The organism is Neptunomonas sp., from assembly GCF_016744175.1.
Classification (GTDB): Bacteria; Pseudomonadota; Gammaproteobacteria; order Pseudomonadales; family Balneatricaceae; genus Neptunomonas.
Genome location: NZ_JADGEV010000001.1, coordinates 149973 through 203697, shown reverse-complemented (window position 1 = coordinate 203697; position 53725 = coordinate 149973). Strand labels below are relative to the sequence as shown.

Below are 53725 nucleotides of genomic sequence, written 5' to 3'. Positions count from 1 at the left end.
GTAGTACCAGGAAGCTCTACTGACATTCCACCAATAAAGGCCGGGAATACGTGCTCAACAAGCTGAATTGCAGCCGCCGAATTCGGTTTCCCAAATAAATTCTCACCAGAAGATGCATTAAGTAAAGCTGCAATCCCATGCGCCTCGATGCTTGTTGTTGACCCTTCCAGTACTTGTGACATAGTCATCATATTAGAGAAAGGTGCAACTGAGCCTGGTGTTGCACCATCCGGCAAATAAGTATCCCACAGACTTGGGTTTTGCTTCCAAAAAAGAGGGCTTTTTCCGGCAGCTGCAGAACATTCATCTATACTCGATTGAGGTGCATGCGATGAAAAAGTCATTGAATTAAATGCTGAAGGACCACACAACCCCCCACCCCAAGCCGTTCGACTCGACATCGTAAGTATTACAGGCACCGCAATCCCGGCCCCAAATAAACGACGACGCGATGCATCAACACCTTCTAACTTCTGGTGAGAGCCATCACTCGGATTTTCAGCTAATTCATGATCTTGTGGATGATCCATTTTATCCTTCATTTGAGTGCCTACTATTATTCTGTTAAATAACGCTTTCAACTGCGTTAAATCATATAATTCAAACAATGCAATAAACACACCAACAGCATACTTCGACTGATTTACGGGCAGTTTTCAGTAATTATTAATACAGATCTTGCACTACACATACTGACCTGTAAAAAAAACTGACACCAAAGCATCGTTAACTGAAGACATAAATGTGTTACATCTTGCTGACTCTCAACTGCATCTGAGAATACAAACCAAAGTCACAAGACAGACCACTCTTCCTACATCAATAAAAATTATTATAGCATTAACTGATTCTTTGTATTTCCCCGATACAATATCTTTTTAAAATATCGAATAAATATACTTTAAAGTTATTATGCTTACCGCAGATTTATAGGAGATTAATAAAGACACCTTTCACTATCCCGCACCTTTGACTAGACTTGTTCTTTTGTAATGACAGCACAATCACCCCATCAACAAGTGCCTAATGTAACTTCAACGAGAGCGACTACAATGTTCGAGGATGTCGGTTTTTACAGCCACTTATTTGCGTTTATTGCTTACATAATATTAGGTGTTATTTTATTAACGTCTAACAAAATCAATAAATCCATCACACCTATAAAAATTGCAGTGCTCGCAACATCTACCTGGGCAATAATAATAACAATATCTTACTCTACATACTCAATACCAGCTCAAGTCATACAAGCGTCAGAAATAATTCGAAATGTCGCATGGTGTTTTTTCTTACTGAAAGTAATTACCCCTGACAATACAAGCTCATCAAACCCATTTATGAATAAACTTGCTAACTCACCGCTCATTCTACTATCTGTAGTCGCAGCACTAAGCGGAATGATATTCGCAACTAACAGCACAACCCTAGAGCTAAACACGCACTTTAAAGACATATCCTTAATCGCATGGATGTTTTTAGCTATATCAGGACTATTACTAATAGAACAAATATACCGAAACTCTTCAAAGGAACAACATTGGTTTCTGAAACACCTATGCCTTGGGCTAGGCAGCATATTTGCCTATGACTTTTTTATATATGCAGACGCTCTTCTTTTTAAAAACTTAGACAAACAACTCTGGGATGCTCGCGGAATCATCAACGGAATTGCCGCACCTCTTATCATCATTTCTCTTACAAGAAACCCCAATTGGTCTTTAAATTTACAAATCTCACGCCAAGTAGCATTCCATACAGCCACATTGACTGGTGCAGGCATTTATCTTGTACTCATGTCCGCAGCTGGCTATTTCATTCGATATTATGGAGGAACGTGGGGATCCGTCTTACAAATAACATTCCTTTTTGGTGCCGGGCTGCTTCTATTCATTCTTTTATTTTCTGACAAAATCAGATCAAGTGCTCGTGTGCTATTAAGCAAGCACTTTTTCAACTACAAATACGATTATCGTGAGGAATGGCAAAAATTCACTCATCAGCTATCAGAACACGAGCACGAAACCCCTGAACGAATCTGCGCCGCTATAGGCTCTCTTGTGCAAAGTAAAGGCGCTGTAATTTGGGGAAGGGATAGCAATTCTACCTATCAACTACTTACGAATTGGGACATGGCTGCGCTAGAGATCAACCCTAATGACCTACAAAGCATTAGTACATTTTTTGAACGAACTGAATGGGTAATTGATTTAGATGAGTACCGACTCACACCTGGTATTTATGATGATTTAACGCTACCAGAGCAACTTGTAGCCACACCTAACGCATGGCTAGTAGTCCCCCTTCTCTTTAATGCTGAAGCTTATGGGTTCGTGCTTGTAAAGCACTCTGACATCCAAAAAAATATCAACTGGGAAGATAGAGACTTACTCAAAATAGCAGGAAAACAGGCCGCGAGTCTTCTCGCACAATATCAAGCAAATCAAGCACTTATACAAGCACAGCAATTTGAAGCCTTTAATCGTCTCTCTGCCTACATAGTTCATGACCTCAAAAACATTCTAGCCCAACAGTCGCTCATTGTTTCAAACGCAGAAAAGCATAAACACAAGCCTGAGTTTGTAGACGATGTGATACTCACTGTGCGCAATTCGGTAACAAGAATGACACGATTAATGGAGCAAATGCGTAACGGAATGCGCGGCACAACACCGGTACCTATTGACTTAAAGCGGCTCCTCCATAATGTCACACATCGTTTCAGCATGCGTCACCCACAGCCATCTTTTAAAGAAACCGATATCCAAGCAACGGTATTTGCTGATAACGAGCAACTAACGAATGTTTTTGGTCATATTGTACTTAATGCCTTAGAAGCAACCAACGAAGATGGCCATGTAGATGTACAGTTAAACTGCGATACATCTAATGCTATTATTGAGATAATAGATACTGGATGCGGCATGGATGATAATTTCATTCAGCAAAGACTATTCAAACCTTTCGATTCTACTAAAGGATTAACGGGAATGGGGGTTGGAGCGTTTGAAAGCCGTGAAGTGGTACGCTCCCTTGGCGGCAATATTCAAGTCCAAAGCACACTGGGGGTCGGTACTACCTTCATTATAACCCTCCCCCTACACAATAAATCCACATCCTAAGCACTATAAGAACAACTAAGGAACAATATATGAATGGATCAAAAAAGAACCTTCTTATCGTTGAGGATGATGAGGGCTTACAAAGCCAATTACGATGGTGCTTTGATGGCTTTGAAGTAACTATATGTGGAACAAGAACAGATGCAATTGCACAACTGAGACGCCTTCAGCCCGGTGTTGTATTACTTGATTTAGGTCTGCCACCGGATCCTGGCGGCGTAACTGAAGGCTTTGCAACACTGAAAGAGATACTCTCTCTAACACCAGAATGCAAAGTCATCGTGGTCACAGGCGATAACGACAGAACAAATGCAGTCAAAGCTATTGCTCTAGGCGCATACGATTTCTACCAAAAGCCTGCCGACCCTGAAATTCTTACACTAATTGTCGAGCGAGCATACAGAGTTTATGAACTTGAAGTAGAAAACAAGCAATTACAGCAAAGCCATCATAGCATGCCTCTTGACGGCATCATTGCAGCTAGCCCTCCCATGCTAAAAGCCTGTAGAACTATTGAAAAAGTTGCCCCCTCTGACATTACGACATTGCTCTTAGGCGCAAGCGGAACAGGCAAAGAACTGTTCGCTCAGGCCATTCATAAACTTAGCCCCAGAGCCAATGAAAAAATAGTCGCCATTAATTGCGCAGCCATCCCAGACAGCCTGCTTGAAAGTGAGTTATTCGGCCATGAAAAGGGAGCCTTCACTGGAGCAACCAAACAGACGATCGGGAAAATTGAATTAGCTAACGGCGGAACTCTTTTCCTTGATGAAATTGGCGACCTTCCCTTTGAGCTTCAAGCTAAACTTCTACGTTTTTTCCAAGAACGTGTAATTGAACGAGTCGGCGGCAGAGTAGAAATCCCCATCGATGTCCGCATTGTTTGTGCCACACACCAAGATTTAGGTACGCACATTAAAGAAGGACGTTTCAGAGAAGATTTGTATTACAGAATAAGTGAGATAACCGTACAAATACCTTCATTGAAAGAAAGAGAAGGAGATGCCCTTTTGCTCGCAAAGTCGTTTTTAACACGACTAAACAAAGAGTACGGAAAAACCATCCGAGGGTTCGATTCAGAAGCTATTGCAGCTATCGAAACTTATAATTGGCCAGGAAATGTCAGAGAGATTGAAAGTAAAATAAAGAGAGCTGTCATAATGGCAGACGGCTCACTTATAACAACGGAAGATCTTGAATTATGCTTAGAAGAAACTGATTATGCCCCTCTCAACTTGAAGCAAATAAGAGATGAAGCAGAAAAAAGGGCAATAAAAAGAGCACTACACCACGCTGACTTTAGTATATCGGATACTGCCAAAGCCCTAGGTATAACCCGACCAACGCTTTATAGCATGCTCGACAAGTACAACCTTCACCCAAAAGCAGAATAACGTTTCAGGCATGCAGAGAAGCCCACGCTTCTCTGTAAAGAACTCAACTATCGAGAGCCTTTCTTAAACAACACAACCTCGACCGTTTGAATAAGTATATACATATCCAAAAAGATACTATGGTTTTTGATGTAATAAAGATCATACTGAAGTTTTTGGATAGAATCTGCGTCCGAAGCACCATAGGGATAGCATAACTGCGCCCAACCTGTAACTCCCGGGCTCAGTCGGTGCCTTTCTTCATACAATGAATTCAAATGATTTAACCTAGATACAAACTCAGGTCTTTCAGGCCTAGGTCCTACCAAACTCATATCACCCGATAAAACGTTCCAAAGCTGCGGCAACTCATCAAGTCTATACTTTCGAATAAAGTTCCCGACCACTGTTACGCGGGTATCATTCTCAGTAGCCCAGCGAGCTTTGCCATCTGCTTCAGCATCAGTTCTCATACTACGAAATTTTATAACATCGAAATCATGACCATTACGCCCCACTCGCTTCTGACGATACAATATATCACCAGCCCCCCGACTCTCTATAAATATAGCCAAAGCTGTGAGAAGCATAAAAGGAGAGAAAACAACTATAAGCCCCAGACTCACTAACATATCAACTGAACGCTTCTTAAATGCACGAAATACATCAGGAGAAAAGCCTTTAGCAAAAATAAGCCATCCAGGTTGCAATAGATCTAATTGAATCAGCCCTCTTTCTCGTTCAAAGAAATCAAGCATATCAATTACATCAATACCGCTCATGCGACAATCTAACAACTCCTTCACCGGAAACTTAACACGGCGGTCGTCTAGCGCTATAACAATTTCATCAACATCACGTAACATTGCGAAATTACGGATGCAGCCGCCTGAAGAAACGACTCTTTCTTTTGAAACAAAGCTTTCGTCGGCAGGGTTTAGCTGTATAAACCCGACCAAATCAACCCCTCTCATGTCAGCTTTGCGGCGCAATTTATCTATATAGGAAGCCCTGTTTCCTGTTCCTAATACAAGTATACGACGCCTTAAAACCTTCCCATCAATGAAAGAATAAAACAGAGCCCTAACTAGCATCAAGGAAGCCAGTGAAACCAATGCAGTTACAGGTAGAACGGCATAACCGCCATAGGTATATGGAAAGAAATAATTGATAACGACGGTCAACGAGATACCAATAACAATAGCCACCACAAGGCGAGAAAGAACACCTACCAAGCCTTGCCTTTGCCGTGTATCGTATAATCCCATTGCACATAAGTTTAACGACACCAGTACCACAGGCAATAAAACACTTGAAAAATCACTTACCAAAAGCCTTTCACCTTCCTTTAGAAAAGAAAAATGGACCGAGTAACTCAAGAAGCCTAGAAGTGCAAACTCAAAAAAGGCCAACAACAAAAACTGCGCATGAACATAATGCCCAAAAACACGAAATTTTCCATGACAGAAGCGCAACTTTACCCGCTGAGCAGATGCTCTAGATTCGACACTCTCACGAGCTGAATCAGATCTATCATAACGAGCATTGACTTTATCCATGAACGATTCCCTACTTAACAATTGTAAACGTAAACTTCATTTTTCATTTTGTAATAAAAGGTAGCATTTTATATAAACGCTATAGATTTTATATTACGATTAAGAGCTAGGATACCATCCTGAAATGACCTACAGCTGAATAGTAAATATACATCAGAACCCGACTTTTTTCCTGTTTTGATAAGACATTTCTTACTATATCATCCAATTTAACTAGGCCTGACTCCAAGGACAGCAGCATGCCCACACATACAAAAGCCAATACTTTTAGCTTGTTACATATAGATGTTGCCCGAAATTCCACAGATGATTTCAACCTTTTCCATGACAAAAAAAAGTGGGAGCAAATCTTCAAAAACCCTTTCAACGGGCCAATCGCATTAGGCTTTCAATTAGAAGAGTTCATTGAAGGAGCTATTAGGGATCATCGATCCAAAAACCAAGAAGAAATCTTAATTTCCCAACACAACCTGCAATACAGCAACTACCAGTTCTCATTTGCCAACCCTGTAAAGCCCGAACAAGAAGTTGAAATAAAAATTAACAAAAGCTTATTCACTAACGACACCAACAATCCCACGCTTAGCAATAGAGTCAGCATCAAATCTTCCGGAAAGCTTTGCATGATGGGGTATAAAAAAGAATCTACTCGCCCTTTATTTCTACCCTCTCTCAATTTACCCGACTTAAGTAAACTACAAAGCTCTTCTGACAGAGAGTTTTTAGAGGACACGGGGTTTTTCATTAAAAGAAAATTTATGAACACCAGTAATGCGAAAAACTTTTTATCAGGCTCTCTTGTTGAACAATCGATTTTTTTTGATGAAATCGAAGGGAAAGCTAATTTTCCAGAGATTTTTCCCTGCTCGCTCATTTCGTGCGCTTTATTAGAGAAAGCTATCAAAGAAAAACTAGACTTTAAACGAAACCCTATGGTTTATACGTCACACAAAATAAGTATTGATAGAAATCGTCTATCGTACTTAAAAAGTAACGACAGCCTCCACATATTAGTTAAGCCATTCCAAAGCGAGAAGAGCACCTCTGCACTACAAACTTACGAGTGCTACGGCATCGTAAACTGTCAATTTTTACTCTTCAGCTCGCTTATATCTCTAACACCCCTTAACTCTCCCGCCTAATTCATTACCCCAACATTCTTTTCGTTAAAACCATACTGAATTTAGGGATTTATTCGAGCAGACAAGCATGTCTCAAAAAGCTAGCACATACGACTAAGCATTACTGGCACGACAAATGAATGAGATGCAAACAATCTACTCTGGAAAAAAAGATCTATATTCGGCACAAATCTTAGTATGAATAGCTTCATACAGCTCTTTCAATTCTGGCTTCATATTATCTAATGCTGACTGCGTCGTAATGAAGTAAGGAGCTCTTACACCATGATAATCCACATCACGGCCAGCACGATGAAATACGATACCAGATCGCTTCAAAAGCCTAGGCAGGAATGGTTCCATCATTGCGAAGACATTTGTCCTTTTCGTCAATACAGTTAATGATGTTGATGCTAGAAAAGCAGATACTGCAATTAATGGAAAAACACGTCGTTCCTCATCACCAAATGTTAGTTCTCGAGCATTACCAAAACGGTCAACACCCTCATTGGGTCGTCGTCTAAAAGAACTATCTACTGCCAGTCGCGAAATTTCACAAACAGTATTCCTATCAAGAGACAACCCATCAACAAACTCATGATCTATACTATCTAAACAGTATTTCTCAAATGGCAGGAGAGAAGACAGTTTTTCAATTTCTGCAGGAACCAATCTTACACACCCCGCAGCAACACCCGACTCTTTATGCCTAATAACACAATGCAAAGAAAACTGATCATAATCATCAAACTCTTGCTCATCCGGGAAGTTCTCCACAGATTCATATTCAAATTCTTTGCAATAAACATTAAATCGTGTCCGAAACACTTCACTCTTCACATGCTCATCAAAGGCAAAATCAACTGTAAAATATCGCTGAAAATTTTCTGCTAAAGTACCTACCATGCCTATGACCATCCATACTAGTGTTATGTTAAGCACATCCCGATAGCTCTAGCCCGATTGCCCCAGGTAGAATTACAGCATGATTGTTTATTAAAAGATTAGCCCTCACCTCACAAAGCAGCAAGAATAATGTCAAAAATAACTAACGATATTGTTTTAGCTACATACTAATGTTAAATATAATACCCTTAAAGTTCACAAGGAAGAGCGTTACAAATGCCAAGCCGCCTTAAAGCCCATACCAAAGCACTCATCGCAACTACTAGTTTAGCAGCACTTCTTGTCATTCAAGGCTGTAACGGCTCCTCAACAACACCTGAGCAACACCTCAAAAATGCTCAAAAAAGCTTTGATGCACAAGACTTTAAAACCAGTGAAATCGAATTAAAGAACGCTCTTCAACAGAATTCCAGCTACAGTGAAGCCCGCTTACTTTTAGGCAAAATTTTTCTAACTACTGGCAACTCTCGTACAGCATCAATTGAATTCAAAAAGGCGCTTGAATCAAGCAACAATAAAGACGCTATCCTTCCACTGCTGGGGGAGTCTCTTTTACTTCAAGGTAGCTCTGAAGAAGTAATAACAAAGTTCCAACCCGTTGATACAGATACACCAGCCTTACAGGCTGAAAAGAATATTTTTCTAGGCGAGGCATACCTACAGCTAGGAGATATTTCGACTGCAAACAAACATTTTTCGAACACCCTTAGCCTAAACCCCGATTCAAGCAGAGCTCGCCAAGGTCTTGCTAGAATTGCGATGGCCAGTAAAGATTTTGATAAAGCATCTACTCTGATTAGCGAAGCCATCGATAAAAATAGCGACAATATACGTGCCTGGATCACGAAGGCTGATATTGATAGCATCCAGAAAAAGACAAACGAATCTATTGATTCATTACTACAAGCAAAAAAACACATCACGAATAAAAAGAATTACTTACAATTTATTGTGAGCAGGAACCTTGCATTCACATACATAACGTCAGGAGATATGGATAAAGCAAAAGACGAAATGAGCGCACTCAATAAAGGCTATTATAAAAACATGATAGCCAAAGATGTTAAGCTCATTTACACACAAGCATTTATAGCACTGCATGATAAAAACTACACCGCAGCTAAAGCTTTTGGTGAACAAATCATTGGCTACAGCGACAACTTCCCAGGCATATTACTTCTTTTAGGGACAGTCAATGCTGAAGAGAAAAATTTTGAGCAGGCAGAGCGGCAGCTAAATGAATTTTCTAACAAGTTTCCTAATCATATTCAATCGAGACGCCTACTTGGACTCGTTCAAGTTTTAAAGAACGACCCTGACCGCGCACTTGATACTTTAAAATCTGTTTTGGCAAATGAAAATCCGGATCTTCCCTCTCTTGCATTAATGGCTAATGCTGCACTAATTAATGGCAACCCTGAAGAAAGCAGCCGCTACTATGCCAAGGCACTAGAGCAGAAACCTGACGAAAGCGCTTTGCTAATAGGGTTAGCACGAAGTCTGATTGCTCAAAACAATTACGATGGCGCGATAGCAGAATTAAATAAAATTCCTAAAACAAGCAAACAATACTCTGCAGCTCAACTGGCCATAGTTCAAGCCAACTTGAAAGCAGAAAACTTCCAAAATGCCTTTAAAATAATCGACGCGCTACCCAAAGAGCAACAAGAAACTGCTCAGCTTAAAAGTCTATCTGGTACCATTCATTTAATAGACGGCAACTTCCCCGAAGCCGAAAGATTATTCAATGAATCTATCGAAGCTAAACCCGGCTACGCACCTGCCTTACGACAGCTAGCCATAATAGCTATTAGAAAAGGAGAAGCACAAAAAGCCAATAACCTCTTTGAAACTGCTCTTAAATCGAATCCGAACAATTCTGAACTAATGATCGAATATGCCGAACATCTTATAAATACCCAGAAATTGGATCGGGCAGAATCTCTACTGATAAAAGCTAAAGATATTACTAAAGACAATGAAAGAGCGGGAATCACGCTTGCCAAGCTTCTACTCAAAAAAGGTAAGCCCTCTCTTGCTATTAGGGAGCTCTCTAACTTCAAAGACAATAAAAACCCACTGGTTTTTATTGCTTTGGGTAACGCGAGAATGATGCTAAGAGAATATGATAGAGCACTCGAGGAGTACAACACATCGATAAGCCTTGTGGACAATTCCTCACTTCCTCACTACCTTAAATACACTGCGCTTCAGGCTCTCAATAAAAATGCTGAAGCCAAAAATGCATTGCACGTATCAATCGAAAGAAATGCTCAATTCTTACCCGCCCTTCTTGCTCTTGTAGAAATATCAATTCAGGAACGAGACCTAGTAAAAGCGAACGAATACCTAAACACTGCTGATAGCATCGCAGCCAACAATATTTACAACAAAATCCTTCGAGCAGACATAAGCTCCCTAGAAGGTGATTTCAATACATCTCTAAAGCTTTATCTTGATGTATTTTCACAAAATTCGAATGACACTATTGCTAAAAAAATTCTACACACATACTGGAAGCTAGGTGATGACAGCGGGGCCATTCAATTTATAACAAGGGCCTTAGAGTCACAACCCAACAACGCTAACTTGCTTGCCCTCCTAGGTGGTCTGCACCTTAAAAACAATGAAAACCAAGCCGCCATCTCTGCTTACAAGAAGTCTGTTGATATTGAAAATAACAATCCTGTCATTTTAAATAATCTAGCATGGTTATTGAAAGATACAGACCTACAACAAGCACAAGCATACGCAGAAAAAGCATTACTTCTTGCACCAAATAGCCCCGAGATCAAAGATACTTTAGAAACAATCAAGCAGTTAAAATAAATACTTTATCAAATAGTATCTATTCCTCCTTCAATACGAGCATGTATACAAAAGGTAATCTATTCTAAATTTAGAATATGATTACCTTTATCTATACACAATGAAGCTAATACGGACTTCATTTGCACATGGACCACTGACAGGAGCTTACAATGTTTAATTACTCCCAAGCATTTTCTAGAAATATAGGCTGGGTGACAGAAGCTGAACAAACAACTATTCAAAATAGCCGTATAGCCATTGGAGGACTAGGTGGTGTCGGTGGTAGTCACCTAATCACTCTAACACGACTAGGCATTGGTAATTTCAATATTGCTGATCTTGATGATTTTGACTACCCAAACTTCAACCGCCAATATGGAGCGACCCTTTCTTCCATAGGGCGACCTAAAGCAGCGGTTATGAAAGAAACTATTTCAGACATTAACCCTGAGCTAGATATCAAACTCTTTGAGAACGGCATAACCGAACAAAACCTCGATGAGTTTCTAAAGGACGTAGATATATATGTCGACAGCCTTGATATTTTCGCCTTAGAAATACGACGCAAAGTTTTTGCACGTTGTTATGAATTGGGTATTCCCGCCATTACCGCAGCCCCAATGGGTATGGGGACAGCCTTTTTAATTTTTCTGCCAGGCAAAATGAGCTTTGAAGAGTATTTCGCATTGGAAGGCCTAAGCTTTGAAGATCAAATTATTTATTTCATCATGGGCGTATCACCCACTGTTTTGCAGCGAAAGTATTTAGTAGACAGGTCCTCAGTCAACTTCTTGCATGAAAAGGTACCCTCTACCGTGATGGGCATTGAAATAAGCGCAGGCGTTGCCTGCACACAGGTTCTCAAGCTTTTGTTAAATAGAGGGGATATTGTATGCGCACCACACGGATTACACTTTGACGCCTACCTAAACAAACTGAAAAAAAGCTGGCGCCCTTTTGGAAACAAAAACCCTATACAAAAAATCATGTACCGAAGGATTAAACAAATTCTTAACGACAACTAATTACTTTTCATTACAAACAGCAATAAAAAAGGGAGCCAATGGCTCCCTCTTTTAGTCCAGCTAAAATATTAGCTAGCTAGTTTTTTCGATGTTTTGCGCATTCTGAATCCACCTAAACCAAGAAGACTCAAACCTAACAAAGACAACGTACCTGGCTCAGGAACAGCGAAACGTCCGCTTCCATCATGATCAGTCGAAACAACAAATGTATCAGCTACAGGACCAGGAGCAAAAGAACTCAAATCCACATCACTATCGAAGTGACCAGTGAAATCAATATCTAACTCATCAAGACCGGCAGGACCACAAGCAGACCAAATATCAAAGAAACCATTTAAACCACCACAAGCACCAGCGCCACCAACATTGAACAAGTTATTGAAACCTGCATCAACTGCTGTGAAATCTACAGTTCCGCTTAACAAGCTACCAGTACCAGTAACAAAGCCGGTAGTCATGTTAACATCCATAAAGTTGTTATATGTCACACCGCTATCAGTAGTTACATAAAACTCTAGAAGTCCAGTACCATATGTTGGGAATACATTTCCAGAACCATCGACTGTAACAGTACCAGCCCAGTCTTTAATTCCGAACGTAATGAACCAATCTCCGGCAGGACCATAACCGTTGTCTGAGTCACCAATAGTTTCAGCAGGAAGAAAACCATTTACATAGTTAGTACCCAGACCACCATTGAAGAATGTACCAGTAGAACCGTCATAACCAGCATTAGTAGTAATAGCATCACCTGTAGTAATACCATTCATGTCTGCATCAGTGATTGTTGATACAGAGTTGTAGGTAAAACCAAACTGATCTTTCAATGAAGTACACGTAGCGCATACTTTATCATCAGCTAAGCCAACACCACCAAAATCAACGCCATTATCTAAATAAAACTGCTGAGCCGTTACACTTCCACTAGCTGCGATCAATGTTGCTGCTAATAATAATTTTTTCATTTCGTTCACCCTTGAGCTGTAAGGTACTTTATTTCTAGTAGTAAGTTTAAAGCAATTCATATGCCAACATTAAAAACAAACCTAAGCATATGATTTAAAAGACTTATATTTCATTCCCTTTTATTTACTCTTCTTCCGTGTAAAAAAAACCGACAGACCAATCATTGAATCTCTACTTAAAACCACCAGCGCTTTTAACTCATTGATATAACTAAACAAATAAACGTTAAAAAACCTGACACATTGCTATTAAAAACCATTATCTATACATCTTTTCAGGTGTTCTACTAAACCTTCCGCCCCAAACTCGATAGAATTCAACACGTTATAGAATCCCTCATCGTTTCCATAATATGGATCAGGTATTTCATACTCACCCTGACCGGTTGCATATGACATAAATAGCATGACCTTACTTTTCACCTCTATAGGTTGCATTCTTTCAAGAGCAGATAAGCTATCTCTATCAACAGCCAAAATAAAGTCATATTCCAAGAAGTCATCCTCTCGAATTTTTCTTGCTCGAATCTTGGAAATATCCACTCCATTTTGCTCAGCAACTCTTACTCCCCTAACATCCGGTTTACTACCGGGCTGAGAAGCATACGTACCCGCAGACTCAACTCTAACCGCACCAGCCAAGCCCTGAGCAGATAAAGCTTTTTTCAACACCCCCTCAGCAATAGGTGAGCGACAAATATTCTCCATACACACTACCAGCACAGATAATGACGGCTTTTTCCTGAACTTACGAAGCAATACAGACAACACATCCAAGCCCCTCTTACTAGTAACTCTGTTAAAGACCTTTCAACAAATGATGAACATACTTAACAGGAATAGCATAACTAATACCCGATGGCCGCTCTAGTACAGACTCTTTTGTACCTTTAACAAACACACTGTTAACCACCCCTAAAACACGCCCACTATTCACTTCATAGACAGGACTACCACTATTACCTGGGTATGCAATAGCATCCAATTGATAAACCTGCAAAGGGGATCTTAAACGTTTTATTTGGGCCGCCGTCAGCTGCTTGGAAGATTGCGCTGGAATAACAATTGGCGTGATAGAAGCAATAATCCCTTTATGTGTTATTGGGTAAACACCCAAAACCATGCCGATAGGGAATCCAGTAAATGCAACATCTTGCCCCTCACGCAACCATTTAGTTCCTGCAAGCTCCATCGCAGGCAATGCAGGCCCATCAAACTCTAGTAGTGCTAGATCATGATCAACATCGGTGCGAATAACCTTTACTCTTCTCGCCTTAGCCTTTTTCCCACGCCCGCTAAATACTGCCAACACTTCATTTTTATCTACATCTAATTTTCGGCCAGCAATAACATGATAATTGGTGATTACTTGACGTCCATTGCCTATAACAAACCCCGTACCACTATAAGTCGCCTTAGGCTTTCGACCAGCAACTTGCTTATTAGGATAAACGCTTCCAACTGCAACAATACTTCCTCGAATTTTATCAATAGTATCGGGCAATCCAGCATAAAGATTCAGGCTCCATACATCCAAACACAAAAATACCAATAACATAAAAAATTTTCTACAGAACATAACCCTTCCTTTGATATCATTTACTGCAAACCAGTATACAAGCACTACAGCCGTTCATATCAAGTTATAATAAGTAACCATTAGGGACTATTCTCATCGTTTCCCTACCATAAGGATGCAACATGCCAGAATTACTACACGACCTGATTCATAAGCAAGCTAATATAACGCCAAATGCCATTGCTTTGCTTTTTAAAAATGAGGTTTTTACGTATTCTGATTTGAAGCACCAAATAGAGCAAGCCAGCCAAAAGCTTCTTAGGCTAAACACTTTGCCTGGGGAAAGAGTTGCCGTCTACTTACCTAAAATACCTGAGACGGTTTTTAGTATTTTTGGTACAGCACATGCTGGCGGAGTGTTTGTCCCTGTTAATCCACTACTAAAACCGACACAAGTCTCTTATATTCTTAAAGACTGCAATGTCCGCACACTAATAACATCATCTGATCGCCTTAAGCTGCTTGAGAGCACCCTCATCGATTGCCACGACCTTCGATCCATTATTCTCATCGATGAACGTGAAATCCCAGAGGGTTTACTACCTCAAGTAACAATTACTCGCTGGAACACACCTCCTACTGAAACAAATACGAAAACCTACACTACTCGACGCATAGATACAGACATGGCTGCTATTCTGTATACTTCCGGCAGCACAGGTAACCCAAAAGGCGTCATTCTTTCACATAAAAATATGCTTACTGGGGCATCCAGCGTTGCAAGCTATTTAAAGAACACCGCTACCGACCGCTTACTAGCAGTACTTCCCTTCAGCTTTGATTACGGCCTTAGCCAACTAACCACAGCTTTTTCTGTGGGAGCCTCGGTCGTGTTAATGGATTACTTATTACCACGAGATGTTATTAAAGCGGCTGTTCGATTCAAAATTACCGGGCTAGCTGCAGTCCCACCTCTATGGAATCAATTGGCTGAACTTGAATGGCCCAATGAATCACAAAGCTCTATCCGCTATCTAACGAATACGGGGGGAGCAATGCCAGTAGCAACAACCCAGAAACTTGTTAGGTCACTCCCTTCTACAGAAATTTTTCTTATGTACGGTTTAACAGAGGCATTCAGATCAACCTACCTTCCTCCAGAGCAAGTCGCCATTCGGCCTGAATCAATGGGTAAAGCGATACCAAATGCTGAAGTTTTAGTCCTCAGAGAAGACGGAAGTGAGTGCGCACCAGGCGAACCAGGCGAACTAGTACATCGAGGGTCTTTAGTTTCCATGGGCTACTGGAATGATCCTGCAAAAACGGCTGAACGCTTCAAGCCCATACCAAGCAAACACTCTGAGATACCACTCACTGAGATCGCTGTTTGGTCGGGTGATCAGGTTAAAAAAGATGAAGAAGGTTTTTTATATTTCATTAGCAGAAAAGATGAAATGATAAAAACATCTGGCTATCGTGTTAGCCCTACTGAAGTAGAAGAAGTTCTATATAACTCAGGATTAATAAAAGAGGCTGTGGCTTTAGGAATAACACACCCCCTATTAGGACAAGCAATCTTACTTCTAGTAACTGCTGACCCCGAATGCAACGAACAACCTCTTATTAAGTATTGCCAAAAAGAACTCCCCAATTTCATGCTACCTAAAAAAATTATATTTGTAGATACGTTACCGCGAAACCAAAACGGCAAGATTGATCGAAAAACACTTGCTGCCGAATTTAAAGACATTTTTCAGGAGTCTTCATCTTAATGAAAGAAGCACCTAAGCATGCCAACATGGACTGGTTTCCGGTGATTGACAATCACCTTCACGCCGGTGGGATATCTATTGAGCGCCTTGCTATACGCACAGGGAAAACACCTTTTTACGTTTATGACCGCAACATCATGACAAAAAAAGTTAAAACCTTACGCGAATCATTGCCAGAAGGACTGCACTTACATTACGCCATGAAAGCAAACCCTATGCCATCAGTGGTCCAACACCTCTCTCAATTGACTGATGGTATTGATGTTGCCTCTGTAGCAGAAATGCAGGTAGCGTTAAACACAGGCATTGACCCGCTAACCATAAGCTTTGCCGGCCCAGGAAAAACGGATGCAGAACTAAGATCAGCTGTCGCGGCGGGTATTATCATCAATATGGAATCTGAAGGAGAAATGGAGCGTATTGCTCAAATAGGTGATGTTATTTCTGTTCTTCCAAATGTATCTATTCGTGTTAATCCAGACTTTGAATTAAAAACATCCGGCATGAAAATGGGTGGCGGACCAAAGCCTTTTGGCGTTGATGCGGAACGTGTGCCTGAAATGCTGCAGCGCTGCGGACAACTTAACCTTAACTTCAAAGGCTTTCATATCTTTAGCGGCTCTCAAAACCTTCGCCCTGAAGCCATTATCGAAGCACAAACCAAAACCTTTGCTTTAGCATATCGATTAGCTGAGTTTGCCCCACAACCCATCACCTGGTTGAACATTGGCGGCGGCTTAGGTATCCCTTACTTTCCAGGCGAAGCAACTTTACCCCTAAGTGAAATTGCAGAAAACCTGAAGCCCTTGATAAAAGAGGCACAAGAACGCCTACCTGAAGCAGAAATTGTCATGGAGCTAGGGCGATATTTTGTAGGTGAAGCAGGGCTTTATATCAGTGAAGTAGTGGAATGCAAGGAGTCGCGCGGAGAAAAATATGCAATAACCAACGGCGGGCTACATCACCACTTATCCGCTTCTGGGAACTTCGGACAAATTATTCGCAAAAACTACCCTGTTTGTATCGCTAATCGCGTAACAAGCCAAACAACTGAAAAAGTTAATATTGTCGGCCCTTTATGCACACCGTTAGATATCATCGCTGATAAAACAGTATTACCTGAAGTGTCTATAGGTGACTTGATAGCCGTTTACCAATCTGGCGCTTATGGCCTCAGCGCTAGTCCAAGGGATTTTCTAAGCCATCCCCATCCTGCAGAAATTTTGGTATAACCCACTCATCAAATAAACGTAATGCGTAAACCCATTCAAACATGGGTTTACTTTATACTCACGCGACTAACCTTATTAAACACTTTTCCTAACTCTGCTGAAAAAGCTCTTCTAGAATATTTGTGTGCAGCCTCCTTTGTTACGCCTGTTTCTTTTCCAGCCCGAACTTTTTGAAGAAAGGTATCTAGACCGGCCTTAATAGCATCCTTATCATCTAAAGCAACAATTGAACCTTGGCCCGCTTCAAGTAACGTTTTTGCAGTATCTCCCCGGCTATCAGTCAATGCTAAGATAGGTCGCTGAGCACGAAAGTATTCATATATTTTAGCGGGAATTTGATGATTGCAGTTCGATGCCTGAAAAACCAATAGTCCATCGGCGCTCAGCATTTCAGACAGCGCCTCTCGATAAGAAACTCCATCCGCCAACGTAACCACATCATTAATATTCAATCTATCTAGCACAGACTGATAAAGCTCATCATGCCCAGTCGCTCGCAAAACCACACTAAGATATTGACCAGATACCTTACCTTCATTTTTCAATTCAGAAATTGCATCAAAAAAAGCATGAGGGTCGCGTTCAGAGGGGTACAGCACTCCACTGTGAAGCAATAAAAAAGGCTTCAGCTCACCCGCTTCTAGGTTACTCTTAGATTCAATTTCAACTTCTTTGAATATTTCTTCATTAAAGCCATTGGGTATCAAATGCCACTTATTATCAGAAATATGAGGGTAACGTAGCCTATATAATTCAACCGCGCCCGGCGTAGTAAAAACTGCAGCAGAACAAGCCTCTACTACTTTTCTTTCGATCCAAGCATGGCATCGCCTCCTAGCCCCGGGAGCTGGATAAACATCATCTAGCATTGCATCTCGAAAATCAGCCACCCAAGGCAGCCCCGTTAAACGCTGTAACACTAAACCTATTAAGTGCGCCGTAGCTATAGGATAAGTTGACCAAAGAACAGTAGGCTTTTGAGACCGTACAAGTTTCAAGCCTGACATAACACCACCTAACAACCAACTTACCCACCTATCAGGTAAAGCCAGAATATCAAGGTAGCGCCCTTTAAAAGAAAAGTGCCGAGCAGAGTCTAGCGCAAAAGCTCGTTTAACAAGCGTACCTTGAGGAATATCCCTTAGCTGTTGATCGCTCACAGAAGGGTAAGCTCTAGGGTTAGCGGAAAGCACTATTGGCTGCCAACCGTTTTCGGGTAGGTAACGCGAAAAAGCGAGTGTTCTTTGAATCCCGCTACTTACATTAAGCGGCGGATAATGAAAGGCGATCAAAAGAACCTTGTTTAGAGCGTGCGAATCCAGTTCACTGTCCATGTTGCTACTTTATCTCTCCATTCACGTTTAGAAAAAGTATGATCTGCACTTTTTAAATCTTCGCGTTGTATTCTTTTTTGTTTAAGTAATCGTGTAAAACTTTTTGACCCTTTAACCGCATCATCAAATTCAGCAGCAGTGAGGTCATTTCCGCTCATGATGTATTGAACAGGGCCTTGATAGGCTTTAAGCGAAGACTGTATTTTTTCTGGTAAGTTTGTAGAAGGTTGCTTAAGAGGCTCAACAGTAGAAGCTATTTCACTTCCCTCAACACTAGTCTCTTCAGAGCTACTAGTGCGTTTAAGCAGAGATACTAAAGAAGCCAAAGAAGCGGATATATTGAAATCGCCCTTTATGACTTTTGACCAAAGTTGACGAGAAAACAAACGCTGCAAATAATAATGCTTCAAAAATGCTTTAGCTTCACCGGCCTCACTTCGTACCCACGGGTTCAAAATCACTAACCCCACAACTCGCTTATCACTCGGTGCATAAAAGCACGCCGCCGACGCCGCGTCACACAGACCCCACAACACAACACCATCAAGTCCAGGTACTTTGTGCATGAAGTTATCTATGGCGTGTTGAATATCTACTTGGACATTTTCAAAACCTAACAGGTCGCCAGAAGCATCTCCCATCCCGCGATAGTCAAAACGCATGACAGGAATATTTTCTTTAGCTAAGTGCCGTGCAAGATGTAAAAATTGACGATGGCTACCAACACGGTATTGAGGCCCACCAACAATCACTAACACACCAATTTCCTTTGCTTTTTCAGGACTATTAGGCAAATGCAGTACAGCAACTAACTCCTCACCTTCACAAGAAAACACAAAAGGCTGCTCAGAATTTAATGCTTGCGCTAATCCCTTCGACGGAGGCTCACATTCAGGAACCACGAGCTCAGAGTCAGTCAACCTAGATGCTGGCAATTCAGTTGAAGAGATACCTGACGTCAATGAAGGCGTAATTAACTGTGTTGTTTCATCAACAAGATTAGGTGCTAGCGTTATCTCTTGAGTTGTCCAAAAGGGATCACCAACAACCGCTTTAGAATAAATTTCAATATCTTGAGATTGCCACAAAGCGATTAATTTTTGTGATACAGGCAATAAAGCTCGCCCTTCAGAGGCAACTATTTCCAGCCAATTAATTTTCAGTGGCCGCTTTAAAGCCATCTTCTTTAATGAAACTTGATCCAATTGAGACAACATTGAGGGAGCTACATCATACCCAGCCACTTCAAGCTTCTCTCCAGCACTAAGCCGCTCTCTCAACTGCGCAACCGTTTCTTGCTCGCCTGCCATCATTCCGGCAGCCATGCGCAGTCTTAAAAACTGCGTCAGCATCTGCTCACCGCTATGGATAGGCTGCCACAGAATTAACTCAGACACACCTTCTAAACCTTCATCTATTAGGTCTAGTGCCATTAATGCACCCATTCGCAACCCCCACAAGGTAATCTTTTTAGCACCTTGCTCCTGAGCGCTCAAAACCAAATAACGAACATCCAGCTTCCACACATCCCAATTTGCATCGCCGAAATCACCTTCGCTATCACCCGTCCCAAATAGATCAGGCACAATGACTGTAGCACCAGCACTCACAAAAGCAGCAGCCTGAGCTCGCACCATGCTTCTTGACTTATTCATCTCTTCTGCAAATGCAGGTAAATAAATAACACATTCTGATGCAACAGCAGTCTTAGCAAAGTGCTGTGTGATAAACAGGCGCCCCGAAGGACCATTAACAAACTGGGGAGTCATAGAGTTTTTACTACACTATTTACGCAGAAACTTTATCATTTACGAAACTAAAGAGTGTCCCTATCGTTTCAAACACTTCAGCACTAATTTCATCATCCTCAACAGCTACACCATAGTTCTCTTCAATAGCGGTTATCACCATCACTACAGCCATCGAATCAAATTCAGGAATACTGCCAAGTAAAGGTGTAGATTCATCATAGTCATCAACTCTAGAACCTAGTTGCAAAGCATCCCCTATAAGCTGCTTCACTTCATCCAATGTAATCACACAAAACTCCCATCACAAACATGCCATTAAGGTAAAACTCACGATCGCCATGTTAACATCTCGGAATAATTCGGCAAAATTGCTACGAACATAAATACTAATCCGAAAAGCAAAACAATAACGACATTATTAAAAAAGCACGATAAACTGAGTACCGTTTGTGTATAGCATAAACCATAAAATCTTAACAATAGCAGACACTAAGGCATAAAATGACAGGGAATGTAGTAAATAGCTTACATAGCCATGAAATAAATGACTCTTCTACGCCACTGTTAACGCCTGCATTTTATGGTTGGTTAGATACTACAGGCGCTACTAATGGCACTACAAATGCCATGAACATGAAACAAGCACTGAATAGTCCGCTGACAATTACATCTATACCAATTGATAACTCTTCGCAAATGCACCTAGCCTCAACGGCTGAGGTTCACGAAGCGAATAACATTAGCGTTACTGTCATTGGTACGCCTTGGTGGCCTACAAAGGAATTAACAGAGTTAGCAGAACAGCAGAACCATGCTGCCACGTTACTCAGTTTATACAAATCAGAAGGCAAGGAATGCGCTAAACACATTCAAGGTTCTTTTGCTTTTGTCGTTATTGATAACAACAGTCAGACACTATTTTCCGGTGTTGACCGCCTAGCCAGTATTCCACTGTATTATACCCAATGCGGCAAACGCATTATCTTTGGTAGTAGTGCAGGCACCGTACTTGCGCACGATTCCGTAAGCACAAAACTAAGAGATCAAGGATTATACAACTACGTATACTTTCACATGGTCCCAAGCCCAACGCCTATTTATGAAGGTATGAATAAGCTACTAGCGGGCCATTCCATATACTGGAAAGAAGGCAAAATAAACCAAAATAGATACTGGTTACCAACGTTTAAACAGACTCAATCATCAAGCTTTGAAATCAAATGCGAACAGCTGCGCGTAATATTAAAAGAGTCAGTACAACGCGCAGTCCCTCAAAATAAATCTGTAGCCGCATTTCTCAGTGGTGGTTTAGATAGCTCAACGGTTACAGGAATGCTCTCTGAGTTGAGCGACAACCAAGCACACGCTTATTCCATCGGTTTTTCTGCTAAAGGCTATGATGAAATGGCTTTTGCTCGCATCACTGCAAAACATTTTGGCGTAAAACTACACGAGTATTATGTTACGCCAGAAGACATTGTGGATGCTTTACCAAAGATCGTTGCTAGTTATGACGAGCCCTTTGGCAATTCTTCCGCTCTTCCTGCCTACTTTTGTGCAAAAGAAGCAGCCAAAGATGGTGTGCAATTACTGCTAGGCGGTGATGGTGGTGATGAGCTTTTTGCTGGCAATGAGCGCTATGCGAAACAAAAAATATTTGAAGTATATAACAGCATCCCTAAAGGCTTACGCTCTAATGCGATAGAACCTTTATTGAAAGCATTCCCAAAACAATTGCCATTAGTAAGTAAAGCAAATAGTTACGTCAATCAGGCAAACATATCTCTTCCCGGTCGTATGCAGACTTATAATTTCCTTAACCAGCATGCACCGTCAGAAATATTCGATGATGACTTTGTAAATCAAATTTCGACCAGTTACCCTCTGGAATTATTAGAGTCAGTCTATAGCGCTCCCGAGAATGCAACATCTTTGAGCAGAATGCTTTTTCTAGATTGGCAGTTTACGCTTGCTGATAACGATTTAAGAAAAGTTAGCCACATGTGCGCACTAGCGGGTGTCGAAGTTGCCTACCCTATGCTTGACGATGCGATGTTGGCACTGGCCTGTGAAATACCCGATGACTGGAAGCTAAAAGGACAAAAGCTGCGTTATTTCTATAAAGAAGCCATGACAAACTGGCTTCCAAATGAAACGATCACCAAGAAAAAACAAGGATTTGGTCTTCCATTCGGGGTTTGGATGCAAACACATAAACCCTTGCAAGACCTAGCCTATGAAAGCTTACTGAGATTAAAAGAGCGTTCATATTTTAAAGCAGAGTTTTTGGATCATTTGATAAAACTACACCGCGATGGACACGCAGCTTACTATGGCGAGCTTATCTGGATTCTTATGGTGCTTGAGCTATGGTTAGAAAGTAAGGACAAGGGATGAACATGCAACAAAAAAATCGGGTTTTCTACCCTTCACCGGCAATCCCTTTAGCACCAGTATTGTCTGAAAAATCAATCAAATTCTCATCTAAATCCCGAGAAGTTAATTCAATACTATCCAACTCTCAACAAATTCATGTTACTAGTGGCCGGGCAGGCATAGCACTGGCCTTAGAGCATGCGGGCATCGCTGAAAAAGACGAAGTGTTAATCCCTGCATATCACTGTGAATCAATGATATCACCTGTATTATGGCGTACAGCCACACCTGTTTTTTATCAAATCAATGCAGATACTTCAATTAATGATGACAATATACTAAGTAAAATCACTTCATCTACAAAAGCCATTATTGTTACTCATTACTTCGGGCGTATCCAAGATCTGTGTAAAGTAAAAGAGTTGTGCAAAGAAAAGAGCATTGTCTTAATAGAAGATTGCGCTCATGCCTTTTTCGGTTCAAAAGGTGGTGTACCCGTAGGCACCATTGGAGACTATGCAATAGCGAGCAGTATGAAGTTTTTCCCTTGCTTCGACGGCGGTGTATTAGCCTCATCAAAACACTCTCTAAACGCAATAAATCTTGAATCTCAACCTATATCACTGCAATTGAAATCATTTTTTAACATTGTCGAGAGAGCAATAAATTACGGGCGTTTTGGCTTTCTGGGTAAGTTATTAAAAGCTATATTAAAAGTAAAAGAGTTGGCGTGGAACTCTATCAAGCACCTTCGAAAAAGTAGTGGTAGCACCGCTATCAGCCCTTCATCTTCTGAAGGTGGCTACGGCCTTGATCAAAACTGGATCCATAAAAACACTTCAACTCCCTCTTTGATGACCATCAAAAAAAGCGACTACAAACGAATCATCTCTAAACGCAGAGCCAACTACGAAAAGCTGTACACTGCTCTTGTCGGTCTTGAAAATGCTCACCCATTATTTAACACTTTAAACGAAGAGTGCGTACCCCTTGTTTTTCCACTATTTGTAAACACTCCCGAAAAAGCATTTGATACTCTCAAATGCCAAGGAATCCCTATTTGGAGATTTGGTGAGTTTCTTGATGACCAAATAAACCAAGAGGTTTGCCCAAATAGCATGAGGCTTTCTGCTCATGTATTTCAATTTCCTTGCCACCAAGAATTAACATCTCAAGAACTCGACTGGATGATTGAGAAAATCATACACGCGATCAAATAACGAAGTGGACGACACGATGCAAGTAACAGGCTGGAGCCTTTACCCTATAAGTGATTTTAAGGCTCATTCAAATCAATGGGATCAACTCAACAACGAGACAACATCTACACCGTTATTAGACAGCAATTTTGTAGTGCCGCTCATCACACACTTTGGCACAGGAACTGAAAAAATAGCCATATACCGAGCAGGGAACGCCATACAAGCTATGGCTATTATTGTACAAAGCAAATTCGGTTTTTGGAGTACATTTCAACCATCACAAGCTCCTATCGGATGCTGGATGCAAAAGCCCGATGTCTCGACAAAAAACCTTGCTCATTCTCTACGCAAAAAAACTTCATTTACTTCTTTGGCTTTAAGCATCACTCAACAAGACCCAGAATTACTGGCTGTGCCAGAACAAAGCAACCAACTCAGTACTATGCCTTATATCGAAACGGCTAGAGTGACTATAAAAGAAAGCTTTGAGGAGTACTGGGCTAAACGCGGAAAAAATCTAAAGCAAAACCTTCGTAAGCAGAGAAACCGTTTAGAAAGAGAAGAGATTACTACCCGTCTTATCCAAATAACTTCTCCTAATGAAATGTCATCGGCTATTCAAGCATACGGAAAGCTAGAAGGTGCAGGTTGGAAATCAGAGTTAAATACTGCTATTAGCGCTGATAATGATCAGGGACGTTTTTACACTGATATGCTGACCAACTTTGCAGAAAAAGGTAACGCTATAGTTTTTCAGTTTTGGTATAACGATGACTTAGTAGCTACCGATTTATGCATCTTAGGTAATGACTCCATTATTATCTTAAAAACAACTTACGACGAAAGCATCAAAATATCTTCACCAGCATTATTGCTTAAACAAGATGCTTTTGAGTATATATTCAACAATAAGTTGGTAGAACGCATTGAGTTCTATGGAAAAGTAATGGAGTGGCACACGAAATGGAGCGATGAAATCCGTACCATGTACCATATCAATGCGTACTCAAAAGCGGCCACTTTGCTAAAAAAATTAAAACCATAAAGACACCTGCACGATTGCCTGTATTGATTGGAGAGCTCAATGAGTTTTTTTGTTTTATATAACAAAGATAAATTTCAAAACACCGTCAACCGCCATATAAAAACTATGGATAAAAACGGATTTTCGAAATGTATCTCAATCAATTTGGGTAGTAGAGATCTTATCTTATTTAATGACCTGTCAGGTAACGCTCCCGCATTTCAACAAACCGAAAATGGCGACTTTATTGCATCATTAGGCACTTTTTCCTACCAAGGTAATGCATCACTTTTGGGCTTGAGAAACTTCCTAAATGATTTCAACACCGAAGCTTTTACATGGCAAGAAATGACAGGAACGCATATCGTTATTCTAAGAAAGGCAGGTTTTACTTACTTCATCTCTGACGGTTTAGGTTGTAGCCAAATCTACGTCGACGCCCAGTGCTCGGTATACTCGAACTCATTTGTCTCCATGTGTGATATAACAGAGCCTAAATTTTTCAATACTCAAGCTTGTTATGAGTACGTTATTAATGGCGCTGTTTTTGGAAACAAATCACTTCTAAAAGGCATAACCACTTTACCAGCAAACTCCATCCTAGAAGTTACAAGCCAAAAAACACAGACCATTCAGCTCGAAAGCCCAGTTTTAGATAAAGATGACTGCGCCTCCCATATGACACTTGACCAAGTGGCTAGCTACCACTGTGAGCAGCTTGATAGCGTATTTGAGCCTACTGCCAAAGCATATGGAGATAACATAAAACTTTCATTTTCAGGGGGGTTTGACTCCCGTTTATCATTGGCAATGTTGATGCGACATGGCGTTAAACCGAAGCTTTTCGTATACGGCAACGATACTGATGAAGATGTTGTTATTGCTCAAACTGTGGCGAAGGCCGAAAACCTTGAATTAGAGTGTATAAATAAAAGCACAGCACCAATCGTCGAACCCGATAGCTACAAAGAAATAACTCAAGCAAACTTCTATGCTTTTGATGGTTGGAAAGTTGAGTATGGGATCTTTGATTTTGGTACCGACCGCACTGATCGCCTCAAACGCCATGTAAACGAGCAAATACCTTTAAATGGGTCTTTAGGTGAAATATATAGAAACTTTTTTTACATCCCCGATAAGAAGATGAGAGCTCAAGACGTTGTTTCTACATTTTACTCTCAGTATAACCAAAACGCCTTTAGCTCAAAATTTAAAGAACCAGAGTACCGCTTAGAAATGGCCGAGTGTATGAGAAATGCCATTAGGAGCAGCAATGAACAACTAGAGCGCTACCAAATAGAGCAGCTATATCCTCATTTTAGAGGGCGTTTTTGGACAGGTCGCGACGCACAACTAAACCAACGCTTCGGTAAAATGCTCTTTCCTTTTCTTGAATCCGCGGCGATTTCAAACACATCAAAAATACCTTTAAATTATAAAGATTTAGGGTACCTACAAGGCCGTATGATATCCCAAGTCAACTCTCGCTTAGCCAACCACCCTAGTGATTACGGTTTCTCATTAAATGGTGTAAGACCTTTAAAATACAGACTAAAAACTTTTTTGAGTACACAACGCCCACCGTTTACTCGAAAGCTATCATTTAGATTTAAAAATAGACATAAGGAAACATTTGATACGCCCCTATCTCAGCCGTATTTATCACGTGTTATTGATGGCGATTTCCCTATTATGAGAAACCTTTTCAATATTGGCCTGATAAATTCTGCCAAGCAATATGGGCTCATAGCCACTTTAGAATACTTAGGTGAGCGTTATAACTTAGAAGTTGAATGACAAGTAATAGTGAGCTACTGAATTCTCATTACATATACTTCGGACACTTTACTATTAACAGCCAAGTAGAAGAGTGCTTTAATTCCACCAACATCCGCTATAAATGCCTTATTGCCAACAAAAGTACCTGCTTGGATTTTGTAACCTGTAAACGAAAAAGGTGTGTACTGGCTAGTGGCTAAATCAAGTACATACCATTGGCCTCTTAACGAGCCATAACTAAACTCACGTAAAACGGAGCCTTTACTTCCCCAAGAAGGAATATAGACTCCTGCTTGCATTTCTTGTGTATAGTTATGTTCTGGTAATCCGTAGGTTTCTACTAGATCACCCCAACTCTCTGTTTCCATATCAAATATTGCATAGACACTTCGGCTACTTTGGGCATCAAAATTAATCGCCATAAGACGAGTATCATCCATTTGAAGCACCAAATGTTGCCCTACAAAATTAATTCCATTGGGGGGAGAGCTTATGTCTTCAATAACTACACTTTGAGACGATTCAAGCTTATTCCAGCCAAAGTACTGGAGTTCAGACTTTAAAATACCAAAAGCTTGATCTCTATATGAAAAAACAGCATTTTGAATGCTTGTCATAAATAAAGACTCGTTCTTTATCCAATTCTCGATCTTGTACTCTTTTGTTTTAAGGTTATAAGAGTACTTTCTATTTCTAGTAGTGAATAAGAGGTCGCCTATTTTCACAACCCCACCGTATGTATGTTGGGATGGAGGTCTACCATCCGGAAGAGAAAAATGAATTCCCCCTGCATCGTCCATATATGTAGTGAACGTTCCATCCCCTCCTCGATTTTTATAATTCGCGGACCATTGAACACCAACTCTATTAGGATTAGAAGGCATAGATTCAATATCAAATTTCAGCTTATCAATATTAAACTTCCAAATCCCATTAATCGATGAATCAGCATGCCCTCCTCCCCACGGGTAATAAGCAATGTTAGCTGCTCGATCAAAAGCCTGCCCCACCCACGCAGTAAAGGTACCTTTAACCCGGGAATAGCCGTACATTTTTGATGTATCAAAACCTCTATCTTTTAATAAATTTGTAATATCAGAAACTGGATTAAGTTTATCGATTTTAAGTATTTGAGGATTATCTAATGAACTAATAGGCAATCCCAACCAAGAATTTTTCTCAACAAGCCCATTTTCATTTCTAACAGGCTTCCAAGTACCACTGTTAACCTTCAAGCGGCTGTCAGTAGAAAAAGGGTAACCAGATTGATAATTCTTAAAATCCCATTGATCGCCTCGATCATTAACTTTACTACGTAAAATATTTGCAATTTCGGCAGCACCGGGGATTCGATTCTTAGCTGCTAAAGCAGCCCATGCATAAGCATATTGAGCACGGTTATGATATGTATAAAACATACCATCAACTTTAGAGTCAGCTGCAAACAAAGAGTTTTTATCCCAGCCGGAGTAGGTAGGCATATCCATTTTATATTTAGGATACTCCGTTACCTTATCCCAACCATTACTAGCAGCCCAAGCTCTCCCACTAGCATAATCTGTAATAGCTCCACTAGGGGCTCGATTTGCAAAAAATACATGGTCGTTATCCACCGCTTTTATTGACCATAGATTCATACGTCGGTTCAAATGTTCGAACTGCCACTCAGCTATTGGAAACCAATCATTAAAACCAAGCTGTACAGCATAGTTGATGACTTGGCCAACCATGCTTTCCATCCAGCCTGTCCACCCAAATGAATCATAAGTGACAGAGTTAAAAACTAAAACACGCCAAACATCATGATGCTTATTCTCAGGTTTACCAGACATAGCATTGTTAAGAAAATTATTTTTTGCATTTTCCAAAGCAACTAAATAATAAGAATTTTTTGTTAGTCCACGTTTCTCCAAATAAGCTAACTGCACCAACTGCCTTAAAGGCCACGCGAGATAGCGGCCTGCTTGCTGCCAACTTACCCAGTTATCATATGGCTTATTCATTTGGTTACAAAAAATGCGATAATAAACTTCCATATGATCTAAGTATTTAGCATCACCTGTCATCAAGTAAGGTAGCCAATACAAGTTAGGGGCATGCCCAAAACTGAAAGAGGATGGCGGCGGCTGGCTTGCCGCTTGTAAGATTTCAGGTAGTAACTCAACTCTGCCAGCTAAAAATGCTGCATGATCTTCTGGAAAAAGGCCAATTTCCCCGCGCTCCCCACCTTCACCCGACCATTTAATATCGGTGTCTGCTGATATATTGTGCCCTGGATCATCGTAAACAGGAAGCAAACCTAGTGCCTGTAGAGCAGTTACATTGCCATACGGCAAGCTAGTCATAACCTCAGAAGCCGAGAGCGAACCTATGTAAAAAAAGAAGCAAAAAATAACATTCACATAAATACGCGGCTTCATCATATAGTCCTATAAATATATAATATTTCAATCGCTTTGTTATGAGCAACTCAGTATAAAATGCTCAACGATATCTCTTATAACTTTTGAACGACTCATATTAAACTTACCTGCCAAAACATCTAGCTCGTTAAATTGATTAGGATCTAGCCTAACATGACACGCTTTCATTCTAGAGTAACTAATAGGCTCACTACTAGCGCTTTGTACTATTTCACAATGGTCGAAAGAGGCGATAGATTTTTCGGCTAGAGGCTTATCTATTATTGCTCTTACTGTGGCCGAAAAAGATTGTTTTTGCGCCGATGATAATTCATTGAGAAAATTTATCTGTGAAGAACTTAGATTAACTTCAACATAGTATGTCGAAGGTAAGTTTCTTTTCGGTAAGGCAGTCTGATTCTTAGGTAAGAAAGACACTCCTACCCAAAGTAAATACAAAAGAGCACCCGTTGCTAAGACGATAACAGCACTTAACTGAACGACAAACCATCGGAAAAAAAGCATATTTATAGAGAGTAGATTTATACGATCAGGGCCCAACAAAAAGTCAACTCCTGAGTAATTCAACCCATATTTATCAACATTACCAACCAAACCTTCATTTAATAAAAACCAACCGACTGGCACTAAAACAATAGATAGAACACAAGCCGATATAATCTTTATAGAGGTAGCATTAATAAATGAAATAGAGAGCATAACTGCTGAAAAAATCACTGTAAAAACAAGCAAGTAAAGGTAGCCACCTCCCCCTATCATCCAAGGACCATCAATAGCTACCAATTCAGTCAGGTTATCGGTAGATGACAAGTCAAATGCTATGACCTTACAAATCGCAAGCCAAGGCAACATACACCCGAGATAAATAAGAAAATATCTTAGAATCCCTTTTTTTCTTTGTGGTAGCAATAACCAGCGGGTTTTAAATAGAGCTGCAAAAAAAACACTAAACAGAATTAAAACAGGCCCAAACAACACTCCAATTCTTACAATAGGTTCAACAGGATTTGTAAGAGAACGCAGGTTATCTGTTCCAAAATATCTAACAAAATCCATGCCGGGCTGCCCAAAAACACCTGCAACTTCCAGTCGTTGCACCCATACTGAAGATCCCCCGATATCACTTATGCTCTCAGGAGTCACGCTCATAAAAAGACAAAGATAAAAAAGGATAGAAACCGTTATAGCAGCCAATGGAGCAATCACGATAGGTTTTTTGCTTAGAGAAATAGCATGACCTATCCACGCAGCTCCTAACCCAAATAATAGCAGTGCCAAACTTAAAAAAAACAAATCTGGACCACTTCCTTGAAGCCAAAAAAGCTCACGAACATTATAAGGAACACCAGGCAACCGAACTACAGAATAAAAAACAGCCATAATTGATACAGCAACTACACCACCTGATAGAACAACCAGACAACGTCGCCTAAAATCACTAATACTTGCGCGGCTAACTATTTCTACAGGCTGTGAAGACTTTACAACAGAGCTTTGTGATCCATCGATAGTTATCGTTTTTTTGAGATAGACATCCGAGATCCTGAAAAAAAACAAACCACATAACAACACTAATATGGGATCAGTAATTTCGGCTGAATGGCCATTAATCCACATTTGAAGAATTTCAATACTAAGGAAAATAGCAAAAACAAAAGCGATAGCTTTAAAGGAAAACCACCCAGATTCATGAAGCAAAAAGAAGAGCGCCCCTATAACAAACAACTTTTGAGCAAAAACGCCCGAGCTTACTAACATAGACCCACTCAGAAAACCAGAAAATGGAATCCACCCGAAACTAGCATCATTAGATACCCATTCAAAAGGAAACAAACTTACTGATACGGTACCAATTAGCAACATTAGAAGTAAGTAAAGCGACCTTTCTGTAAGACTTTTAGGAAGTAACGGCCACAAAAATAAAGCGAACAAAGAAGACATAACATCTGTAACAGACAAATCATTTTTAACAATGACTATTTCGAGTAAGGAAACAGCCGTAACACCGGCTATCAAGAGTAAAAATTTTGCTCTTATCCTACATAAGTAGAAAAACAAATGAGCTGCAACTAACCAAGCCGCCGATAGAAAAACAAACTCATAAAAATCAAACTCAGGCTCGACTAACAGCGGCTTTAGTGCGTTTTTATAGGCCTGCAGGTCAATGCTTGGAACAAAAGGAACTAATCTTGAAGCCACCCACAAGCCAAGCAATACAAGAGGAAAAGAAAACGAATATAACTCAACACTATTGACAAAAGTACGCACTCTATAAGAATACGCAAAAATAATACCTAATAATAAACCAAGAATGTTCCAATATACATCAACTAATGCGGGTGAACGACTTAGCAAATACAGTTGTGCAACTTGGCATACAAACGCAAGGACAACCCCTAGCACAGAAAGGATAGCAATTAACGCTACACTAGCTTTGCTTTTTGAGAATGCAACTAAGCCCAAAAAACCATAAGGCATAAAAAGAATAACGTTACCTAACACATCACCTATACTGGTTTGGCCATTCCACGAATTAAAAAATGATAAAAAATCAGCACTATCAATGTTATTTGAAAAATCGAAGGGAAAAAGCGAGCCATAAGCTATGAGAAAGCATACAAAATAAAAAATAAATCGCATGAAATAGATCACTCTTAAGTAACAGTAACATGTAAACTATCGATCAATGGCAAATCATAACATTTCGACTATGATTCGTAACCGAACAATTGCTACCGATAAAGATAAATACACAATTAATGATGGCAGAACCAACAATGCTCACGTTAACTCTGTCACCCGGAATATAAGCTAAAATACAAAAAAATTTATGGCCAATCACAAAAAACTATTAACACTATATTCAATTATAACAACCATCATTATTCTTATACTGCTCCCTAAAGCCAGTATCGCTCAATTGCTGAACGCTAAAACACTAACAGGTAACGATCACCTTGTTTTAACGCCGTTCCAAGTAGAGATGCAAGCACACTTAAAGCGTGTGGACAAAAATACAACATCAGGATCGGTTATATTTTTAGGTGACAGTATAACTCAGGGAATGTCTGTTTCTGACATTTCAAATAAATCGGTCAATTTTGGGCTTGGAGGTGATACATCCCAAAATCTTCTATCTAGAATCACCACTATGAAATCAATAAAAAATGCTGAAAAAATAATCATCGAAATTGGCATTAATGATATTCAGCAAGGGTTCACAAACACAGTGAAGAATGTTGAAAGTATTTTAAATTTTATTGACGCAAACGTACCAGTGTTTCTATTAGCAATTTTACCTGTAGATGAATCTAAGACAAAAAAAATAAACAAAGTAATAACTATTACTAATACAGAATATAAAAATATTTGTGTACAAAAAGAAAACTGTACATTTATAGAAAACTATCAGCGTCTTATGAACTCAGAACAACAATTGAACAGCCAGTATCATTCAGGCGATGGAGTCCACTTAAATGAAAGTGGCTACTCCACATTAAAATCAATACTTTCCCAAGTAATATCAAGATGACAAAAAATAACAGATTTGAAGAATTAGATGTATTTAGAGGCCTGGCTGCACTGAGTGTTGTTTTGTTTCACTATACAACGAGATACGATCAGGTTTACCAGCATACAACTCCTGCTGCTTTCTCAGTACCATGGGGGCATTTAGGTGTACAGTTTTTCTTTATAATATCTGGTTTTGTAATTTTTATGACACTAGAAAAATGCCATTCATGGAAAGATTTTAGCGTCTCTCGCCTTTCAAGGTTATATCCAGCATATTGGGCTGCTGTTTTACTCACATTTACAATTGGCTACCTTTTTCCCCTACCTGATCAAAACCTAACTTTTTCACAACTAATAGTTAATCTAACAATGCTCCAATCATTCTTCTATGTTCCCGCTGTTGACGGTGTCTACTGGAGCTTAGCATGGGAACTTAATTTCTATTTTGTGATGCTTTTTTTATTTCTAACTTCTAGAATAAAAATGATGAACCTTATAGCACCACTATGGCTTAGCGGAATGATAATTACTTACTTCTTATTAGCCACTAATATTGATGTTCCATGGCGCATACAAACATTTTTTGTTTTACAGTTCACACATTTATTTATTGCCGGTATATATTTTTATAAATGGAAACAGGAAGGGATTTCATTTTACAAATTATTTATTTTACTGTCTTGCTTAGCTGCTGAACTAATAACTGGTAATATTGTTAGTAGTGCATTTAGTGCTTCATTTTTTATATTATTTTCGCTTGCAATCAATAATAAATTGAATTTCATAAAGAAAAAACCTCTTATATGGCTTGGAAGCATCTCTTATACATTATATTTAGTACATCAAATGATTGGTTTTAAAATAATCTATACACTTGAAAAAACCGGACTAACAAGTTCATTAAGTATATTCATAGCACTAATAGTATCTATATGTATAGCTAATATAATTAGTAGCACGATCGAAAAACCATCAATGCTACTAATAAGATCAATTTACAATAGAAAATAAAACTCAGCCCAAATTCTTTAAAGATCTATCGATCTCTTTGAAAACAGCCTCCATCTGGTTTTCATAGTTAAGCTCTCGAATAAAAGTGTCGTGGTTACTTTTTCCATAATCATTTACGAGAGAGTCAGAGCTATCATTTAACCTGAAAGCGAGCTCTTTACCCGTTGCTTCTATAAATCCAAAATTATAAATATCATTCATAGATGAAATAGAATAATTCTCTAGTGAAATAACTAAATGACCCGAAGCCATATGCTCATAAAGTTTATTTGGTGCTGCAAACTTAGTATTTAAAGTTTCATTACTCCAAGAGACTAATCCAATATTGCATGTATCTCTTATGGACTTTAAATCTTCAGCATTAATAAAACCATGAAAAAATACATTACTTCTTTTTGCAACTTCAGCTAACTTGCTTTTATAAGCATCTTCTACTATTCCAGCAATATGAAAAACTGTATTTTGATCAATGAAATTAGCAAAAGAAATAATTTCATTGGCTAAAGTAAGGTCTCCTATTCTTCCCTGATATAATACACACTTCCCTGAGGCCCCTCCTAATAAATCAGGCGAAAAATATTTAGGTGGTGCATTATGCGCAAAAAGATGAGTCGCATTTTTATAAATACTTTTAGCGATTTCTAGTCTATCAATTTGAGGAGAAATACAAATATTTACAGAGTCCCTATAACTAGATGTCAAATTTCCACATTTTTTTGTATATTCCTCATTCCAAATTTCAGTAAAATTTTGAATAATCAAAGTATTTTTAGATAAAAAAGCGAATAGTTTACTATCATAGGTGGTTATTACGATTACTTTGTTGAAGTATGATCCTAGAATAATTTTTATTGTTGAAACCTGTAAAAGAAGTTTCAAAACAGGTCTGATTAAATATTTACTGGCTTTATAGCTATTTCTGAAGGTTTTAAAATACGCAAGAGGCTTCTTTAATGACTCGCCAACAATAATTCTTTTCGTATCAAAATTCTCAATCTTATATGGCTTTCTTATTTCTTCGTAAATTTCTACTGAGTGGGTGTCATACCCTCCTCTCTCCTCTAGAGATCTTAGGAAATATATATACTGTGGAGAACCATAACCAAGCGTTATATTAGAAAATAGGTAAACGTTCATGTGAGACACTCATGATTTAAAATTAATAATTATACTCAAATATTATTTATTTATTTTTGGTAACAAATACTTCAATCTTTTAGCTAAAGGAATTTCTAAGTACTTGTTAATCAACCAAGAAAAAAATAACATTATAATGACTATGACAAAAATTAAAAAATACTTATTGTTATCATTCAGATATTCCTCAAGCCAAATCTGACCCAATGTATGAATTAAGTATAACGGATAAGTTAAAACCCCAACTGCAGAAACTGCTTTAAAATCAAATCTAATTTTACCCAAGGACATTAAAGTAAAAAAAGCATAGAGTATTACAATAAATGAAAGTCCAACAATCGGATTAAAATCTACAGAAGTTAAGCGCTCTTTTAAAAGCATATACCAATAACTCAACTTCAATGACTGATATAAAGCTAATAACACAAGAAGTAATTTATATAATGATATGCCATCACGGCGAATCAAATAAAAAACACACCCTACAATAAAATAATGGCTCCACTCAACCATAAAGATAGTTTTAATCCAAATATTAAAATCAAAATAATATGAAGATATTGAAACTAAAAGCCACACTCCTAGTATTATAGAAAAGAACCTATAAACCTTCAGGTAAATCACTAATGCTATTATTATATAAAACTGTAGTTCAATGGCCAATGTCCAATAAACTGGATTTATATCTTTTATAGAGAACCACGAGTGAAACATTGTAAAATTTACTATAAAGTCTAAATAATTATCAGATAGTACCAATGGGGTCCAAACAATATAACCAATGAAAACAAAAATAGTACAAACCCAATAAGCTGGATACAAACGAACTATACGTGAAGAAATAAAACTAGAAACGCTTCGGTTATCTGCTGACATAATAATAACAAAGCCGCTTATGATAAAAAAAGCATCAACCCCTAAATAACCATATTTGAAGATTTGACTAAGAAATGGAAATGGCATTCCTGTAGCGCTCTCCATATTCCACATTCGGAAAGCGTAATGATAAAGCACAACAAAAAATGCGGCTATAAAACGTAAAACATCTAACTCATAAAACCGATGATCTATAGTTTTCATCAAAATGTCTCATTATAAGAAAACAAATCTGTAAATGTATATGGAGTTTCTTTTCGATTAAGAGTATACACATTATAATGTGCATATCTCATCAAGATATTAATTAACAGTATTGCGTAATATACTTGATTTATTAGAGTAAATGAAATAATCATTTACGATTAAGATAATTTATAAGGATTTTGATTATGAATTTAAAGAATAAACTAAGCATACTTTCCAATGTAAGTAGCTCACAATTAGTTTTAGAGCCATACCCTCATATCATTATAGAAAACGCCTTAGATAAAGATATTTTTAATGAATTACAGGATAACTTCCCAAATGATGAGACTATAGTAGATGGAAGAGACCTACAGGATACATGGTATGACTATCCTGCGTGCAAAGTTTTGGAAGATGATAAAATACACGCTACATGGAAAACTTTCTTTAGACATCATACCTCAAAAGAATTCTTCGACGAATTAGTTGAAGTTGTTGGAGATTCCATACTAGCACTTAACCCAACACTCGAGGATAAAATTGGTACCTCAATTGATAAATTCAGAGTTAGTATGAGACCTGGAGGAAGAAGCGATACCCTTGCTCCAGGTGCTGATATTTCTATGGAATGCCAATTTTATGTAAACTATTCCCAAAAAGTCAGAACAGTCCGTGGGCCTCATATAGACAGACCCTCTGAATTATTTGCAGCTCTCTTATATTTCAGACAAGATGGGGATTCTTCGATAGGGAGTGACCTCAATGTATGCCGGGCAACTAGCAATCTTTACCCTAGTTCGTCTTCAGTTAAAATTTCTGAATTGCCAGCAGAAATCGATTCCGAATTAATTACAGTTGTAAGTACTGCCCCATATAAAGAAAACACATTAGTGTTGTTTCTTAACTCACCTAAATCGATACACGCAGTAAGCCAAAGAAGCCCAACGAATTTAACTCGAAGACATATAAACTTTTGCTGCGATGTTCCTTTTGATCTATTTGAGTTAGAGCTTCCTTTAAAGTTAAAAATAAAGGATAAATTATCTTCTATACCTTTAGGGTGGCGCTTATCTAAGTATATAAAGTAAATTTACTTGTTATGGAAACCAGGGATGCACTTCCATGTGCATTCTCACTATTTCATTACAGCATCTATAATATCGGACTTTACAAATTTTAATGATATAAACCAAACCAAAACGAATAGGGTCCCAGAAATTAATAAAGCGAAAAAATCACTAACATTATTTAGATATTCCAATCTGGAGATATAATAAATTGAAATAAAGCTAATCACTGTCACCGCAAAAGGTTTCACTAAAGTTGAAAATATATCGTAAGCTACCATATTTGTTGCACTGCAAAGATAGTAAGTTGAAACAATAAGGCTGACTAATCGAGCCAATACAATACTCATCAATAGTATTTGAAGACTAAAGAAAGATGCCGCTATTATAATAATGAATGAAAGCGCTTGAGAAATAGACTGATTTTTAACATCTGAATTAATATTTTTAGTCGCAACAAACACATGCGTATTAATTGAGTAAACCGATACTATTGCACCAGCTAATGCTAGCCATGTTACTAGCGGCGCTGCCAAAACCCAATTAGCTCCATATAAAAAGCTTATTATCTTTTCACTCATTAATGCTAAAAATATAAAAAATGGCCATGCAACAATACAAATATAGTTAACACACTTTAAATATTCTTGTTTAATATCTCCTTTCTTTTTCATTTCGTTTACTAGGTGTGGTAACAAAACAGGGACAATTCCTTGCATAACCCCCATATGAAACAACATTACCAAACCATTGGCACGGCTATAGAGTCCTACATTTACCATCCCGAAAAACTTTCCAATAATAATCTCAGGTAACTGGCTTACAGACATGAACAATATATATATGTATGAGGATTTTGAGCCAAACATGAAAACATTTTTAATATTATTCGAACTTGGAAATACTAACTTAATTTTTTTTCTAAAAAATGAGCTCAAACAAACAGTAGTAAATGTAGTAGCAATGCTTCCCCACACTAAGCTCATAAAACTAAAGCCATTAAACGCCAAGCTAACAGAAACTATTGCACCGACTAAAGCGGATGTAACATTAACCTTAAATAAGGCTGAAAAATTCATATCCTTCCGTAATAAACTTAATGACACTGATCCAAAGGGTATAATAAGAAAGTTGAAAAGAACGTGATTAATTATGATATTTATTTCTTCACGTTCAAAAAAGTCAGCTATATTTTGAGCGTTCAAAAATAATAATAATGCAATTGTATATGACCAAGTAAATGTAACAAGAAATGCAGATATCAATTTTTCATCTGTCAAGTCATCTTCTTGAACTATATAGGAAGACACGCCGAAATCTCGAATCATATGTGCAATTACAATAATTGTTGCAACTATAGAATATAACCCTACCTCTTCTGGTATGAGTAATCTTGCTAAAATCACACTTGCACAAAAACCAATCAGAAGTTCACTGTATTTTTGAGCAAATGAGAGCACCAGTGATTTTTTAAGATTATTCACAAATTAAACGCCACAGGTAAGTTTGTTAATAAAGCTATCATTTCTTATTGTTGCACCAGATAATTTTTGAAGGCACGTTTTTACTTCATTAGATTTATCTATGTTATTTCTTAGCTGCTCGGAAAAAAGTACTCCGAGGCTATCTTCTGAATCAATCGCAAGTAATCCATTCTCCCTTGCTATGTCAAAAACAGGATAACTCGGGTATTTTTTATTCCAACCATCCGGCACAACAACTTTCTTTCCTAAAAACAGTGGCTCTAAAACATTGTGATCTTTACCAACATAACAAATGGAACCGCATTCATAGAAATTTCTTAATTCACCAATTGTATCTAAAATTAATACCTGATGATTAAAATCTGTTATTTTCAATATACTACTCTTAAAAATATAGCTCATGCCATATTCGCTAAGAATCTTTGTTATTATTTCTAATTGCTCATTCTTTTCAGGATGCCGTGGTACAAGAACATATACGGCATCTGGTGTACCAATTAACACATCAACAAATGCTTTCGTAACCTTTCTATACTCATCTTCATCAATTAAGCACCCGGCAACAATAACATTATTATGCTTCATTAATGTCGCAATTAAACTATTCGATATTGCATCATGAGCAGTAGTAGCTAAATTGTTTATCGCGTCAAATTTCATATTACCTGTAACTTCGATTTTTTTACTATCAGCCCCAATTTCTACCATTCGGCGTTTTATCTCATTAGTTTGAACAGCAATCCCATCAAATATATCAAAATACTGTGTCCTAAATAAATACCGTTCAACTTTATCTTGAATACATGCCGGTTCATTTTCATACAACCAACCATTGATTATAAACATATTCACTTTTTTATTTTTTATTTCACGTAATATCTCATACGGTAATCGACAAGGTGCATCATTTGGTGAACATGGTATTTCACAAACATAAAAGTCATTTGGAACCAAAATTTTTAATAGTGAACTAATTTGATTATCATCAGAATTGACCTCAACAACTAATGAATCAGGGAACTTATCTAAATATGAGGATTTATAAAAAATCCTATCGGTCAAAATAACTACTTTTCCGTTCATATATTTACGATTTATAAAAGGAGCACATGCATTCAACTCACCTATAGTAGAACAAAAAAACCAAAAGACATCGTCATGCTGCATTAAAGAGTAATCTTTGATTAATGTAGTATTAACATCGTGTTTATTTTTACTTTTCCTTAATGATACTAATTTAAGAAATAATACGTATAAACTCCAGTTAACAGCTTCTTTAATTTTCTTAAAATACTTATTCATAAGTTCTCTAAAATGCATATACTAATTTTTCAAAAACTATATTTGCCTGAAAATATATTTCTGTTTATCATAGGGCTGGATACAAGTAGGAGCATATTATCATGTTTTTTTTATCTTTTTCACGAAACTACAAAATTTTATTAGGTAGCTGTCTCCTTGTTTTTTGTATCTCAGCACATGCAAATAGTAGTAAAACTAGTGCACCATGGATAGGAGACACCTTAGCGGGTAGTTCATGTCAAGGGAAAGGGCAAAATTATGGTCCGTACGACTATACACAGCGAAGCCAACTCACAAAGCAATTAGGCCTAGTTGAGGGAGCTCACTTTAACGAAAATGTTGAAAGCTTACGAGGTGGTGCTAAGCAAAAATACAACCTCTATGGCGACATTGACTATACTCTTAGAGCTTTCCCAAATCATCATCGTGCCCTGAATTCAGTCATCAAGCTGAGAACTCTCTATGGAGCAAAACATTATAAACAAAAAATGAGTACGCCTGCTGAATGCTACTTACAACGTGCTATTAACTTTTCTCCGAAAGATGCATCATCATTTATGCTTTATGGAATTTTGCTGCATAAAATAGGGGACTTTGATAACGCCCTTATTCAGTATAAAAAAGCAGAACAACAATCAGCAGGTAGTGCAGAAATTCAATATAATCTTGGCCTGCTCTTCATAGAAATGGAACGGTTTGATGAAGCCAAAGTATATGCTCTAAAAGCCTATGCTCAAAAGTTCCCTCTAAAAGGTCTAATGAAAAGGCTTAAAAAATCAGGACATTGGTAAAAATCAAAATTTTACCTTTTTTTGATTTAGTAATAATCTCAAGAAAAACTTATCTGCCCTCTTATCCCACGGTGTAAAACGCGCAAGCTGATAACAATCACTATTGCGCGTAGATACTCCCCATGTAGTAGAAACCGCAGCTTCAAATCCAGCTTCTTTTACGATTCTAATCTGATTTTCCAAATAATCGTGGCCTAATTTCCCGTTTGGGTATGCAAAATACTTTATCTTTTTATTAATAATATTTTCTAAGCATTTTTTCCCATCAAATATTTCTTGCTTAGCTTGAGCGTTATCTAGTTTTGCTAATATCGGATGACTAACTGTATGGCCACCAATCTCAACCCCGGCATCTGACAAGTTCTTAATTTGCTGGTCTGTAAGCATCAAATCACGAGGAAGGGTATGCTCTGCTAGAGATTCTATAAACTCAACGGCCTCTGCTCTACTTTCTATCTCACGATGTTTAATTTCTGTAAGAATCTCCTGTGCTGCTATTTTTTTGGACTCTTGATCATGAAGTGTATACTCACCGAGCCCTAGTTTTTGTAAATCGAGATGCTTATCTATTCCTTTAAGAGTCTCAACCACCGTGTCATTCCACATGCGGCCTCCATTTATAAAGCCTGTAGATATAAACACAGTAGCAGGAATATGCCATTTTTTCAGAATAGGTAAAGCACAACTTTCATTATCAGCATAGCCATCATCAAAAGTTACGCATATCGCATTTTCGGGCAATTCGCCTCGATTCATTAACTCTAAAGCATCAGCCAATGAAAGAGGATTAAAGTAACGTGAGATAATCGACATCTGCCAATCAAACTCTTCTACTGTTGGCTCTGATGGTCGCATAAAGTCATATTTAGGCAATACGCGATGATAAATCAGTATTGATAAATGCTGCTTACCCTTTGTCTTTAGTATGAAAGGCACAACCACGCTAAGGGCCTTAAAAATGCACTGCATCATCTTATTTACACCTAAAGTCATATTTAAATATTAAAGCATAGAATTTTTAAATTTTACTGGCGGAAGCTTTTCATTTTCCATATCAATTTGATGACTTATGAGTAAGGTTATTGCAACTAAGTGCCACGGCAAATCAAAATATGAGAGACTCAAAAATGCACCGCCTGTTAAGTATGCAATAAAGCTTATCTGCAACATTCTAGCCAATAGATTCTGTTGTTCCATACCAGGATCATCACGAGTACGTTTAATAATTCGTGACAAACTATTCCATGTGAACATTAATACTAAAAGAAACAGAAGAAGCCCTATCCACCCATGATCGGCTAATACATTAAAATAAATACTATGTGCGACAACCACCAACTCAGCGTCAGGTGAATACATAGCATATGTATTACTTGACCAAGAGTTAAACCCTCCTCCTAAAAGTCGGTCATTCGCTATATTGATACTGTATATCCATGCATTAATACGTCCCATCGCTGACACATCTTCTTCATAGTTACTTATTGTATCCATTCGTTCATGCCAACTTTCAGGCATAAAGTTCCACCCAGCAGCAACGATAAACAGGATAGCAAACGCAGATATAAACTTACTTTTTGTTTTAAGCCAATAAAATCCCAACACTGCAACAATCGCAATAAGAGCACCCCGTGATTGCGACCCAATGACGGATACTAAACTTAATAAAATGGCGCCTCCCATAGCATACTTTGCCCAGCGATTATTAAGCTGAACAAGTAGATAATACATCAGTGGGATAATCATTAAGCACGCTAATGCAAGCTCATTATTATCTTCTATAAAAGAGCCAGCAGGCCCCCAGACTCTAAATGCTCCACCAGAAGAAATAGTGAAAACACCACCTTTTATGCTATAGAACCCTATTGAAAGTGTTATTACCCAAATTAATTTATTTATTCTTTCTTGGTTAGTTATTAGAGCCATTGTTAAAAAAGTAAAAATTTGAATTTTTATAATACGTATGTATTGGTCGGCTGCAAAATCTGGATATATCGCAAAATATGTAGTTAATGATGCCCATATTAAGAATAAGACCCAGACAACTATCGTTCCGCTAAACGGGATTTTTTGTCTATCTTTATTAAATACAAACGCTATAAAAATAACAATGGCAATAATCTGAGCAAACGGCATATCGTAAGCAAAACCATAAGCCAACCTATGTGGGTTCATATAGCTTAACCATGACCACATTAATATCCCTATGTAGGGTCTGCGCAAAATAAATGGAATGCTTCCAAATACAATCAATGTTATAAGGATATCACGCATTAATATTCACTATCCTTTTATATAAACTAGTTTGATTTTTTATCGTTTGGTCCCATGAGAATTTTTTCGCGTATTCTCGTGTCAAACCTCTATCTACTTTTAATGATAAAGCCTTATTGATAGCCTTAACTAGACCAGAAGTGCTTCGCTCCTCTACTAGAACACCCGCCTCAGGAGACTTAACTAGTTCGGGGGTACCACCCACATTAGTTGCGACAACAGGGGTTCCGCAAGCCATTGCTTCTAATAGCACGTTAGCCCAACCTTCACGACTGGACGCCAGTACCAGCAAATCAGCCGAGCTGTATACCTCCACTAACTCTGCTTGCTTCAAGGTTCCCATAAAACGAACACGTTCCGACAACCCTAAAGTATCAACAAGAGCCTTAAGTGACCTATCTAATTCTCCACCACCAACGATAATTAGCTCGCAATCGGGAAGGTTTAACAAACTTTTTATAATAAGATCGTGACCTTTTAACTCTGTTAAATTCCCAACACTCAAGAGGGTAGTGCTTTCTAATGAGAGATTATTGCGCATTTCTTGGTAATTTTTCGGAGAAAATAACACGTCATCAACTCCATTTCTTAATACATGTATTTTTTTTTCTTCTGCACCTAAGGCAACCATTCTCTCTTTCAATGCAGAAGAAACAGTAATAGATGCATGGGCTTTTGATGCGGCCCATAAGATCATTTTTCGTGGCATTGAATAATTAGGAATTAAATTTATATCTGATCCCCTAGCAGAAATAACAAATGGCAACTTCAAAAAGTGTGAAGCAATTGCTACAGCAACACCATCTGGATAAAAGTAATGAGCATCGATTAAATCAAATTGATACCCCTGTTTTCTTACCTTAAATATAGTAAGAAAAATAGCCAATGCTAAAAAAAGTGGTGTGATGAGCATTCCAACTTTAGGGATAACCAAATAACGCGGATGATATATATCTACACCATTCCTATGTTCTTTCGATGGTATATCTACATACTGCGAATACTGACTGAAATGTTTACTTTTAAGAGGGAACCATGGAACGGGCGCAACAACAACTGCGTTAACTTCGCCGGTTTCCAGAATTTTTTTCAATCTAGTTTCTACGAAAATCCCATGACGATGTTGAACACTATTAGGGAATAGTGTCGTAACTACGAGTAAGTTAACCATTATCCGTTTTTATAAATCTTAGGGTATACATGTTCATACTGACCAACACTCACCGGCCAATTCCGTTGCTCTTCTACATATTTTCTTCCTTGTTGCTTGAAAGAAATCCAATCATCATTCTGATCCAGCATCTCAAGCACAACCCGCGCAAGATCTTGTTTATCCCCTGCTTTAAACAAACGACCGGTTTTACCGTCATCTATCAATTCTTTATGTCCACCTACATCTGATGCGACCACTAGTTTTCCTTGAGCCATCGCTTCAAGCGGCTTTAAAGGTGTTACTAATTCCGTTAAGCGCATTGCCAAACGGGGATAGATAAATATGTCCACCAAGCTATAGTAAGCCTGCACGTCGGTATGCGGAACGCGCCCTGTAGTCACTACATATTGCTGTAAATTTAGTGACTTAATTTTACTTTCTATTAAATCATTCTGTGGGCCACCACCTACCAACAACAAACGAATGTCCTGATTTTTACTAATCATCTCAGGCAAAGAGTCAAGCAAAAGGAGCAGTCCTTCATAAGCATAAAATGAACCGATAAACCCTAAAACCTTTTTACCCTGAAGCTGGAGCTTTTCTGCTAAAGCTTGGTCACAGTGAGTTATTACGCTAAATTTATCGATATCAACAGCATTAGGAATCACTGTTATTTTCTCGCGACCAATGCCTCTTGCTTCAATGTCTTTACGTAACCCTTCGCAAATCGTTGTTACCGCATCAGCATGTTTAAATACGTAAGTCTCGAGCGCTCTTGTAAGCTTGTATCGCACGCCATCTTCTTTACATGTACCGTGATCAACGGCCGCATCCTCCCAAAACCCCCGGCACTCATAAACTACCGGTATACCATATTTTTTTCCTGCTCTTAGTGCAGCGACGCCTGTTAGTGCAGGGGAATGAGCATGCAGAATATCCGGATTCGTTTCTTCTATTACTTCATAGACTCTTTTTGTTAGCTGATCAATAATGGATAACTGATTGAACAATGGCAGCTTATCAAGGAAAGAAGCCTTAGCAGGCGTCCTGTAAAACAAAAACTCTTCTACACTTTCTACAGGCGCAGAGTCTAGCGTGTGCTTACCAGACGTAACATGCACGGTTTCCCACCCTAAGGCACGCTGCTGCTTTAATATTGAGCGAGTCCGAAATGTATACCCACTATGCAGTGGAATCGAGTGGTCTAGAATGTGTAAAATTTTCACGTGTTATCTTTCCCTTATCTGGATCAAGCCGCAATATCGAGTTCACGTTCAAGAAATGCATTAAACATTAGCAAACTCCAAATAATCACGCTGTAGTCGCGCGCTCCACTTTGGTGCTGCTTAATGACTTGCTCGATAAATTCCATATTAAAAAGGCCGCTCTGGCGTATCGTATCGCCAAGTAAACTTTCATTTACTTTCTCTTTCAACGGTCCTCTAAACCATTTAGCAAGAGGCACTCCAAATCCCATTTTGGCACGATACAGCACGTCATTAGGCAGGTATGGCTCCAGTGACTTTTTAAGCGCGTATTTTCCTTCTTGTCCTTTCAATTTTAGGTTTGATGGTAAGCCTGAGACCCACTCAATAAATTTATGGTCTAATAGCGGAACTCGAACTTCTAGCGCATGCGCCATACTTGCTCGATCAACTTTGGTAAGAATATCGCCTACTAGATACGTTTTCATATCTAGGTATTGAATGAGTGACAACGGGTCTTGTGTCGGTGCATTAGCCACATATTCATTAAAAACTTCTATCGACTTATACCCTTTTAGAGCAGTTTTTAACTTGTCACTAAACAACTGATCACGCTGCTCTTCTGATAACAAAGAAACGGTATGTAAATACGCTTCAACGGAGCTTCTTGCCAGCCCTTGGAAAGTAGTTTTAGCTCTAAATACTCGTGGAGCCCAATCTGCTTTAGGGTACAACTTCCCTAACATACCAAATACGGGCTTTCTGACACTCAGCGGTATAGCCGCTCTTAGCTTTTCTTCATTCATATGCCAGCGATAACGACGGTAACCCGCAAAGTTCTCATCACCACCATCTCCGGATAAAGCTACAGTAACCTGTTTTTTTGCAAGCTGGCATACACGATAAGTCGGTATAGCGGAACTATCTGCATAAGGCTCATCATATAAATCGGCCAATGTATCTAACAGGTCAAAATCATCACTACCAACAAGACCTTCAAAATGATCCGTTTTATATTGATCAGCTACCTGTTTGGCAAATTCTGTTTCGTTAAACTGCTTTACATCAAAGCCTATAGCACACGTATGTACCGGTTTTTCTTGCAACTGAGCCATCATGGCAACAATCGCACTAGAGTCAACTCCACCAGACAGAAAAGCACCTAATGGAACTTCAGCAACCATACGTACATCAACCGCATCTCTCAGGCGCTCTATAAGCTCTGCTTTTAAGCTTTCTTCTGATGCGTAATTGACAGGCGTAAACGGTATATCCCAGTATTTTTTAGGTTCAATGGCACTAGAGCCATGCTTCATTAACAACGTATAACCAGGGCGAAGCTTATAAACCTCTTTAAAGATAGTTTTCGGTTCAGGGACGTAACCGAACGTAAAGTAATTCTCTATAGAAGTGGGATCAATCTCCCTAGGTAGGTTATCAAGGGATTTGAGTGCCTTCAGCTCTGAACTAAAAGCAAATGAGCCATCAGGTAGTGCAGTATAAAATAAGGGCTTTATCCCCAAACGGTCTCTAGCAAGAAAAAGTGTTTGCTGGTTTCTATCCCAGATAGCAAATGCAAACATCCCTCTAAAATGTTCAACACACGCCTCTCCCCACTCTTCCCAAGCATGAACAATTACTTCAGTATCGCAATGCGTCTTAAACTGGTGTCCACAAGCTTTAAGTTCTTCAGAAAGCTCAGGAAAGTTATAGATTTCACCGTTGTATGTAACGACGACAGATCCGTCTTCGTTAAACAAAGGTTGCTGACCGCTGGACAAGTCAATGATGGACAACCGACGATGTCCAAAACCAACGCCAGGTTCGATGTGAATTCCCCCTTCATCTGGACCACGATGAAATTGGGTTTCATTCATTCGCGAAATAAGCTCACGTGAGAACTCTCTTTTACCTGTTAAATCGAAAACGCCAACGATTCCACACATCGGTTTTAATTATCCTTCTCTACTCTTACTCTGATTGATCGGCTGCTACTTTTTACTTCAATAACCCATCATAAACTGCTAAGTAATTGGCTACGGTTATATCCCAATGAAACTGCCTCTGGACTTTAGCTAAACCAGCAGCACCCATTGCGGATAGCTTGCTCTTATCGTTGACGATATCCAGCAAAACTCGCGCCATTTCTTCACTATTACCCACTGGTACTAATATACCGGTGTGATGATCTTCTATTAGCTCTGGGTTACCTCCCACCCGTGTTGCTACAACAGGCAAGCCAGTCGCCATCGCTTCTAATACTGTATTTGATATACCTTCACCAAGAGACGGCAATACAAAAATATCCATAGACCTAAGTAAATCAGGTATATCCTTCCTATCCCCTGCCAACCAAATCTTATCTTCTAAACCTAAGGCACTAACCTGCTCCTTTAATGCCGTAAAAAGTGGACCATCTCCGACGATTACTAATCGCAACTTATCTGATATATCAGAATCACATTTAACAAGAATATCGAACGCTTTTAAAAGAGTAAGCTGATCTTTAACTGCTGCGACCCGGCCAACAGTGCCAATAACCAAACAGCCTTTTGCAAACTCAGGTGGTAGAACGTCTGTTTTTATGGTGTCGTCTAATTGGTTAAAGCGTGTTAAATCAACACCATTGTACAGCTGCTGAACCTTTTCTCTGGGAATATTTACCGTTGTCAACAGCCAATTTTCAAGATCCTGGCTGACTGCAATATAGCGATGCACCACATAACTCATAACCTTTCTTAAACGGTTATATTTTTTATTCTGTCCATGTAAATCATAAATATCTCTACCATGCTCGCCATGAACACGCTTAACGCCAGGTAATAACAAAGTGAGAGCTTGCATCTCTAAAGCAGCAAGATTACGGGTATGCACGATATTTGGTTTTAGCGTCCAAAGTAACTTTTGTAAACGCCAGTACACTCCTAAATCATGCCCCTCTCGTTTATGGAGTTCGATAACGATGACGTTTGGTGCTGTTATTCTTTTTGCAAAATCAGTTGCATGCGTTAGACAGATAATGACATGTCGATATTTATCAGTAGGCATGCGGTTGATAATATTAACCAAGCCATTTTCTAACCCTCCAGTTCCTAGGGCATAGATGATATGAGCTATTAGAGGCGGCTTATTAGTTTTCATTTTGTTTTAGCTACTTTTCTTTCAACCGCTTTTTCCATTTGAGGCAGCATCTTCTGTACAAAATTCTCTAATACAACCGATCGTTTATCAATGCTTTCACTTTCATTAAAGGGTAAAGCAAAAATAACTTCACCCTCATCCTGTCGAGCAAATGTTAATCGATTAAATCCCTCGAGAAGCTTAGCAATATATCTATTTGAGGTGTAATGCTCACCAATACGATACCAAGACCATACAAGTAACTGGGTGTCTGTTGCCTTTAGCAACGTTTCATTAATTTCTAGATTATCTTCGCCAATTTGTATTGATCTCTTATTATTACCGACTATTCGCCAATCACTCTGATCAGAACTTAGTAATGTATTTTGCGAGCTAATCAGCTCTACTCCTTTTTCTCTGACAAATAAGTACTGTAAGTAGACACCGATTTGCACCTTTCCTTTTTCGAAAAATTTCTCCGTTTTTTCTGCTGCTTGATTATTAGGAGCCCAGTCCCATCGAACCTGATCTAGTGATTCCCACCCATTTATCTCACCAAAAGACAGCTTATCCGTGGCATCATTCGTTCGGTATGAATTGTCATCAATGATATGTGCAAGTGCTGGCCAAATACCAATTAGACAAAGAGAAAGGAAAAATGCTTGCAGGGTTTTTGGGAAACTATAATTAGTATTGCTCTCTGTAGCTGGTGACTCAACACCTTTAAAGGAATCAGCATCATCACGAAACCTAGAACCCGCTAAAATCATCAAAAATATTATAATGCCGAAAAACAACCAGCCATAAACCAAATGATCTACACCTGTGGCAATAGTCATATCACTAACATGGCCAAGCATTACAATCATGTAAGCTCTTAAGCCATTAGCTATAATAGGTACAACTATTGAAACTGCTATAAATAATAGGCGTTTTTTTAAGCTGCTATAAGTAAGGTATGCATACAAACAACCCAAGGTAAGAGAAGCAATTAAATATCTAATGCCACTACAAGCTTCAACAACAGACCAATGACCTGTAGGCAAAGAAAAAAACAGCCCTTCTCGATAAACAGGTACACCCGACAACCTGACCAAACCTATAGTGAAGTCAGCAGTAAACTCCATCATCATCGGTACTAAATCTTCACCAAACGGAATAAGGAAGACCAAAAAAGCCAATGGAAATGCTATAGCCCAAGCAATACGATTGCCTAGGATAGCCCAAACTCCACCAATGAATGCAGTAACCCATGCTAGTTGTTGTACAACAGTAGCATCGACCAAATGACCTAATAGCCACAAAAAACCTGCACCAACGAGGGACAACATTCCTATTAGGGAAGGCTTAGGAGACAATCCCCGTAAGTAGTTTTTTTTCTCCCAAACAAGCCAGATAGAAATGGGTAAGATTAAGAAAGCATGGGTGAAAGTTTCAGACCGAATCCATATAGAAACCATAGATTCGACGGTGCCATAAAAAAAAATAGTTAATAAAACAAGATAGGCTATTACTGAAGGCAGAAAATAACGCCACGATGTCTGCTGTTTTGCGACTTCCATATTATCCTTTAGCGCACTAGTCATGACAGCCTCTGCTGCAGGTTATTTTCCAAGTGTTCCATTACTACAGGTAGACTTTCAGACCAGTTAAAATCTGTTTTCACTCGTACTCTAGCCGCCCTTCCGAGACTTACTGCTCTAGATTCCGTTATTTCATTTATTGCCTGTATATACTCATCAGCAGTATCGGCAACTAAAACCTCTACTTCATTCTTAGCACTAATGCCCTCCAACCCCATTGTGCTCACTATAACTGCTTTTTCCATAGCCATAGCTTCCAACACTTTGTTTTGAATCCCTCTAGCAACTCTCATAGGAGCAACACAAAGATATGAATATTCAATATAAGGCCTGATATCTTCAACGCGCCCTGTGACAACAACACCATCAATCTGTGCAAGCTGGCGTACTTCATCGCTTGGATTGCTTCCTACAATATAAAACACTAATGCAGGATTATGATGATACAAAGCAGGAAACACCTCTGCTACAAACCATTTTACAGCATCTATATTTGGCCAGTAGTCCATTGCACCGGTGAAAACAACCGGCCTTGTATTTATAGAGTAAGGATTAGGCAGATCACCAGACACTGAAAAATATTCGCTATCTACACCATTATTGTAAAAGCCAACCTTATTTTGCGAATGTACAATTTTTTTCTTAAACATCTCAGCCTCAGCAGACGAGACGAAAAAACTTGTGTCGAAATCATTCACAGCATCTCTTTCATATTCCAGCAGCGTTCTAGCTTCACGCTGATAAACCCAACTCATAGGCCACGTTTTCATAGTGGAGTACTGCTTCCATTTATCAGAGTCGATATCAACTAGATCAATGATTTTGTTGTCTAATTTAATACCCGGATCTGCCAAAAACTGAGCCATTACAGATGAAACAACCATAGCTTTTTTGATTCCATGGGTCTTAACCGTAGAGTTAATCCATTGCTGCAGCGGTTTGCTATTATAATAAGGCACTGATAGTGCTTCACCTGTAAAAAAGCCTTTAAGACACTTGATTTTTGCCTGCAAAGGGTCAAGCTTTATAAAGTGACTGCTCTTACACATAGCATCCACATCTGATACGTATTTCCAATCCAATGGGTCATCAATAAAGGAGCCCAAATGGACATCATAGTGCTCTACTAAAAATTTTAACAAATGATAAGCGCGAATTTTATCTCCTTTATTAGGAGGATACGGAATTCGATGACATAGTAATAACAGAGCAGGCTTCATTATCCTAAACTCCTAGATAATAAAGGTCCTAATTTATTTGCAACAGGAACAGGGAGCTTTTTCCACATATCTATAAAAAGCTTATATTTAGGATTGTTCGGGTTCACTTCGGGTATTGAGTCAGCCTTTACCAAATAATATTCATAATGAAGATTTTCAGGTTCAAAGCCCCACCCTTTTTTGAATAGAAATGGGCCAGTACCTTCTTTACTACGTCCGAAATCAAATAGCTTCACCCCTTCATCAGCTGAGCGCCTCATCAACTCCCAATACATAAAATCATGTGCTTTATGTGCTTTTGCCGAATCATAACTACCGGCATAGTAAGGTAATACTTGGTCTTTAAAATAAAAACTCATCAGGCCAGCTACATCTTTTCCCTCATGAGTAATCATTAGCACCCTACAGTCATCTTTAAAAACTTCCCTAAGCACCCGAAAGTATTTTGCAGAAAAAACTGGAGTCCCTAGATTACGAACGCTCTCAGCATACGTGTTATAAACACGCTCCCAACCATTATCTTCTTCACTGATTAATTCGCCCTTTATACCCTGGCGAATCATCGCTCGCCTTTTACGGGGAATAGCCAACATATTCGCTTCATTATCATCAGAAATTGAACGACGAAACGTATAATATAATGATTTAGTTGGCCAATCTTGGCCCGATGCTAATGTATTTCTTAACTCAAGGGAGTCAACTTTTAACTCTTTAGCTAGCAAAGTAGCAGACTCTATTAATAGACTTGCAGCCTCTGAATTATCGGCAATCACACCACCATAAACACAAAAGGGAAGTGAAACTAAATTGTTTCCGAATAAAAAACTTTTCACTTGCGCTAATGGCAAAATGCCTTCAATCTCACCATCTCTTTCTGCAAAGAGAAATTGAACATTATGCCCAAATGATTCTTCGAGTACCCGCTTCCAACCGGCACGATGGAAGAAAGTTGAGGAGTCATTGTTCTCAACATATGCATCCCACCTAGCTATATCTTTACTTTGCAATGCTAAGACTTCGAGACTCATGAGTACTCCATTACATTTTCATTTTAGGCTTTTAGCCTTTGATGTTAACAATTCAATAACGTTCAGCGAGCTAAACTATTGCGTGCTACTTACGAGAAGTATTATCTAGAAATATCTCATCCATTCGACCCCAACGAAAATCTTCCAATAAATACTCTAGACGGCCATGCATTTTAGACAAATTAAGGTAATGTCTAAAACGAGTTTTCAACGTAATACCATCAATCTTTGGCTGATGTGGGTCTATTTCCCATGGATGAAAATAAAAATTACATGGCATATTTTCTTCACTGTTAACCTGTTTTAATGCCCAGCGTGTAAACCCATAAGGAAATAACCGAAACCATCCGCCACCCCCACAGTTAATATTACGCCCAAGAACAGGAATCGTTGTTACCGGAATTTCTAGCAGCCGCCCATCAGCAACCTCAAATGCAAACCTGGAAGCATCTGGCATGCCATAATGGTCATGCTTAATCGGCACTATACTAGAACTATAGAGGTACCCTTCATCAGCTAAAACATCTAACGCCCAGAAGTTTTTTTCACAAATGGAATAACTCGGAGCACGATAGCCTTTGATAACATGACCGGATATATCTTCTAAAACAGACTTAGCACGTGATACATCATGCCTAAACTCATCTCTATTTTGATTGGTAGCACGCTGATGGTCCCAGCCATGACTAGCAAGCTCGTGCCCTTGCTCGATGATGCGATGAATCATCATAGGATACCGCTCAGCTAACCATCCCAATGTAAAAAACGTTGCTTTAGTATTATGAGCATCAAATAATGCTAAGATCCGATCAATATTTTCTTCAACACGACTTGAATGGCTTGCCCAATTATTTCTTGACACTTGTTTCTCAAATGCAGAGACCTGAAAATAGTCCTCAACATCTACAGTCATTGCATTAACAACTGGCCTTTTATTTTCCTGCATATCTTGCACTCTAAATCGAAATATAACAGGCATAATAACGCACAACGAAGAGGTATATTCCTAATCATTTCAACCAAGAATATTGCCTAATAATTAAAGCCTACGGAGGCGTATACACTGCACAAGGTTAAAAAATAATAATAACTTTCGCTACAAACCTTTATAAGCTCGATTTAAAGGAGAGCTGCAATCGATTCTCTTTATAATCATTACTCAAATCATCAGACTCTCGATCAACAAGCCTATAAGTAAGCTTCAAGTCGCTATCGGCACTCAGTTTTCGTGTTACACCTAGACTGTATTCTGCTGTTACAGCGTCTGCTGTTCCTATGCGCTGCTGCTGGCTTAAAGAGTAGCCAGCAACTGTTTCGAGTTTTCTTGATAACTTTCGGGTCATCGAAACATTATATTTTTCTAATGTTTCGTCCGGACGCCCATCTTCATACTTCTGAACGGAATGACTACCCGCCAATGTTAGTGAGCTTCGCTTTCCTGTCAAAGTATAAGACAAGCTTAAAGCTTCGTTTACAAAAAC

At 38.8% G+C, this 53725-nt stretch carries 41 protein-coding genes and 1 pseudogene; 15 read left to right on the top strand and 27 right to left on the bottom strand.

Annotation, left to right across the window (positions count from 1 at the left end):
* The coding region (locus tag QZZ55_RS00915; RefSeq protein ID WP_293264333.1) for a hypothetical protein at nucleotides 1–542 on the bottom strand (542 nt) is incomplete at its 3' end.
* A 510-nt stretch (nucleotides 543–1052) separates the two neighbouring features.
* Here QZZ55_RS00915 and prsK point away from each other — a divergent pair.
* Nucleotides 1053–3119, top strand: a complete 2067-nt coding sequence (prsK, locus tag QZZ55_RS00910) for an XrtA/PEP-CTERM system histidine kinase PrsK (RefSeq protein ID WP_293264331.1) — start codon at nucleotides 1053–1055, stop codon at nucleotides 3117–3119.
* Nucleotides 3120–3148: 29 nt separating this feature from the next.
* The gene (gene prsR / locus QZZ55_RS00905; RefSeq protein ID WP_293264329.1) at nucleotides 3149–4513 is read left to right on the top strand and encodes a PEP-CTERM-box response regulator transcription factor; all 1365 of its coding nucleotides are present in this window, start codon (nucleotides 3149–3151) and stop codon (nucleotides 4511–4513) included.
* A gap of 47 nt (nucleotides 4514–4560) precedes the next feature.
* On the opposite strand, the gene QZZ55_RS00900 is transcribed toward prsR, so the two are convergent.
* Nucleotides 4561–6051, bottom strand: coding sequence for a TIGR03013 family XrtA/PEP-CTERM system glycosyltransferase (locus tag QZZ55_RS00900; protein ID WP_293264327.1), 1491 nt, complete (start codon nucleotides 6049–6051; stop codon nucleotides 4561–4563).
* A 239-nt stretch (nucleotides 6052–6290) separates the two neighbouring features.
* On the opposite strand from QZZ55_RS00900, the gene QZZ55_RS00895 reads away from it, so the two are divergent.
* Entirely contained in the window at nucleotides 6291–7193 is a 903-nt protein-coding gene (locus QZZ55_RS00895; RefSeq protein ID WP_293264325.1) for a hypothetical protein, read from the top strand.
* A gap of 135 nt (nucleotides 7194–7328) precedes the next feature.
* Here the strand turns inward: QZZ55_RS00895 and QZZ55_RS00890 are convergent, their stop codons facing one another.
* Nucleotides 7329–8114 (bottom strand): PEP-CTERM/exosortase system-associated acyltransferase, encoded by a 786-nt coding sequence (locus QZZ55_RS00890; protein ID WP_293264323.1) that lies wholly within the window; start codon nucleotides 8112–8114, stop codon nucleotides 7329–7331.
* A gap of 180 nt (nucleotides 8115–8294) precedes the next feature.
* Here QZZ55_RS00890 and prsT point away from each other — a divergent pair, with 180 nt between their 5' ends.
* Both prsT and QZZ55_RS00880 read left to right on the top strand, forming a co-directional pair.
* Nucleotides 8295–10907 carry an XrtA/PEP-CTERM system TPR-repeat protein PrsT gene (gene prsT / locus QZZ55_RS00885; RefSeq protein ID WP_293264321.1) on the top strand — a complete coding sequence of 871 codons (2613 nt, stop codon included), beginning with the start codon at nucleotides 8295–8297 and terminating at the stop codon, nucleotides 10905–10907.
* Between the two features lie 152 nt (nucleotides 10908–11059).
* The gene (locus QZZ55_RS00880) at nucleotides 11060–11914 is read left to right on the top strand and encodes a ThiF family adenylyltransferase (RefSeq protein WP_293264319.1); all 855 of its coding nucleotides are present in this window, start codon (nucleotides 11060–11062) and stop codon (nucleotides 11912–11914) included.
* Nucleotides 11915–11982: 68 nt separating this feature from the next.
* Here QZZ55_RS00880 and QZZ55_RS00875 read toward each other — a convergent pair whose 3' ends face one another.
* The 3 genes from QZZ55_RS00875 to QZZ55_RS00865 all read right to left on the bottom strand — a co-directional run bounded on the left by QZZ55_RS00875 (nucleotide 11983) and on the right by QZZ55_RS00865 (nucleotide 14437).
* Nucleotides 11983–12879: a PEP-CTERM sorting domain-containing protein gene (locus QZZ55_RS00875; RefSeq protein WP_293264317.1), complete on the bottom strand. Its 897-nt coding sequence runs from the start codon at nucleotides 12877–12879 to the stop codon at nucleotides 11983–11985.
* Between the two features lie 249 nt (nucleotides 12880–13128).
* Entirely contained in the window at nucleotides 13129–13650 is a 522-nt protein-coding gene (locus tag QZZ55_RS00870; RefSeq protein ID WP_293264315.1) for a low molecular weight protein-tyrosine-phosphatase, read from the bottom strand.
* Between the two features lie 28 nt (nucleotides 13651–13678).
* Nucleotides 13679–14437, bottom strand: coding sequence for a serine protease (locus tag QZZ55_RS00865; protein ID WP_293264313.1), 759 nt, complete (start codon nucleotides 14435–14437; stop codon nucleotides 13679–13681).
* A 143-nt stretch (nucleotides 14438–14580) separates the two neighbouring features.
* Between QZZ55_RS00865 and QZZ55_RS00860 the strand changes: the two genes are divergently transcribed.
* Both QZZ55_RS00860 and QZZ55_RS00855 read left to right on the top strand, forming a co-directional pair.
* Complete coding sequence (locus QZZ55_RS00860; protein ID WP_293264311.1) at nucleotides 14581–16170, top strand: acyl-CoA ligase (AMP-forming), exosortase A system-associated; 1590 nt, start codon at nucleotides 14581–14583, stop codon at nucleotides 16168–16170.
* A complete protein-coding gene (locus QZZ55_RS00855; RefSeq protein WP_293264308.1) occupies nucleotides 16170–17402 on the top strand; it encodes a pyridoxal-dependent decarboxylase, exosortase A system-associated in 1233 nt (410 codons plus the stop codon). The genes QZZ55_RS00860 and QZZ55_RS00855 overlap by 1 nt, the downstream gene beginning before the upstream one ends.
* Nucleotides 17403–17449: 47 nt before the next feature.
* On the opposite strand, the gene QZZ55_RS00850 is transcribed toward QZZ55_RS00855, so the two are convergent.
* The 3 genes from QZZ55_RS00850 to QZZ55_RS00840 are packed head-to-tail and all read right to left on the bottom strand — an operon-like array spanning nucleotide 17450 to nucleotide 20776.
* Nucleotides 17450–18736: a glycosyltransferase gene (locus QZZ55_RS00850; protein ID WP_293264306.1), complete on the bottom strand. Its 1287-nt coding sequence runs from the start codon at nucleotides 18734–18736 to the stop codon at nucleotides 17450–17452.
* On the bottom strand, nucleotides 18706–20505 hold the full coding sequence (locus tag QZZ55_RS00845) for a hydrolase 1, exosortase A system-associated (protein WP_293264304.1): 1800 nt from the start codon (nucleotides 20503–20505) through the stop codon (nucleotides 18706–18708). The genes QZZ55_RS00850 and QZZ55_RS00845 overlap by 31 nt, the downstream gene beginning before the upstream one ends.
* 19 nt (nucleotides 20506–20524) lie before the next feature.
* The gene (locus tag QZZ55_RS00840; RefSeq protein WP_028471278.1) at nucleotides 20525–20776 is read right to left on the bottom strand and encodes a phosphopantetheine-binding protein; all 252 of its coding nucleotides are present in this window, start codon (nucleotides 20774–20776) and stop codon (nucleotides 20525–20527) included.
* Nucleotides 20777–20988: 212 nt separating this feature from the next.
* Here QZZ55_RS00840 and asnB point away from each other — a divergent pair, with 212 nt between their 5' ends.
* Genes asnB through QZZ55_RS00820 form a run of 4 tightly spaced genes read left to right on the top strand, consistent with a single transcriptional unit; the run spans nucleotide 20989 to nucleotide 26886 of the window.
* The gene (asnB, locus tag QZZ55_RS00835; RefSeq protein WP_293264301.1) at nucleotides 20989–22884 is read left to right on the top strand and encodes an asparagine synthase (glutamine-hydrolyzing); all 1896 of its coding nucleotides are present in this window, start codon (nucleotides 20989–20991) and stop codon (nucleotides 22882–22884) included.
* A 2-nt stretch (nucleotides 22885–22886) separates the two neighbouring features.
* Nucleotides 22887–24083, top strand: a complete 1197-nt coding sequence (locus tag QZZ55_RS00830) for an aminotransferase class I/II-fold pyridoxal phosphate-dependent enzyme (protein WP_293264299.1) — start codon at nucleotides 22887–22889, stop codon at nucleotides 24081–24083.
* A gap of 16 nt (nucleotides 24084–24099) precedes the next feature.
* Complete coding sequence (locus QZZ55_RS00825) at nucleotides 24100–25110, top strand: GNAT family N-acetyltransferase (RefSeq protein ID WP_293264297.1); 1011 nt, start codon at nucleotides 24100–24102, stop codon at nucleotides 25108–25110.
* Between the two features lie 39 nt (nucleotides 25111–25149).
* Nucleotides 25150–26886, top strand: coding sequence for a hypothetical protein (locus QZZ55_RS00820; RefSeq protein ID WP_293264295.1), 1737 nt, complete (start codon nucleotides 25150–25152; stop codon nucleotides 26884–26886).
* A 14-nt stretch (nucleotides 26887–26900) separates the two neighbouring features.
* On the opposite strand, the gene QZZ55_RS00815 is transcribed toward QZZ55_RS00820, so the two are convergent.
* The 3 genes and pseudogenes from QZZ55_RS00815 to QZZ55_RS19990 form a co-directional block, all read right to left on the bottom strand.
* Complete coding sequence (locus QZZ55_RS00815; protein ID WP_293264293.1) at nucleotides 26901–29213, bottom strand: hypothetical protein; 2313 nt, start codon at nucleotides 29211–29213, stop codon at nucleotides 26901–26903.
* Nucleotides 29214–29327: 114 nt separating this feature from the next.
* Entirely contained in the window at nucleotides 29328–31349 is a 2022-nt protein-coding gene (locus QZZ55_RS00810) for a hypothetical protein (RefSeq protein WP_293264291.1), read from the bottom strand.
* 231 nt (nucleotides 31350–31580) lie between these two features.
* Nucleotides 31581–31931 (bottom strand): annotated as a pseudogene (locus QZZ55_RS19990) (VanZ family protein); the annotation flags it as partial.
* Between the two features lie 190 nt (nucleotides 31932–32121).
* Here QZZ55_RS19990 and QZZ55_RS00805 point away from each other — a divergent pair.
* Together QZZ55_RS00805 and QZZ55_RS00800 are read left to right on the top strand one after the other, a co-directional pair.
* Nucleotides 32122–32823, top strand: coding sequence for a GDSL-type esterase/lipase family protein (locus tag QZZ55_RS00805; protein WP_293264289.1), 702 nt, complete (start codon nucleotides 32122–32124; stop codon nucleotides 32821–32823).
* A complete protein-coding gene (locus tag QZZ55_RS00800) occupies nucleotides 32820–33815 on the top strand; it encodes an acyltransferase (protein ID WP_293264287.1) in 996 nt (331 codons plus the stop codon). Before QZZ55_RS00805 ends, QZZ55_RS00800 begins: the two co-directional genes overlap by 4 nt.
* 3 nt (nucleotides 33816–33818) lie before the next feature.
* Here QZZ55_RS00800 and QZZ55_RS00795 read toward each other — a convergent pair whose 3' ends face one another.
* A complete protein-coding gene (locus tag QZZ55_RS00795) occupies nucleotides 33819–34952 on the bottom strand; it encodes a hypothetical protein (RefSeq protein ID WP_293264285.1) in 1134 nt (377 codons plus the stop codon).
* 42 nt (nucleotides 34953–34994) lie between these two features.
* Entirely contained in the window at nucleotides 34995–36032 is a 1038-nt protein-coding gene (locus QZZ55_RS00790; protein WP_293264283.1) for an acyltransferase, read from the bottom strand.
* Nucleotides 36033–36220: 188 nt separating this feature from the next.
* Between QZZ55_RS00790 and QZZ55_RS00785 the strand changes: the two genes are divergently transcribed.
* Nucleotides 36221–37105, top strand: a complete 885-nt coding sequence (locus tag QZZ55_RS00785) for a hypothetical protein (protein WP_293264281.1) — start codon at nucleotides 36221–36223, stop codon at nucleotides 37103–37105.
* A 47-nt stretch (nucleotides 37106–37152) separates the two neighbouring features.
* Here the strand turns inward: QZZ55_RS00785 and QZZ55_RS00780 are convergent, their stop codons facing one another.
* Both QZZ55_RS00780 and QZZ55_RS00775 read right to left on the bottom strand, forming a co-directional pair.
* The gene (locus QZZ55_RS00780) at nucleotides 37153–38568 is read right to left on the bottom strand and encodes an oligosaccharide flippase family protein (protein ID WP_293264279.1); all 1416 of its coding nucleotides are present in this window, start codon (nucleotides 38566–38568) and stop codon (nucleotides 37153–37155) included.
* A 3-nt stretch (nucleotides 38569–38571) separates the two neighbouring features.
* Entirely contained in the window at nucleotides 38572–39870 is a 1299-nt protein-coding gene (locus QZZ55_RS00775) for a glycosyltransferase N-terminal domain-containing protein (protein WP_293264277.1), read from the bottom strand.
* Nucleotides 39871–39971: 101 nt separating this feature from the next.
* Between QZZ55_RS00775 and QZZ55_RS00770 the strand changes: the two genes are divergently transcribed.
* Nucleotides 39972–40661, top strand: a complete 690-nt coding sequence (locus QZZ55_RS00770) for a hypothetical protein (RefSeq protein WP_293264275.1) — start codon at nucleotides 39972–39974, stop codon at nucleotides 40659–40661.
* Nucleotides 40662–40664: 3 nt separating this feature from the next.
* Here the strand turns inward: QZZ55_RS00770 and QZZ55_RS00765 are convergent, their stop codons facing one another.
* The 11 genes from QZZ55_RS00765 to QZZ55_RS00715 form a co-directional block, all read right to left on the bottom strand.
* Entirely contained in the window at nucleotides 40665–41654 is a 990-nt protein-coding gene (locus tag QZZ55_RS00765) for a polysaccharide deacetylase family protein (protein WP_293264273.1), read from the bottom strand.
* Nucleotides 41655–41663: 9 nt separating this feature from the next.
* Entirely contained in the window at nucleotides 41664–42935 is a 1272-nt protein-coding gene (locus QZZ55_RS00760; protein ID WP_293264271.1) for a putative O-glycosylation ligase, exosortase A system-associated, read from the bottom strand.
* Nucleotides 42928–44028: a glycosyltransferase gene (locus QZZ55_RS00755; protein ID WP_293264269.1), complete on the bottom strand. Its 1101-nt coding sequence runs from the start codon at nucleotides 44026–44028 to the stop codon at nucleotides 42928–42930. The genes QZZ55_RS00760 and QZZ55_RS00755 overlap by 8 nt, the downstream gene beginning before the upstream one ends.
* A gap of 77 nt (nucleotides 44029–44105) precedes the next feature.
* Nucleotides 44106–45314 carry a TIGR04063 family PEP-CTERM/XrtA system glycosyltransferase gene (locus QZZ55_RS00750; RefSeq protein WP_293264267.1) on the bottom strand — a complete coding sequence of 403 codons (1209 nt, stop codon included), beginning with the start codon at nucleotides 45312–45314 and terminating at the stop codon, nucleotides 44106–44108.
* 23 nt (nucleotides 45315–45337) lie between these two features.
* Nucleotides 45338–47239 (bottom strand): XrtA/PEP-CTERM system amidotransferase, encoded by a 1902-nt coding sequence (locus QZZ55_RS00745; RefSeq protein ID WP_293264265.1) that lies wholly within the window; start codon nucleotides 47237–47239, stop codon nucleotides 45338–45340.
* A 52-nt stretch (nucleotides 47240–47291) separates the two neighbouring features.
* The gene (locus tag QZZ55_RS00740; RefSeq protein WP_293264263.1) at nucleotides 47292–48434 is read right to left on the bottom strand and encodes a TIGR03088 family PEP-CTERM/XrtA system glycosyltransferase; all 1143 of its coding nucleotides are present in this window, start codon (nucleotides 48432–48434) and stop codon (nucleotides 47292–47294) included.
* Nucleotides 48431–49999 (bottom strand): exosortase A, encoded by a 1569-nt coding sequence (gene xrtA / locus QZZ55_RS00735; RefSeq protein WP_293264261.1) that lies wholly within the window; start codon nucleotides 49997–49999, stop codon nucleotides 48431–48433. Before xrtA ends, QZZ55_RS00740 begins: the two co-directional genes overlap by 4 nt.
* Entirely contained in the window at nucleotides 49996–51216 is a 1221-nt protein-coding gene (locus QZZ55_RS00730) for a TIGR03087 family PEP-CTERM/XrtA system glycosyltransferase (RefSeq protein WP_293264259.1), read from the bottom strand. Before QZZ55_RS00730 ends, xrtA begins: the two co-directional genes overlap by 4 nt.
* Nucleotides 51216–52223: a FemAB family XrtA/PEP-CTERM system-associated protein gene (locus tag QZZ55_RS00725; RefSeq protein WP_293264257.1), complete on the bottom strand. Its 1008-nt coding sequence runs from the start codon at nucleotides 52221–52223 to the stop codon at nucleotides 51216–51218. Before QZZ55_RS00725 ends, QZZ55_RS00730 begins: the two co-directional genes overlap by 1 nt.
* 106 nt (nucleotides 52224–52329) lie before the next feature.
* Nucleotides 52330–53190 carry an XrtA system polysaccharide deacetylase gene (locus tag QZZ55_RS00720; RefSeq protein WP_293264255.1) on the bottom strand — a complete coding sequence of 287 codons (861 nt, stop codon included), beginning with the start codon at nucleotides 53188–53190 and terminating at the stop codon, nucleotides 52330–52332.
* Nucleotides 53191–53350: 160 nt separating this feature from the next.
* On the bottom strand, nucleotides 53351–53725 hold a 375-nt coding region (locus QZZ55_RS00715; RefSeq protein WP_293264253.1), incomplete at its 5' end, for an outer membrane beta-barrel protein.

Coding starts and splice junctions, on each gene's coding strand:
- prsK (WP_293264331.1), top strand. CDS start 1,053: ATGTTCGAGGATGTCGGTTTTTACAGCCACTTATTTGCGTTTATTGCT.
- prsR (WP_293264329.1), top strand. CDS start 3,149: ATGAATGGATCAAAAAAGAACCTTCTTATCGTTGAGGATGATGAGGGC.
- QZZ55_RS00900 (WP_293264327.1), bottom strand. CDS start 6,051: ATGGATAAAGTCAATGCTCGTTATGATAGATCTGATTCAGCTCGTGAG.
- QZZ55_RS00895 (WP_293264325.1), top strand. CDS start 6,291: ATGCCCACACATACAAAAGCCAATACTTTTAGCTTGTTACATATAGAT.
- prsT (WP_293264321.1), top strand. CDS start 8,295: ATGCCAAGCCGCCTTAAAGCCCATACCAAAGCACTCATCGCAACTACT.
- QZZ55_RS00880 (WP_293264319.1), top strand. CDS start 11,060: ATGTTTAATTACTCCCAAGCATTTTCTAGAAATATAGGCTGGGTGACA.
- QZZ55_RS00875 (WP_293264317.1), bottom strand. CDS start 12,879: ATGAAAAAATTATTATTAGCAGCAACATTGATCGCAGCTAGTGGAAGT.
- QZZ55_RS00865 (WP_293264313.1), bottom strand. CDS start 14,437: ATGTTATTGGTATTTTTGTGTTTGGATGTATGGAGCCTGAATCTTTAT.
- QZZ55_RS00860 (WP_293264311.1), top strand. CDS start 14,581: ATGCCAGAATTACTACACGACCTGATTCATAAGCAAGCTAATATAACG.
- QZZ55_RS00855 (WP_293264308.1), top strand. CDS start 16,170: ATGAAAGAAGCACCTAAGCATGCCAACATGGACTGGTTTCCGGTGATT.
- QZZ55_RS00850 (WP_293264306.1), bottom strand. CDS start 18,736: ATGGACAGTGAACTGGATTCGCACGCTCTAAACAAGGTTCTTTTGATC.
- QZZ55_RS00845 (WP_293264304.1), bottom strand. CDS start 20,505: ATGACTCCCCAGTTTGTTAATGGTCCTTCGGGGCGCCTGTTTATCACA.
- asnB (WP_293264301.1), top strand. CDS start 20,989: ATGACAGGGAATGTAGTAAATAGCTTACATAGCCATGAAATAAATGAC.
- QZZ55_RS00830 (WP_293264299.1), top strand. CDS start 22,887: ATGCAACAAAAAAATCGGGTTTTCTACCCTTCACCGGCAATCCCTTTA.
- QZZ55_RS00825 (WP_293264297.1), top strand. CDS start 24,100: ATGCAAGTAACAGGCTGGAGCCTTTACCCTATAAGTGATTTTAAGGCT.
- QZZ55_RS00820 (WP_293264295.1), top strand. CDS start 25,150: ATGAGTTTTTTTGTTTTATATAACAAAGATAAATTTCAAAACACCGTC.
- QZZ55_RS00815 (WP_293264293.1), bottom strand. CDS start 29,213: ATGACTAGCTTGCCGTATGGCAATGTAACTGCTCTACAGGCACTAGGT.
- QZZ55_RS00805 (WP_293264289.1), top strand. CDS start 32,122: ATGGCCAATCACAAAAAACTATTAACACTATATTCAATTATAACAACC.
- QZZ55_RS00800 (WP_293264287.1), top strand. CDS start 32,820: ATGACAAAAAATAACAGATTTGAAGAATTAGATGTATTTAGAGGCCTG.
- QZZ55_RS00795 (WP_293264285.1), bottom strand. CDS start 34,952: ATGAACGTTTACCTATTTTCTAATATAACGCTTGGTTATGGTTCTCCA.
- QZZ55_RS00790 (WP_293264283.1), bottom strand. CDS start 36,032: ATGAAAACTATAGATCATCGGTTTTATGAGTTAGATGTTTTACGTTTT.
- QZZ55_RS00785 (WP_293264281.1), top strand. CDS start 36,221: ATGAATTTAAAGAATAAACTAAGCATACTTTCCAATGTAAGTAGCTCA.
- QZZ55_RS00775 (WP_293264277.1), bottom strand. CDS start 39,870: ATGAATAAGTATTTTAAGAAAATTAAAGAAGCTGTTAACTGGAGTTTA.
- QZZ55_RS00770 (WP_293264275.1), top strand. CDS start 39,972: ATGTTTTTTTTATCTTTTTCACGAAACTACAAAATTTTATTAGGTAGC.
- QZZ55_RS00765 (WP_293264273.1), bottom strand. CDS start 41,654: ATGACTTTAGGTGTAAATAAGATGATGCAGTGCATTTTTAAGGCCCTT.
- QZZ55_RS00760 (WP_293264271.1), bottom strand. CDS start 42,935: ATGCGTGATATCCTTATAACATTGATTGTATTTGGAAGCATTCCATTT.
- QZZ55_RS00745 (WP_293264265.1), bottom strand. CDS start 47,239: ATGTGTGGAATCGTTGGCGTTTTCGATTTAACAGGTAAAAGAGAGTTC.
- QZZ55_RS00740 (WP_293264263.1), bottom strand. CDS start 48,434: ATGAAAACTAATAAGCCGCCTCTAATAGCTCATATCATCTATGCCCTA.
- xrtA (WP_293264261.1), bottom strand. CDS start 49,999: ATGACTAGTGCGCTAAAGGATAATATGGAAGTCGCAAAACAGCAGACA.
- QZZ55_RS00730 (WP_293264259.1), bottom strand. CDS start 51,216: ATGAAGCCTGCTCTGTTATTACTATGTCATCGAATTCCGTATCCTCCT.
- QZZ55_RS00720 (WP_293264255.1), bottom strand. CDS start 53,190: ATGCAGGAAAATAAAAGGCCAGTTGTTAATGCAATGACTGTAGATGTT.